Source organism: Arthrobacter sp. 01T425 (assembly GCF_056398725.1).
In genome coordinates this window covers 1-54,748 of sequence record NZ_JBFTPY010000001.1, presented here as the reverse complement: position 1 = coordinate 54,748, position 54,748 = coordinate 1, and the positions used below count along the sequence as shown (strand labels likewise).

The 54,748-nt window shown below is 67.2% G+C and carries 54 protein-coding genes, 5 tRNA genes and 1 other RNA gene (1 of these 60 cut by a window edge); 21 read left to right on the top strand and 39 right to left on the bottom strand.

Annotated elements, in window-relative coordinates; all coding sequences use genetic code 11:
- The 5 genes from clpX to AC1DNG_RS00280 form a co-directional block, all read right to left on the bottom strand.
- Nucleotides 1-1,187: the 5' portion of an ATP-dependent Clp protease ATP-binding subunit ClpX gene (gene clpX / locus AC1DNG_RS00300; protein ID WP_476856918.1), read on the bottom strand. The gene continues 97 nt to the left of window position 1, outside the view; 1,187 of the gene's 1,284 nt are visible here — the first part of the coding sequence; it begins with the start codon at nucleotides 1,185-1,187; its stop codon lies beyond the left edge, outside the window.
- A gap of 131 nt (nucleotides 1,188-1,318) precedes the next feature.
- Nucleotides 1,319-1,978 (bottom strand): ATP-dependent Clp protease proteolytic subunit, encoded by a 660-nt coding sequence (locus AC1DNG_RS00295; RefSeq protein WP_026266422.1) that lies wholly within the window; start codon nucleotides 1,976-1,978, stop codon nucleotides 1,319-1,321.
- A 38-nt stretch (nucleotides 1,979-2,016) separates the two neighbouring features.
- Complete coding sequence (locus tag AC1DNG_RS00290; RefSeq protein WP_028277848.1) at nucleotides 2,017-2,655, bottom strand: ATP-dependent Clp protease proteolytic subunit; 639 nt, start codon at nucleotides 2,653-2,655, stop codon at nucleotides 2,017-2,019.
- A 308-nt stretch (nucleotides 2,656-2,963) separates the two neighbouring features.
- Nucleotides 2,964-4,358, bottom strand: a complete 1,395-nt coding sequence (gene tig, locus AC1DNG_RS00285) for a trigger factor (RefSeq protein ID WP_476850146.1) — start codon at nucleotides 4,356-4,358, stop codon at nucleotides 2,964-2,966.
- Nucleotides 4,359-4,426: 68 nt separating this feature from the next.
- Nucleotides 4,427-4,501 (bottom strand) — tRNA-Pro (locus AC1DNG_RS00280).
- A gap of 131 nt (nucleotides 4,502-4,632) precedes the next feature.
- On the opposite strand from AC1DNG_RS00280, the gene AC1DNG_RS00275 reads away from it, so the two are divergent.
- Nucleotides 4,633-4,703, top strand: a tRNA-Gly gene (locus AC1DNG_RS00275).
- 109 nt (nucleotides 4,704-4,812) lie between these two features.
- On the opposite strand, the gene AC1DNG_RS00270 is transcribed toward AC1DNG_RS00275, so the two are convergent.
- From AC1DNG_RS00270 to AC1DNG_RS00260, 3 genes are all read right to left on the bottom strand, one after another.
- Entirely contained in the window at nucleotides 4,813-5,730 is a 918-nt protein-coding gene (locus tag AC1DNG_RS00270; RefSeq protein WP_476886343.1) for an Fpg/Nei family DNA glycosylase, read from the bottom strand.
- Nucleotides 5,730-6,221 carry a ribose-5-phosphate isomerase gene (locus tag AC1DNG_RS00265; RefSeq protein WP_290370304.1) on the bottom strand — a complete coding sequence of 164 codons (492 nt, stop codon included), beginning with the start codon at nucleotides 6,219-6,221 and terminating at the stop codon, nucleotides 5,730-5,732. The genes AC1DNG_RS00270 and AC1DNG_RS00265 overlap by 1 nt, the downstream gene beginning before the upstream one ends.
- A gap of 215 nt (nucleotides 6,222-6,436) precedes the next feature.
- The gene (locus AC1DNG_RS00260; RefSeq protein ID WP_476871689.1) at nucleotides 6,437-7,438 is read right to left on the bottom strand and encodes a hypothetical protein; all 1,002 of its coding nucleotides are present in this window, start codon (nucleotides 7,436-7,438) and stop codon (nucleotides 6,437-6,439) included.
- A 378-nt stretch (nucleotides 7,439-7,816) separates the two neighbouring features.
- Here AC1DNG_RS00260 and pepN point away from each other — a divergent pair, with 378 nt between their 5' ends.
- On the top strand, nucleotides 7,817-10,372 hold the full coding sequence (pepN, locus tag AC1DNG_RS00255; protein WP_476886342.1) for an aminopeptidase N: 2,556 nt from the start codon (nucleotides 7,817-7,819) through the stop codon (nucleotides 10,370-10,372).
- An 86-nt stretch (nucleotides 10,373-10,458) separates the two neighbouring features.
- The gene (locus tag AC1DNG_RS00250; protein WP_476886341.1) at nucleotides 10,459-10,944 is read left to right on the top strand and encodes an OsmC family protein; all 486 of its coding nucleotides are present in this window, start codon (nucleotides 10,459-10,461) and stop codon (nucleotides 10,942-10,944) included.
- Nucleotides 10,945-10,951: 7 nt separating this feature from the next.
- Here AC1DNG_RS00250 and AC1DNG_RS00245 read toward each other — a convergent pair whose 3' ends face one another.
- Nucleotides 10,952-11,977 carry an NAD-dependent epimerase/dehydratase family protein gene (locus tag AC1DNG_RS00245; protein WP_476886340.1) on the bottom strand — a complete coding sequence of 342 codons (1,026 nt, stop codon included), beginning with the start codon at nucleotides 11,975-11,977 and terminating at the stop codon, nucleotides 10,952-10,954.
- 137 nt (nucleotides 11,978-12,114) lie between these two features.
- Between AC1DNG_RS00245 and AC1DNG_RS00240 the strand changes: the two genes are divergently transcribed.
- Both AC1DNG_RS00240 and AC1DNG_RS00235 read left to right on the top strand, forming a co-directional pair.
- Nucleotides 12,115-12,774, top strand: a complete 660-nt coding sequence (locus tag AC1DNG_RS00240; RefSeq protein WP_028277840.1) for a mechanosensitive ion channel family protein — start codon at nucleotides 12,115-12,117, stop codon at nucleotides 12,772-12,774.
- A gap of 4 nt (nucleotides 12,775-12,778) precedes the next feature.
- Entirely contained in the window at nucleotides 12,779-13,237 is a 459-nt protein-coding gene (locus tag AC1DNG_RS00235) for a globin (protein ID WP_476886339.1), read from the top strand.
- Nucleotides 13,238-13,259: 22 nt separating this feature from the next.
- On the opposite strand, the gene AC1DNG_RS00230 is transcribed toward AC1DNG_RS00235, so the two are convergent.
- Nucleotides 13,260-13,919 (bottom strand): DUF8185 domain-containing protein, encoded by a 660-nt coding sequence (locus AC1DNG_RS00230; RefSeq protein WP_476856923.1) that lies wholly within the window; start codon nucleotides 13,917-13,919, stop codon nucleotides 13,260-13,262.
- A gap of 62 nt (nucleotides 13,920-13,981) precedes the next feature.
- Between AC1DNG_RS00230 and AC1DNG_RS00225 the strand changes: the two genes are divergently transcribed.
- Entirely contained in the window at nucleotides 13,982-14,944 is a 963-nt protein-coding gene (locus AC1DNG_RS00225; protein ID WP_476850152.1) for an acyl-CoA thioesterase, read from the top strand.
- Nucleotides 14,945-15,149: 205 nt separating this feature from the next.
- Here AC1DNG_RS00225 and ettA read toward each other — a convergent pair whose 3' ends face one another.
- From ettA to AC1DNG_RS00210, 3 genes are all read right to left on the bottom strand, one after another.
- The gene (gene ettA / locus AC1DNG_RS00220; RefSeq protein ID WP_476886338.1) at nucleotides 15,150-16,832 is read right to left on the bottom strand and encodes an energy-dependent translational throttle protein EttA; all 1,683 of its coding nucleotides are present in this window, start codon (nucleotides 16,830-16,832) and stop codon (nucleotides 15,150-15,152) included.
- Between the two features lie 83 nt (nucleotides 16,833-16,915).
- A complete protein-coding gene (locus AC1DNG_RS00215) occupies nucleotides 16,916-17,197 on the bottom strand; it encodes a DUF6993 domain-containing protein (protein WP_476858309.1) in 282 nt (93 codons plus the stop codon).
- Nucleotides 17,198-17,580: 383 nt separating this feature from the next.
- A complete protein-coding gene (locus AC1DNG_RS00210; RefSeq protein WP_476886337.1) occupies nucleotides 17,581-18,153 on the bottom strand; it encodes a single-stranded DNA-binding protein in 573 nt (190 codons plus the stop codon).
- Nucleotides 18,154-18,398: 245 nt separating this feature from the next.
- Here AC1DNG_RS00210 and AC1DNG_RS00205 point away from each other — a divergent pair.
- Nucleotides 18,399-18,471: transfer RNA gene (locus AC1DNG_RS00205), tRNA-Arg, on the top strand.
- Nucleotides 18,472-18,547: 76 nt separating this feature from the next.
- Here the strand turns inward: AC1DNG_RS00205 and AC1DNG_RS00200 are convergent.
- Nucleotides 18,548-19,564 (bottom strand): magnesium and cobalt transport protein CorA, encoded by a 1,017-nt coding sequence (locus AC1DNG_RS00200; RefSeq protein ID WP_079554707.1) that lies wholly within the window; start codon nucleotides 19,562-19,564, stop codon nucleotides 18,548-18,550.
- A 317-nt stretch (nucleotides 19,565-19,881) separates the two neighbouring features.
- Between AC1DNG_RS00200 and AC1DNG_RS00195 the strand changes: the two genes are divergently transcribed.
- Together AC1DNG_RS00195 and AC1DNG_RS00190 are read left to right on the top strand one after the other, a co-directional pair.
- Nucleotides 19,882-20,391, top strand: a complete 510-nt coding sequence (locus AC1DNG_RS00195; RefSeq protein WP_476849002.1) for a LapA family protein — start codon at nucleotides 19,882-19,884, stop codon at nucleotides 20,389-20,391.
- A gap of 31 nt (nucleotides 20,392-20,422) precedes the next feature.
- Complete coding sequence (locus AC1DNG_RS00190; RefSeq protein WP_476886336.1) at nucleotides 20,423-21,070, top strand: GNAT family N-acetyltransferase; 648 nt, start codon at nucleotides 20,423-20,425, stop codon at nucleotides 21,068-21,070.
- Here AC1DNG_RS00190 and map read toward each other — a convergent pair.
- Nucleotides 21,067-21,834, bottom strand: a complete 768-nt coding sequence (gene map, locus AC1DNG_RS00185; protein ID WP_476856927.1) for a type I methionyl aminopeptidase — start codon at nucleotides 21,832-21,834, stop codon at nucleotides 21,067-21,069. The two genes, AC1DNG_RS00190 and map, sit on opposite strands and share 4 nt — an antisense overlap.
- Before the next feature lie 78 nt (nucleotides 21,835-21,912).
- Between map and AC1DNG_RS00180 the strand changes: the two genes are divergently transcribed.
- Nucleotides 21,913-22,596 (top strand): DNA alkylation repair protein, encoded by a 684-nt coding sequence (locus AC1DNG_RS00180; protein ID WP_476856928.1) that lies wholly within the window; start codon nucleotides 21,913-21,915, stop codon nucleotides 22,594-22,596.
- A gap of 12 nt (nucleotides 22,597-22,608) precedes the next feature.
- Here the strand turns inward: AC1DNG_RS00180 and mptB are convergent, their stop codons facing one another.
- The gene (gene mptB, locus AC1DNG_RS00175) at nucleotides 22,609-24,234 is read right to left on the bottom strand and encodes a polyprenol phosphomannose-dependent alpha 1,6 mannosyltransferase MptB (RefSeq protein ID WP_476856929.1); all 1,626 of its coding nucleotides are present in this window, start codon (nucleotides 24,232-24,234) and stop codon (nucleotides 22,609-22,611) included.
- 168 nt (nucleotides 24,235-24,402) lie between these two features.
- On the opposite strand from mptB, the gene orn reads away from it, so the two are divergent.
- The 4 genes from orn (at nucleotide 24,403) to def (ending at nucleotide 27,170) form a co-directional block, all read left to right on the top strand.
- Nucleotides 24,403-25,035 carry an oligoribonuclease gene (orn, locus tag AC1DNG_RS00170; protein ID WP_476848997.1) on the top strand — a complete coding sequence of 211 codons (633 nt, stop codon included), beginning with the start codon at nucleotides 24,403-24,405 and terminating at the stop codon, nucleotides 25,033-25,035.
- 201 nt (nucleotides 25,036-25,236) lie between these two features.
- A tRNA-His gene (locus AC1DNG_RS00165) sits at nucleotides 25,237-25,309 on the top strand.
- A 93-nt stretch (nucleotides 25,310-25,402) separates the two neighbouring features.
- Complete coding sequence (locus AC1DNG_RS00160) at nucleotides 25,403-26,557, top strand: acyl-CoA dehydrogenase family protein (protein WP_476848996.1); 1,155 nt, start codon at nucleotides 25,403-25,405, stop codon at nucleotides 26,555-26,557.
- Between the two features lie 40 nt (nucleotides 26,558-26,597).
- Nucleotides 26,598-27,170: a peptide deformylase gene (gene def, locus AC1DNG_RS00155; protein WP_476848995.1), complete on the top strand. Its 573-nt coding sequence runs from the start codon at nucleotides 26,598-26,600 to the stop codon at nucleotides 27,168-27,170.
- Between the two features lie 162 nt (nucleotides 27,171-27,332).
- Here the strand turns inward: def and AC1DNG_RS00150 are convergent, their stop codons facing one another.
- The 8 genes from AC1DNG_RS00150 to rnpB all read right to left on the bottom strand — a co-directional run bounded on the left by AC1DNG_RS00150 (nucleotide 27,333) and on the right by rnpB (nucleotide 34,649).
- Nucleotides 27,333-28,034, bottom strand: a complete 702-nt coding sequence (locus AC1DNG_RS00150) for an alpha/beta fold hydrolase (RefSeq protein WP_230011586.1) — start codon at nucleotides 28,032-28,034, stop codon at nucleotides 27,333-27,335.
- A gap of 9 nt (nucleotides 28,035-28,043) precedes the next feature.
- The gene (locus AC1DNG_RS00145) at nucleotides 28,044-28,502 is read right to left on the bottom strand and encodes a DUF1579 family protein (RefSeq protein WP_230011585.1); all 459 of its coding nucleotides are present in this window, start codon (nucleotides 28,500-28,502) and stop codon (nucleotides 28,044-28,046) included.
- A 30-nt stretch (nucleotides 28,503-28,532) separates the two neighbouring features.
- Nucleotides 28,533-29,405 (bottom strand): polyphosphate kinase 2, encoded by an 873-nt coding sequence (gene ppk2 / locus AC1DNG_RS00140; protein ID WP_476886335.1) that lies wholly within the window; start codon nucleotides 29,403-29,405, stop codon nucleotides 28,533-28,535.
- Nucleotides 29,406-29,514: 109 nt separating this feature from the next.
- Nucleotides 29,515-30,312, bottom strand: coding sequence for an HNH endonuclease family protein (locus tag AC1DNG_RS00135; RefSeq protein WP_476886334.1), 798 nt, complete (start codon nucleotides 30,310-30,312; stop codon nucleotides 29,515-29,517).
- A gap of 109 nt (nucleotides 30,313-30,421) precedes the next feature.
- Nucleotides 30,422-30,631 (bottom strand): hypothetical protein, encoded by a 210-nt coding sequence (locus tag AC1DNG_RS00130; protein ID WP_018773403.1) that lies wholly within the window; start codon nucleotides 30,629-30,631, stop codon nucleotides 30,422-30,424.
- An 88-nt stretch (nucleotides 30,632-30,719) separates the two neighbouring features.
- Nucleotides 30,720-32,210, bottom strand: coding sequence for a glyceraldehyde-3-phosphate dehydrogenase (locus tag AC1DNG_RS00125; protein WP_476858301.1), 1,491 nt, complete (start codon nucleotides 32,208-32,210; stop codon nucleotides 30,720-30,722).
- A 229-nt stretch (nucleotides 32,211-32,439) separates the two neighbouring features.
- Nucleotides 32,440-34,107 carry a GMC family oxidoreductase gene (locus AC1DNG_RS00120; RefSeq protein WP_476856934.1) on the bottom strand — a complete coding sequence of 556 codons (1,668 nt, stop codon included), beginning with the start codon at nucleotides 34,105-34,107 and terminating at the stop codon, nucleotides 32,440-32,442.
- 148 nt (nucleotides 34,108-34,255) lie between these two features.
- An RNA gene (gene rnpB, locus AC1DNG_RS00115) (RNase P RNA component class A) lies at nucleotides 34,256-34,649 on the bottom strand.
- A gap of 112 nt (nucleotides 34,650-34,761) precedes the next feature.
- On the opposite strand from rnpB, the gene AC1DNG_RS00110 reads away from it, so the two are divergent.
- Both AC1DNG_RS00110 and AC1DNG_RS00105 read left to right on the top strand, forming a co-directional pair.
- Complete coding sequence (locus AC1DNG_RS00110) at nucleotides 34,762-35,622, top strand: slipin family protein (RefSeq protein ID WP_476858300.1); 861 nt, start codon at nucleotides 34,762-34,764, stop codon at nucleotides 35,620-35,622.
- Between the two features lie 62 nt (nucleotides 35,623-35,684).
- The gene (locus AC1DNG_RS00105) at nucleotides 35,685-36,449 is read left to right on the top strand and encodes a YaaA family protein (protein WP_476886333.1); all 765 of its coding nucleotides are present in this window, start codon (nucleotides 35,685-35,687) and stop codon (nucleotides 36,447-36,449) included.
- A 7-nt stretch (nucleotides 36,450-36,456) separates the two neighbouring features.
- On the opposite strand, the gene AC1DNG_RS00100 is transcribed toward AC1DNG_RS00105, so the two are convergent.
- Both AC1DNG_RS00100 and AC1DNG_RS00095 read right to left on the bottom strand, forming a co-directional pair.
- Nucleotides 36,457-37,194 carry a zinc ribbon domain-containing protein gene (locus tag AC1DNG_RS00100; protein WP_476873709.1) on the bottom strand — a complete coding sequence of 246 codons (738 nt, stop codon included), beginning with the start codon at nucleotides 37,192-37,194 and terminating at the stop codon, nucleotides 36,457-36,459.
- A gap of 123 nt (nucleotides 37,195-37,317) precedes the next feature.
- Nucleotides 37,318-38,241 carry a Nif3-like dinuclear metal center hexameric protein gene (locus AC1DNG_RS00095; protein WP_476848985.1) on the bottom strand — a complete coding sequence of 308 codons (924 nt, stop codon included), beginning with the start codon at nucleotides 38,239-38,241 and terminating at the stop codon, nucleotides 37,318-37,320.
- 99 nt (nucleotides 38,242-38,340) lie between these two features.
- Here AC1DNG_RS00095 and msrA point away from each other — a divergent pair, with 99 nt between their 5' ends.
- The 3 genes from msrA (at nucleotide 38,341) to epsC (ending at nucleotide 40,485) form a co-directional block, all read left to right on the top strand.
- On the top strand, nucleotides 38,341-38,865 hold the full coding sequence (gene msrA / locus AC1DNG_RS00090) for a peptide-methionine (S)-S-oxide reductase MsrA (RefSeq protein WP_476886332.1): 525 nt from the start codon (nucleotides 38,341-38,343) through the stop codon (nucleotides 38,863-38,865).
- A gap of 65 nt (nucleotides 38,866-38,930) precedes the next feature.
- The gene (gene cysK / locus AC1DNG_RS00085; protein ID WP_459385078.1) at nucleotides 38,931-39,866 is read left to right on the top strand and encodes a cysteine synthase A; all 936 of its coding nucleotides are present in this window, start codon (nucleotides 38,931-38,933) and stop codon (nucleotides 39,864-39,866) included.
- 34 nt (nucleotides 39,867-39,900) lie between these two features.
- Nucleotides 39,901-40,485, top strand: a complete 585-nt coding sequence (gene epsC, locus AC1DNG_RS00080) for a serine O-acetyltransferase EpsC (protein ID WP_018773413.1) — start codon at nucleotides 39,901-39,903, stop codon at nucleotides 40,483-40,485.
- A gap of 45 nt (nucleotides 40,486-40,530) precedes the next feature.
- Here the strand turns inward: epsC and AC1DNG_RS00075 are convergent, their stop codons facing one another.
- The gene (locus AC1DNG_RS00075; protein ID WP_476848983.1) at nucleotides 40,531-41,373 is read right to left on the bottom strand and encodes an oxidoreductase; all 843 of its coding nucleotides are present in this window, start codon (nucleotides 41,371-41,373) and stop codon (nucleotides 40,531-40,533) included.
- Between the two features lie 115 nt (nucleotides 41,374-41,488).
- A complete protein-coding gene (gndA, locus tag AC1DNG_RS00070; RefSeq protein ID WP_018773415.1) occupies nucleotides 41,489-42,925 on the bottom strand; it encodes an NADP-dependent phosphogluconate dehydrogenase in 1,437 nt (478 codons plus the stop codon).
- A gap of 276 nt (nucleotides 42,926-43,201) precedes the next feature.
- On the opposite strand from gndA, the gene AC1DNG_RS00065 reads away from it, so the two are divergent.
- A complete protein-coding gene (locus AC1DNG_RS00065) occupies nucleotides 43,202-43,930 on the top strand; it encodes a FadR/GntR family transcriptional regulator (protein ID WP_028277812.1) in 729 nt (242 codons plus the stop codon).
- A 38-nt stretch (nucleotides 43,931-43,968) separates the two neighbouring features.
- Here AC1DNG_RS00065 and AC1DNG_RS00060 read toward each other — a convergent pair whose 3' ends face one another.
- The 3 genes from AC1DNG_RS00060 to AC1DNG_RS00050 are packed head-to-tail and all read right to left on the bottom strand — an operon-like array spanning nucleotide 43,969 to nucleotide 46,769.
- The gene (locus tag AC1DNG_RS00060) at nucleotides 43,969-45,033 is read right to left on the bottom strand and encodes an L-idonate 5-dehydrogenase (RefSeq protein WP_476886331.1); all 1,065 of its coding nucleotides are present in this window, start codon (nucleotides 45,031-45,033) and stop codon (nucleotides 43,969-43,971) included.
- Nucleotides 45,033-45,803 (bottom strand): SDR family oxidoreductase, encoded by a 771-nt coding sequence (locus tag AC1DNG_RS00055; protein ID WP_476856940.1) that lies wholly within the window; start codon nucleotides 45,801-45,803, stop codon nucleotides 45,033-45,035. Before AC1DNG_RS00055 ends, AC1DNG_RS00060 begins: the two co-directional genes overlap by 1 nt.
- Before the next feature lie 3 nt (nucleotides 45,804-45,806).
- Nucleotides 45,807-46,769, bottom strand: a complete 963-nt coding sequence (locus AC1DNG_RS00050; RefSeq protein WP_476886658.1) for an NAD(P)-dependent oxidoreductase — start codon at nucleotides 46,767-46,769, stop codon at nucleotides 45,807-45,809.
- Between the two features lie 64 nt (nucleotides 46,770-46,833).
- Here AC1DNG_RS00050 and AC1DNG_RS00045 point away from each other — a divergent pair, with 64 nt between their 5' ends.
- Entirely contained in the window at nucleotides 46,834-47,898 is a 1,065-nt protein-coding gene (locus AC1DNG_RS00045; RefSeq protein ID WP_476886330.1) for a D-2-hydroxyacid dehydrogenase, read from the top strand.
- 262 nt (nucleotides 47,899-48,160) lie between these two features.
- On the opposite strand, the gene AC1DNG_RS00040 is transcribed toward AC1DNG_RS00045, so the two are convergent.
- The 8 genes from AC1DNG_RS00040 to AC1DNG_RS00005 all read right to left on the bottom strand — a co-directional run bounded on the left by AC1DNG_RS00040 (nucleotide 48,161) and on the right by AC1DNG_RS00005 (nucleotide 54,168).
- Nucleotides 48,161-49,420 (bottom strand): MFS transporter, encoded by a 1,260-nt coding sequence (locus AC1DNG_RS00040; protein ID WP_476886657.1) that lies wholly within the window; start codon nucleotides 49,418-49,420, stop codon nucleotides 48,161-48,163.
- 254 nt (nucleotides 49,421-49,674) lie between these two features.
- Nucleotides 49,675-50,472, bottom strand: coding sequence for an IclR family transcriptional regulator (locus AC1DNG_RS00035; RefSeq protein WP_476886329.1), 798 nt, complete (start codon nucleotides 50,470-50,472; stop codon nucleotides 49,675-49,677).
- Nucleotides 50,473-50,638: 166 nt separating this feature from the next.
- A complete protein-coding gene (locus tag AC1DNG_RS00030; RefSeq protein ID WP_476886328.1) occupies nucleotides 50,639-51,469 on the bottom strand; it encodes a fumarylacetoacetate hydrolase family protein in 831 nt (276 codons plus the stop codon).
- A 247-nt stretch (nucleotides 51,470-51,716) separates the two neighbouring features.
- Complete coding sequence (locus AC1DNG_RS00025; protein ID WP_026266430.1) at nucleotides 51,717-52,007, bottom strand: hypothetical protein; 291 nt, start codon at nucleotides 52,005-52,007, stop codon at nucleotides 51,717-51,719.
- Nucleotides 52,008-52,121: 114 nt separating this feature from the next.
- Nucleotides 52,122-52,197, bottom strand: a tRNA-Val gene (locus AC1DNG_RS00020).
- 90 nt (nucleotides 52,198-52,287) lie between these two features.
- Nucleotides 52,288-53,220 carry an NAD-dependent protein deacetylase gene (locus AC1DNG_RS00015; protein WP_476858289.1) on the bottom strand — a complete coding sequence of 311 codons (933 nt, stop codon included), beginning with the start codon at nucleotides 53,218-53,220 and terminating at the stop codon, nucleotides 52,288-52,290.
- A gap of 4 nt (nucleotides 53,221-53,224) precedes the next feature.
- Nucleotides 53,225-53,707, bottom strand: a complete 483-nt coding sequence (locus AC1DNG_RS00010; protein ID WP_476849018.1) for a peroxiredoxin — start codon at nucleotides 53,705-53,707, stop codon at nucleotides 53,225-53,227.
- A 41-nt stretch (nucleotides 53,708-53,748) separates the two neighbouring features.
- The gene (locus AC1DNG_RS00005) at nucleotides 53,749-54,168 is read right to left on the bottom strand and encodes a DUF3052 domain-containing protein (RefSeq protein WP_018773429.1); all 420 of its coding nucleotides are present in this window, start codon (nucleotides 54,166-54,168) and stop codon (nucleotides 53,749-53,751) included.
- Nucleotides 54,169-54,748: the final 580 nt, after the last annotated feature.

The window sequence follows — 54,748 nt, the reverse complement described above, 5'->3', positions numbered from 1 at the left end:
TCGTCGCGGCTGGGGAGGTCGAACATGACCGGGAGCAGGACTTCCTCCATGATGGCGCGCAGCCCCCGGGCCCCGGTGCCGCGCTCCAGCGCCTGGTCGGCAATGGTGTTGAGGGCCTCGTCCTCGAAGATGAGCTCGACGCCGTCGAGCTGGAACATCTTCTGGTACTGCTTGACGAGGGCATTCTTCGGCGTCGAGAGGATCTGGATGAGCGCGGCGCGGTCCAGGTTGGAGACGGTGGTGATGACGGGCAACCGGCCGATGAACTCCGGGATCAGCCCGAACTTGAGCAGGTCTTCCGGCATGACCTCGCCGTAGGAATCCGTGGTGTTCTTGACCTCGTTGAGCGGGGCGCCGAATCCGATGCCCTTGCGCCCGGACCGCGAACCGATGATGTCCTCGAGCCCCGCGAAGGCGCCGGCCACGATGAAGAGCACGTTGGTGGTGTCGATCTGGATGAATTCCTGGTGCGGGTGCTTGCGTCCGCCCTGCGGCGGGACCGAGGCCACCGTGCCCTCGAGGATTTTCAGGAGCGCCTGCTGCACGCCCTCCCCCGAGACGTCCCGGGTAATGGACGGATTCTCGCTCTTGCGTGAGATCTTGTCGATCTCATCGATGTAGATGATGCCCTGCTCGGCCTTTTTGACGTCGTAGTCGGCGGCCTGGATGAGTTTGAGGAGGATGTTCTCAACGTCCTCACCGACGTAGCCGGCTTCGGTCAGGGCCGTGGCGTCGGCGACGGCGAACGGGACGTTGAGGCGGCGGGCGAGGGTTTGGGCCAGATAGGTCTTGCCGCAGCCGGTGGGTCCGATCAGCAGGATGTTGGACTTGGCGATCTCGACGTCGTCGTGGTGCACGCCGTCGGCGAGGCTGCCGCTCTTCGGCGCGTGGCCGGCCTGAATCCGCTTGTAGTGGTTGTACACCGCGACGGCGAGCGAACGCTTGGCGGGTTCCTGGCCAATCACGTATTCCTGCAGGAAATCAAAGATTTCGCGGGGCTTGGGCAACTCGAAACTGCCCAGGTCAGCTACTTCCGCGAGTTCCTCTTCGATGATCTCGTTGCAGAGTTCGATGCACTCGTCGCAGATGTAGACGCCGGGCCCGGCAATGAGCTTGCGGACCTGCTTCTGGCTCTTTCCGCAGAAAGAACACTTCAGCAGATCTGTGCTCTCGCCAATCCGAGCCATGTGTGAACCCCTTTAGTAGCTTGCTGCTGGCTGTGACATGTTCCACTCTAGGTCACTTTGGGCCCGTTGGGTGGAAAGCGGACGCCGGTGCGGCCAAGTAAAAATGCCGCACCGGCGCCGCGGATTGCTGATTAGCGCGCGATTGCCTGGGGCTTGATCTTGCGGGAATCGAGGACCTGGTCAATGAGGCCGTACTGCATGGCCTCGGCGGCCGTGAGGATCTTGTCCCGCTCGATGTCGTTGTTGACCTGTTCCGGCGTCCGGCCGGAGTGCTTGGCCAGCGTGTCCTCGAGCCAGGAGCGCATGCGCATGACCTCGGCGGCCTGGATCTCCAGGTCCGAGGCCTGCCCGCCCTGTCCGCCGGACAGCGAAGGCTGGTGGATCAGTACGCGGGCGTTCGGCAGTGCGAGGCGCTTGCCCGGCGTGCCGGCCGCGAGCAGCACGGCGGCGGCGCTGGCCGCCTGGCCGAGGCAGACGGTCTGGATCTCGGGCCGGATGTACGTCATGGTGTCGTAGATCGCGGTCATGGCGGTGAAGGAACCGCCAGGCGAGTTGATGTAGAGCGTGATGTCGCGGTCCGGGTCGGTGGACTCGAGCACCAGCAGCTGGGCCATGACGTCGTCGGCCGAGGCGTCGTCGACCTGGACGCCGAGGAAGATGATGCGGTCCTCGAACAGCTTGGTGTACGGGTCCTGGCGCTTGAAGCCGTAGGGGGTGCGCTCTTCGAACTGGGGCAGCACGTAGCGGCTGCTCGGCAGGTTGCCGGCAGTCGAACCGAAGTTGTAGTTCATGTTCATTGCTCCTGAATTCATTGCTGTCTACCTGCCGGTCAGTTCTCGGTGGCTGTCGCAGCGCCGCCGCTGTTCCCGGAGCCGTTGGCGTTGGTTCCGCCGCCGCCTGCCACGGATCCGGCGTGTGCGGCGATCTTGTCGAAGAAGCCGTATTCGAGGGCTTCCGGGGCCGTGAACCACTTGTCGCGGTCGTTGTCCTTGAGGATGGTGTCCACACTCTGGCCGGTCTGGTCCGCGGTCAGCTCGGCCATGACTTTCTTCATGTGCAGGATCAGCTCGGCCTGGATCTTGATGTCCGACGCCGTGCCGCCGATGCCGCCGGAGGGCTGGTGCATGAGGATGCGGGCGTTGGGGGTGGCGTAGCGCTTGCCCTTGGTGCCGGAGGAGAGCAGGAACTGGCCCATGGACGCGGCGAGGCCGGTGGCGACCGTGACAACATCGTTCGGGATGAACTGCATGGTGTCGTAGATGGCCATGCCGGCGGTGACGGAGCCGCCGGGTGAGTTGATGTAAAGGTAGATGTCCCTTTCAGGATTCTCCGCCGAGAGCAGCAGCAGCTGGGAGCAGATCGCGTTGGCGTTATCGTCGCGGACCTCGGAGCCGAGCCAGATGATGCGCTCTTTCAGCAGGCGGTTGTAAATGTAGTTATCCTGGGCTGCCGGATCGACCGTGGCCATCCGGGGTGTCCCTGCTTGCTGTGACATATGTACTTACCTCTCGCTGGCGACGGTGACGCCACTGGACGACATCACTGAACTTTCCTACAGCGACACTAACCGTTTTCACGCCCGCTTTGTTCGCTGGCGCCGGGCTGTTCGCTGACGGCGCACGATTGCCGGGACCCCGCGCGCCGGGTCCTGGATGCGGGCCCTTCCCGGCTCCCGAACAGACCGTGCCGGCCGGGCATGGCCGAAGGCGGGGGCTTAAAACAGGCGGCCCCCGGATCGGTGATCCGGGGGCCGACTGTTCTAAGTCTCAGTGACTGCTAGAACTTCACTGCTGCGGGGTCATCGCTCGGCGTGGCCTCGGTGCTGGCTTCTGCCGAAGCCGCTTCGTCCTCAACGGTCTCGGCGGCCGGGGCGGCTTCGTCGCCGGGGCGGACGAAGTCGCTCAGGTCAACCTTGTTGCCCTCGGAGTCGGTGACCTCGGCCTGGCCCAGCACGACGGCCAGTGCCTTGCGGCGGCGGACCTCGGAAACCATCATGGGCACCTGGCCGCTCTGATCGATGATCTGGGCGAACTGGTTCGGATCCATGCCGTACTGGCTGGCGGTGGTGACGATGTAGTCGATCAGCTCGTTCTGGCTGACGTTGACTTCTTCCTTCTCCGCGATGGCGTCGAGGATGATCTCGTTCTGGAAGGCGCGCTCGGTGTTGGCCTTGACCTCGGCGCGGTGCTCCTCGGTGTCGTGCTCGCCTTCACCGTGGGCGTTTTCGGCGTTGAAGTGCTGCTCGAGCTGCTCTTCGACGATCGACGCCGGGACGGGAACCTCGACGAGCTCAACGAGCTTGTCCAGGACCTTGTCGCGGGCCTCGACGCCCTGGTCAACAATCTTGGACTCAGCGGCCTGCTTGGCGAGGTCCTCACGGAGTTCGGCCAGGGTGTCGAATTCGCTGGCGAGCTGGGCGAAGTCGTCGTCGGCGACGGGGAGCTCGCGCTCCTTGACGGCCTTGACGGTGACCTTGACCTGAGCGGACTCGCCGGCGTGCTCGCCGCCGACCAGCGTGGTGTCAAAGATGGCGTCCTCGTCGGCGCTGAGGCCGGTGACGGCCTCGTCGAGGCCTTCGAGCATGGTGCCGGCGCCAACCTGGTAGGACAGGCCGGAAGCGGAGTCAACATCGGCGCCGTCGATCGAGGCTGCGATGTCGATCGTCAGGAAGTCGCCATCGGCGGCCGGGCGGTCCACGGACTTCAGCGTGCCGAAGCGGCCGCGGAGCTCGTCCAGGGCCTTGTCGACGTCGGCGTCGGAGGACTCGGCGGCGGCGACCTCAACCTTGATGCCTGCGTAGTCGGGCAGTTCGATTTCGGGGCGGATGTCAACCTCGGCGTGGAACTTGAGCTCGCCGTCGGTGGCGGACGGGTCCGGAACCTCGGTGATCTCGACCTCGGGACGGCTCAACGGGCGGATGCCGGTTTCCTGCACGGCGGCCTGGTACCAGCCGTTGAGGCCTTCGTTGATGGCCGTCTCCAGGACGTAGCCGCGGCCAACGCGCTGGTCAATGAGCTTGGAGGGGACCTTGCCCTTGCGGAAACCGGGGACCTGGATCTGCGAAGCAACAGTCTTGTATGCCTCTGCGATGCTGGGCTTCAATTCCTCAAAGGGGACCTCAACATTGAGCTTGACCCGCGTGGGGGTGAGGTTCTCGACAGCGCTCTTCACAGTCTAAGTACTCCTGGTGTGGGGGGTATGGGGTTCTGCATTGCCACGTGCTGGCAGTGCTTGCAGAGTCGGGGTGACAGGATTTGAACCTGCGACTTCCTGCTCCCAAAGCAGGCGCTCTAGCCAAGCTGAGCTACACCCCGTAAGTGCACAGAACAGTCTACGGTCATACTGTGCCGATTTGCACATTTGACACCGGGGCCTTGAATTGGGTTTAGTTGTATCCGGCTTGAACAGCCGCCCGGAAGTTTTGCTGGAGTTCCAGTGAGATCCCGGGGACGTAGCTTAATGGTAAAGCCTCAGTCTTCCAAACTGATTACGCGGGTTCGATTCCCGTCGTCCCCTCAGAAATATGACGAAAAAAGCCCCTCTCCGGAGGGGCTTTTTTCGTTGCCCTCCAGGCCCCGGCGGCCGGGGCTTGGAAGGGCAGGCGTGCAAGGGCAGGCGTACCGGCTCAGGCCTGCTGGCAGGCGGGGCACCAGTACAGCTTCCGGGCGCCGAGCTCGGTCAGCGCCACCGGCGTTCCGCAGTCGCGGCAGTCGAGTCCGTGCCGCCGGTAGACGAAGTGCGCCTCCTCCGCGGCGGGCAGCACGCCGCGGGCTTCGCCGGCTCCGGCCCCGTTCCAGTACTGCGGCGTCGTGGTGATAATCCGTCCGTCCCGGACGCCGTCGGACATCATGGCCGCGGTGTCGTCCCAGAGCCGGCGGGCCGCGTCCGGTGACAGTTCGGCGCCGGGCAGCCAGGGGTTGAGCCGCTGCCGGAACAGCAGTTCGGCCCGGTAGACGTTCCCGACGCCGGCAATCACCTTTTGGTCCATCAGCAGGGCCGCCAGCGGTGTGCGTTTGGCCGCCACGCTGGCGCTGAAGGTGTGCCGGTCTCCCGGAAGGTTCCGCAGCGGGTCCGGGCCGAGCCGCGCCAGTATGGCCGCCGCTTCCGCGTCCGTGATCGCCTCGCACGTGGTCGCGCCGCGGAGATCGGCCCAGCCGTGCGCGCCGGCGAGCCGGACGCGGACGGCACCGACCGGCGCGGGCGGGCCCTCATATGCGGCCGGCCCGGCCGCCTCAGCGTCGTCGTAGACTTCCCGCTCCCCCACCTTCCGGGGCGCGCCAATGCTGGAGGCGCCCCGGAAGGTGGCGTCACCGCCGAAATCCCAGGCGCCATAGAGGCCCAGGTGGACGTGCAGGAGAAGCCCGTGCCCGAACTCCAGGAAGAGGTGCTTTCCGTGCGCCACGGAACTGACGAGGGTGTGGCCGTCCAGCAGCGCCGCGCCCTGGGCAAACCGGCCCTGCGGACTGGAGACCGCGAGCCGCTCCCCCGCGAAGACGTCCCCGAACTGGCGGGCCAGCCGGTGGACGGAATGCCCCTCCGGCACTAGTCGATGACCTCGCCGGTGCGCTCGTACGTGGCGATCTTGCCGATCCGGCGGACGTGGCGCTCATCGTTGCTGAAGGGTTCGGCCAGGAACGCCTCGATGATTTCCGTGGCCTCGTCGACGCTGTGCTGGCGGCCGCCGACGGCGACGACGTTGGCGTCGTTGTGCTCACGTGCCAGCTGGGCGGTGGACAGGTTCCAGGCCAGCGCGGCACGGACGCCCTTGACCTTGTTGGCGGCGATCTGCTCGCCATTGCCAGAGCCGCCGAGGACTATGCCGAGGGCGTGGGTTCCGGCCTCCTGGTCCGCGACGACGGCGAGGGCGGCGTTGATGCAGAACGACGGGTAGTCATCCAGGGCGTCGTAGACCTTCGGTCCGTGGTCCACCACCTCATAGCCCTTGGCGCCGAGGTGGCTGACCAGGTGGGCGCTGAGCTCCATTCCGGCGTGGTCGGTGGCAATGTGCACGCGGGGCAGGTCAGAAATGGTCACGGCTGTTCCGTTCGGTTGCGGCGCCGGGCGGCGGCCGGGGCGGTTGGGGTCTGGTCCAAGCGTACTAGGCCGGGCCTCCCGGGACCTTGCTGCAGCCCGCCGGACCCCTCACTGGACGGTCGTGTTACACAGGCCCGGCACGCCGTCGTACTCCGCCGTCCTGCTCCACCGTCCTACTCCACCGGGGACCGACACCGCCGTGCTACACGGCCGTGCTACACGGCGGTGGTCCCGCCGTTCCGCCGGGCCCTGTCCGCCACCCGGGACAGCGTTTGGGCGATATTGTCCGCCGCGGTGGCACTGCCGCCGCTCACCGCCAGCCGGCGCCCGTCCGAGCGGTCGATGACCACCGCGGGGCCGCTGCTGACCAGCATCGCGGTGGTGTTGCCATGGGTCCGGTAACCCCACCCGCCATAGTCTGCCGCCGTGACGTCCCTGGGCGTCGCGGCGTCGATGGCCGCGGCCGGAACCTCCATGACCCGGACGAAGCCTGCCGCGAAGACGTGCAGGCCGCCGCGGTCAACCCGGATCCGGGCCACCAGGAACGCCGCGGCCACCAGGGCCGCCGCCACCAGGAGGACAGACAGCCACGGCACGGCAACAGTCAGGAGGGCGGCCGGCAGAAGCGTTGCGATGCCGAGCATGACGAAGATGGAGCTGCGGGCGTGGACCCAGAGGCTGACCCGGTCCCTGGCCAAATCCGGATCCTGTTCGCGCTCAAGGGCCTGCCGGACGGCGACGTCGTCATCAACGGACCAGCGCTCGTCGGCCTTGAAGACAAAACCCATCACAATGCCCAGGCCGAGGGCCGCGCCGCTGCCGAGGGCCAGGACCGAGGCGTCCACATGGGATCCCCGCGCATCGGGCAGGCCCAGCTGGCCCACGAGCACGGCGGCAAGGACTGTGGCGACGAACAGGCTCATGGACAGGCCGGCGCCCATCATGATGCGGCGCATCATCGCGGGGCGCGACAGCGGCACGGCCTGCAGCAGCACGGCCCAGCCGATCACCACGATCAGCGAGGCTCCGGCTCCCGCGACTGTCACGAACGGCGCGAAGTCGGCGGCACCGGCGGCGGTCCAGCGGACGGCCAGCGGCTCGGGCAGATCCGGGCGTACCAGAAGCGCACACACAACGAATCCTGCCGCCAGCATCAGGGGGAAACCGATGGCAAAGCGCAGCGCCCTGGCATCGACGGAGTCACGGATCTTTCCCATGCTCCAACGCTACCGCGGACGCACCTTGATGGATCTGGGGACGTGCGCGCAGGTCAGGAGGTGGACGGGAAGCAAATGTGGCATCAGGCATGTAGTCCGGCGCCCGGACCTCGCCACGAGCAAGAAGAGACCGCCGGGGCAACGTCAACGTGGCCGCCCCAACCGCACCCATCTGACACGAATGGCCGCCAAGGGCATCGGCTAGGCGGCCATTCGTGGCAAATCGTGGGCTGGATGCCGAGGCCTTGGGGCCGGTTGTGACCGGGCTAACTTGCCAAGGGCCGCTAACGTGAAAGAATAATTTCACAGTATCGCCGGCGACCGCGGCCGCGGCCGGCCGGCAGTATCCATCTTCTTCTGGAGGCCCCTTTGCCCGGTATGAACCTGACCCGCGCCGAAGCCCGCGAGCGCGCCGCCCTGATCGACGTCGACTCCTACGAGGTCAGCCTGGACCTGACCCGCGGCGAGAAGGTCTTCGGCTCCACCACGGCCGTGAAGTTCCGGGCCAAGCCGGGCTCGTCGACCTTCATCGACGCCGTCACCCACGCCGTGCACAGCGTGAGCCTCAACGGCCGCGAACTGGATCCGGCCGAGGTCTCCGACGGCGTCCGGATCCAGCTCCCGGACCTCGCGGCCGAGAACCACCTGCTGGTGGTCGCCGACGCCCCGTACATGAACACCGGTGAAGGCCTGCACCGCTTCGTGGATCCGGTGGACAACGAGGTCTACCTGTACACCCAGTTCGAGGTCCCGGATTCGCGGCGCATGTTCGCCGTCTTCGAACAGCCCGACCTGAAGGCCAGCTTCACGTTCACCGTCACCGCCCCCTCGCACTGGGATGTCGTGTCCAACTCCCCCACCCCGGTGCCGGTGGAGACCATCCCCGGCGCGGATGGGGGCGCCCGCTCTGTCTGGGAGTTCACGCCGACACCGCGGCTGTCCTCCTATGTCACCGCGCTGATCGCCGGGCCGTACCAGTCGGTGCGCAGCGAGGTCACGTCGGCGGCGGGCAAGGTCACCCCGCTGGGCATCTTCGCCCGCAAGTCGCTCATGCAGTACCTCGATGCGGACAACATCTTCGAGCTCACCCGGCAGGGCTTCGAGTTCTTCGAGGCCCAGTTCGGCTGCCCGTACCCGTTCGAGAAGTACGACCAGCTCTTCGTGCCGGAGTTCAACGCCGGCGCCATGGAGAACGCCGGGGCCGTCACCATCCTGGAAGGCTACGTCTTCCGCGGCAAGGTCACCGACGCCCAGGTGGAACGCCGCGCCATCACCGTGCTGCACGAGCTCGCGCACATGTGGTTCGGCGACCTCGTCACCATGCGCTGGTGGAACGACCTCTGGCTCAACGAGTCCTTCGCCGAATACATGTCCCACCTGGCCGCCGTCGAGAACACCGAGTTCGGCCACGCCTGGACCACGTTCGCCTCCGTGGAGAAGTCCTGGGCCTACCGGCAGGATCAGCTGCCCACCACGCACCCGATCTTCGCCGAGATCAACGACCTCCAGGACGTCGAGGTGAACTTCGACGGGATCACCTACGCCAAGGGCGCGTCGGTGCTGCGCCAGCTCGTCGCCTGGGTGGGCCCGGAGCAATTCATGTCCGGGGTGCGGGAGTACTTCAGCAAGCACGCCTGGCAGAACACCGAGCTCAGCGACCTCATGGCCGAACTCGAGAAGGCCAGCGGCCGCGACCTGGAACGGTGGGGGCAGCTCTGGCTGGAGACCGCCGGCGTGAACACCCTGACACCGGAAATCTCGGCGGCCGCGGACGGCACCATCGAGTCCTTCGCCATCGTGCAGTCGGCGATCGAGAGCGAACCGACCCTGCGCCCGCACCGCCTCGCGGTCGGCTTCTACAACCTCAACGGGGCCGGCAAGCTGGAGCGGGTGCACCGCGAGGAGCTCGACGTCGACGGCGAGCGCACCGAAGTTCCGGCCCTGGCCGGCCTGGCCCAGCCGGACCTGATCCTGCTCAATGACGACGACCTCGCCTATGCCAAGGTGCGCCTGGATCCGAAGTCCCTCGCCACCGCAACGGCGCACCTGAAGGACTTCAGCCAGAGCCTCCCCCGCACGCTCGTGTGGGGCTCGGCCTGGGATGCGGCGCGCGACGGCGAGTCCCCGGCCCGCGGGTACGTGGAGCTGATCCTCGCCAACATTGCCGAGGAATCCGATTCCTCCGTGATCCTGGTCCAGCTCCGGCAGCTGGCCACCACGCTGACTTTCTACGTGGCCGAGGAGCACCAGGAGGCGACCGCCGTGGCCGCGGCCGACAAGCTCTGGGAGCTCGCCTCGGCGGTGCCGGCCGGCTCGGACGCCCAGCTGCAGTTCGTGAAGTCCTACGCCCTGCTGGCCCGCAGTGCCGGGCAGCTGGACACGGTCTCGGGGCTGCTGGACGGCTCACTTTCCCTCGATGGGCTGAGCGTGGACCAGGACCTGCGGTGGGAGCTGCTGGCCTCCCTCGTGGCCGGCGGCCGCGCCGGGCAGGAGCGGATCGACGAGGAACTGGAGCACGACAACACCTCCAACGGCCAGAACGCGGCGGCCCTGGCCAAGGCCGCCATCCCCACCCCGAAGGCCAAGGCCGAGGCCTGGGAATCGATCGTGGTCAAGGGCGATCTGTCCAACGCCCTGCAGGGCTCCGCGGTGACCGGCTTTACCCGGGTCCTGGACACGTCCCTGCTCGAGCCGTACGCCGAGAAGTACTTCGAGGCCGTCCCCGGCATCATGGCCAGCCGCACCCACGCGCTTGCCTCGCAGATCGTCGTCGGGCTCTACCCGGCCCAGCTGACCACGCAGGCCACGGTGGACCGCACGGATGAGTTCCTGGCCTCGCTGCCGGAGGGCAGTGCGGCGCTGCGCCGGATGATGCTGGAGAACCGCGACGGCGTTGCCCGCGCCCTGCGCGCCCGCCAGGCCGACGTCGGCTAACGACCAAGGCACCGGACCCCCGAAAGCCTGGAACCCCGGCGCCGCCCCTGTGCGGCGCCGGGGTTCTGTCGTTCTAGGCTGGAGTCATGAGCCTTGACGAACATCACTATGCGCTGACCGTCCGCTGGACCGGGAACCGCGGGGCCGGGACGTCCTCGTACCGCGGTTACTCACGGGACCACGACGTCGAGATCCCCGGGCTGCCGGTGCTGCGCGGCTCGGCCGATCCGACCTTCCACGGGAACCGGGAGCGCTACAACCCCGAACAGCTGCTGCTGGCCGCGCTCTCGCAGTGCCACATGCTCTCCTTCCTGCACGTGGCCGTGAAGCACGGCGTTGTGGTGACGGCCTACGAGGACCGGGCCGAGGGCCTGATGCGGACCAACAGGGACGGCAGCGGGCAGTTCGAATCCGTCACGCTGAAGCCCCGGGTGACGGTGGCGGAAGCGGCGGCACCGGATGTCCTCGAGGAACTCCACGTGGAGGCCAACAAGGTCTGTTTCATCGCCCGCAGCGTGAACTTCCCGGTGTTGCACGAGCCGACGGCTGTGGTGGAGGGCCAGGCTGACTGAATAGTTTTCAGGCGGCGCCGTCAGCCGGGTCGGCCGAGGCCTCTGCCCGGTACTCGGACACCAGCCGGCGCTCCGTCTCCGGGCTCATTCCGGCCTTGCGTTCACGGCCGAGTCCGCGGCGGCGTTCATCCGCCAGGGTGTCCCGCAGCGTGTCCATCCAGGGCCGGAGCCGCAGCCCTGCTGTCCGGGCAGCGTCGTTGCTGCGGGTCGCGAAGCCCTCGTGGCCTGGCGGCAGCCACAGCGGCAGCGAGTCCGGGCCGGCCCAGTAGTTCGCACCGTGCGACGCCAGCCAGTCCTCGGGGGCGACAACCACCTCTGAGTCGGCGTCGGCCAGCTGGCGGGCTTCCTCCAGGTAGGCGGCAAAGGGCACCGGCTCACCGACGGCGTTCAGCGCCCCTGTGGTTCCGTTTTCGGCGGCGGTGAGGATCCAGGCCGCGAGGTCGCGGACGTCGATGATCTGGGTGGCGTCGGCGGGGATGTCCGGGACCAGGACGGGATCGTTGTCCCGGGCGAATCGGGCCGGCCAGTACCCGTAGCGGTCGGAGCCGTCCCCGGGGCCGCCGATCAGGCCGGCGCGGCAGAGGTGCGCCTTGTCCCCTGCCAGTTCCCGGGTCAGGTGCTCGATCGCGGACTTGGCCTCGCCGTAGTTATCCATGGTCAGTTCCGTGCCCGGGGCCAGCGGCGGGAGCATCTGGGCGTCTTCGGCCTCGCCGGCCACTGAGTGGTCAGCGTAGACCGAGCAGCTGGAGATGAAGGTCCAGTGCCGGGCCGAGCCGGCCAGCGTCTCGAGGGCCTCCCGCGCCTGGGCGGGGTCCCGCGAGACGTCGACGACGGCGTCCCACCCGCCGCTGCCGGCGGCCCCTTGGTACGCGGCCTTCCCCTGCGCGCGGTCCGCGCGCAGCCAGGTGGCGCCGTCGGGCGGCGCGGCGGCGGTACCGCGGGCCAGGCATGTAACGTCGTGACCGGCGGCGAGGGCCTGCCGGGCTATTTCAGCTGACAGGAAGACGGTGCCGCCAAGGACCAGGATGCGCATGGGGCCACGCTACGGCGCTAATGTTGAAGTAGACCAGAGCGTTATGCGCCCGGCGAACGCCAGCCGTCTTTCCGGACGCCCAGCCCTGCTGCCGGCCGGCGGCAGGGCTGCAGTAAACAAGGAGTTTTCCCTCACCGATGATCAGCCTGACCACCATCGAACCAATCACCGCGCCGGACATCTCGGCTGTCAACCTGCCAGGTGGCCTCATCAGCCTGGGCATCGGCGTCGCCGTGTGGCTGGTGGCATCCTTCGTGATCACCGGAATCACCAAACGGGTCGCGGCGGGCAGCACACTTTTCAAGAAGTCGCACTTCCGCTGGGTGGCTCCGGCGTTCCGCGCCCTGGACCACGAACGCCGCGTCCAGCGGGCAGAGACTATCGGCGCACTGCTCCGCAGCGTGGTCGGCGTCCTGATCGCCGTCCTCACCATCGTGTACGTGCTCAAGTACCTGAACGTGGACGTGGCTCCCATCCTGACGAGCGTCGGGATCCTCGGTGTGGCGATCGGCTTCGGTGCCCAGCAGTTGATCCGCGACTTCCTCGCCGGCATCTTCATTACCTTCGAGGACCAGTACGGCATTGGCGACATTATCGAGACTTCCGAGGTGGTGGGCACGGTCGAGGCCATGAACCTGCGGATCACCCGGGTCCGGGCCGACGACGGCACCATCTGGTACCTGCGCAACGGCGAAATCCTGCGCGTGGGCAACCGCTCCCAGGGCACATACATTCCGCCCGAGACGTCCCCGGCGGACGAGGCCGACAGCGCACCCCAGCAGAAGGCCGGAGAATAGTGAAATGACGATTCCCAGCGCCAGCGACCCCAGCCAGTCCAGGCAACTGCTGCAGAACGATCCGTTCAGCCAGCCCGGCTACACGGACAACTTCTATGACGCCGTGGGCGGCCACGAGACATTTGTGAAGCTCATCGACGTCTTCTACGACGGCGTCGCAACAGATCCGCTGTTGCGCGCCATGTACCCGGAAGAGGACCTTGGCCCGGCCAAGCGGCGCTTCCTGATGTTCCTGGAACAGTACTGGGGCGGGCCGACGACGTACGGCGAGGAGCGCGGGCATCCGCGGCTGCGGATGCGCCACATGCCGTTCCGGGTGACGCCGGAGGCCAAGGAGCGCTGGCTGTTCCACATGCGTGCCGCGGTGGATGCCCTGGAACTGCCGCCGCTGTATGAGGGAACGCTCTGGGATTACATGGAGCGGGCAGCCCTGTCCATGGTGAACAGCCCGTCAGAGGCCTGAGCGCGGAGGGCGCCGGAGCTTCCTAGAGCCCGGTGCCGGTCCGGACCAGCACGTGGCCGCGGGTGCCGCTGAGCCGGAACCAGCGCCCGGCGCGGTAGAGCCGTTGTTCGCTCTCTGCCAGGAAACCCAGGGTGAGCGCGGCGAACGCGGCCCCGGCCGGCAGGCCGCCGGCGTCGGGCAGTTCCCGGCCCCAGACCGTTGCCCTGGCGTTGTTGACGATCAGCGCACCGGGCTTGTCCGGAATGATCGCGGCGATCTCCCTGATCCCGGCCTCCGCTGCGGTCCGCAGGGCAGTGTCCTGGACGGTGCCGAGCAGTTCCCAGCCGGCCCGCGGCGCGCCGATCCCGGCCCACGACTCGCTGACGGTCACCGGCGGGACGGGAAGTTCGACGTCGTGCTCCCCCGCCCGTGCCAGACGGTCCAGCACGGCGGACAGCGGCACTGTCACGTCAGTGTCCGCCGGCTGTGCCAGCGCCATGGTCCGCAGGCCCAGGATGGTGGGGGTGGATTCGCCCAGGAGCCGGGGCCGCAGGACGCAGACGTAGGCGGCCAGGACGGGGCCCGCGGCCTGGAGCCGGATGGCGCCGTCGTCAATGGACCTGGCGCGCGTCGCGAAGGTGCGCAGGTCGTCGAGGTCGCGGGGATCGGTGAACTGCAGGGGCTGGGTTAGGACATCAGACACACTACTGACTCTACCGGCTGCGCTTCTTTGGAGCGGCGCTGGACGCCGTCTAGAGTCAGACCATGACTGAAGCCGAAGCCGGACTGCTGGGGCTCCCGACCCAGGACCCCACCTCCTCGCTCATCCAACTTCTCAACCTCGGCGAGCTCGAGGGCGCCCGGACGGACGAGGACATCTTCATGGGTCCCTCCCAGCAACAGCCCAAGCAGCGCGTCTTTGGCGGCCAGGTGCTGGCGCAGTCCCTGATAGCCGGCAGCCGCACCGTCGATCCGGACCGCAGCGTGCACTCCATGCACGGCTACTTCCTCCGGCCCGGCGACGCCAACAAGCCGATCACCTTCGGTGTGCAGCGACTGCGCGACGGGCGGTCCTTCTCGGCCCGCCGGGTCCACGCCTATCAGGAGGGCATGCCCATCCTGTCGATGATCGCGTCCTTCCAGGCCGAGGACGAGGGGATCGAGCACCAGTCCGAGATGCCCGCCGGGATCCCGGACCCCGAATCGCTGCCGAGCACGGCCGACCTGCTGGGCAAGTTCGATCACCCCGTGGCCCGGCACTGGGCCTACGAGCGGCCGTTCGACATCCGCCACGTCGATCCGGCACTGTATGTCTCGGCCAAGGGACCCCGGGAAGCCCGCAACGCCGTGTGGATGAAGACTTTCGGTCCGATGCCCGACGACGCCGGCCTGCACCGGGCGGCCCTGGCCTACGCGAGCGACTACACCTTGCTCGAATCCATCCTCCGCAAGCACGGCATGAGCTGGATTACGCCGGGGATGTCCGTGGCAAGCCTGGACCACGCCATGTGGTGGCACCGGCCGGTCAGGGTCGACGAGTGGCTCCTGTACGTCCAGGAATCGCCCAGCGCGCAGGGCGCACGGGGCCTCGCGACGGGCAAAATCTTCAGCCGGGACGGCCGGCACGTGGCGACGGTGGCCCAGGAAGGCATGATCCGCGTCCCGAACGACTTCAAAAACACCGACCTGAAGAACACAGAGAAGGGCGCCGTGCAGGCCGCCGTCTGATCGAGGGCGCTGCAGCACCAGATCCGCAAGGCCGAGGGCTGCCAGTACTCCCCAGCAGCGGCTGGGACACGGTGTCCTCGGCACACGGCGTCAACGGCACACAGCGTCAACGGCACACAGGCCCACCGCACACAAAAAGCCGGCTCCCCCTGAAACAGTTCAGGCGGGAGCCGGCTTTTTTCGTGGCGCTGTAAGCCTTGCGGGCTTAGTCGCGGGTGAGGCGGCGGTGGGTTACGCGGTGCGGCTTGGCCGCATCCGGGCCCAGGCGCTCGACCTTGTTCTCCTCGTAGGACTCGAAGTTGCCCTCGAACCAGTACCACTTGGACGGGTTCTCCTCGTCGCCTTCGTAGGCGAGGATGTGGGTGGCCACCCGGTCCAGGAACCAGCGGTCGTGCGAGACGACGACGGCGCAGCCCGGGAATTCGAGCAGGGCGTTTTCGAGGCTGCTGAGGGTTTCGACGTCGAGGTCGTTGGTCGGTTCGTCGAGGAGCAGCAGGTTGCCACCCTGCTTGAGGGTCAGCGCCAGGTTGAGGCGGTTGCGCTCACCACCGGAGAGCACCCCGGCCTTCTTCTGCTGGTCCGGGCCCTTGAAGCCGAAAGCGGCCACGTAGGCGCGGGACGGCATTTCGAGGTGGCCGACCTGGATGTAGTCGAGGCCGTCGGAGACGACCTCCCACAGGGTCTTGTTCGGGTCAATGCCGCCGCGGCTCTGGTCGGCGTAGGAGATCTTGACGGAATCGCCGATCTTCAGTTCGCCGCCGTCGAGCGGTTCCAGGCCCACGATGGTCTTGAAGAGGGTCGATTTGCCGACGCCGTTGGGGCCGATGACTCCGACGATGCCGTTGCGGGGCAGGCTGAAGGACAGCCCGTCGATCAGGGTGCGGTCATCGAAGCCCTTCTGGAGCCCCTTGGCCTCCAGCACGAGCCCGCCCAGGCGCGGGCCCGGCGGGATCTGGATCTCTTCGAAGTCGAGCTTGCGGGTACGGTCTGCCTCGGCAGCCATTTCCTCGTAGCGGGCCAGACGGGCCTTGGACTTGGTCTGGCGTCCCTTGGCGTTGGACCGGACCCATTCGAGTTCCTCGGTCAGGCGCTTGGCCTGCTTGGCGTCCTTCTTGCCCTGGACCTCCAGGCGGGCGCGCTTCTTCTCCAGGTACGTGGAGTAGTTGCCCTCGTACGGGTACAGGTGGCCGCGGTCGACTTCGGCGATCCACTCGGCCACGTGGTCGAGGAAGTACCGGTCGTGGGTGACGGCAAGGACGGCACCGGAGTAGCTGGAGAGGTGCTGCTCCAGCCACAGCACGCTCTCGGCGTCAAGGTGGTTGGTGGGCTCGTCGAGGAGCAACAGGTCCGGCTTCTGCAGCAGGAGCTTGCACAGCGCGACGCGGCGGCGCTCACCACCGGAGAGCAGGGTGACGTCGGCGTCGGCGGGCGGGCAGCGCAGTGCGTCCATAGCCTGTTCCAGCTGGGAATCGATGTCCCAGGCGTCGGCCGCGTCGATCGCTTCCTGCAGCTGTCCCATTTCCTCGAGGAGGGCATCGTAGTCAGCGTCGGGGCTGGCCATTTCCTCGGAGATCGCGTTGAAGCGCTGGATCTTGCCGTAGATTTCGCCGACGCCTTCCTGGACGTTGCCCAGGACGGTCTTGTCTTCGTTCAGCGGCGGCTCCTGCAGCAGGATGCCTACCGTGTAGCCGGGGCTGAGCCGGGCCTCACCGTTGGAGGGAGTGTCCAGGCCGGCCATGATCTTGAGAATGGTGGACTTACCGGCACCATTCGGGCCGACAACGCCAATCTTGGCCCCCGGGAAGAAGGACATGCTTACGTCATCGAGGATGAGTTTTTCGCCGACAGCCTTACGGGCCTTGGTCATTGTGTAGATAAATTCCGCCATGCCTACAAATCTAGTGGTTCGGGCGGGATAACTCACATTCCGTGAGCCCGGATCGGCCACTTAACGGCGTCCGGGGGTTCGGCTCAGTCCCGGACGCCCACGAGGCAGCCGCCGGAGGCCAGACCCGGCAGCACAGCGACGGTGACGCTGCCGGTGCGGATCTGGGCCACGATGCAGTCGCTGCCGTCGCGCACTCCGGCCTCGACGGCGTCGACAGCCAGACCGGTGGGCGTCCGCCCGGCTGTGACTTCCACAGCGTCGGCCGGAATCCCTGCCTTAACCAACGACGCGCGGAGGCCCGCCGTTTCGGGCTGACCGCCGGCGCGGATGGCGGCGTTCAGGACCGCCTCGACCGTGGACTTCATGGCGGATTCCCTGTCGGGTTTCAGGCCGGGTTTCGCCACCGGCGACGTCGTGGCTGCCGGTGCCGGCGACGCAGTGGCTGCCGGTGCCGGGGACGTTGCGGAAGGTGTCCCCTGAGAATCCGCGGCTTCAGAAGCCATGGCTCCGCTGCTGCCGGCCGGCGTCGCACAGGCGGAGGCCGAAAGCAGGAGCACCAAGGTTGCGGCGGCCGGAACGGCCCAGCCGCCGCGACGGGCGTCCCCTCCCGCAGTGCGAGTGGGGCCCGCCCGTCCCGCAGCGATCCTGGCGTGTTGCATCGGGCAATTCTGCCACGCGGCAGTGCCGCGTTCCGGCGTTCCGGTGCCCAGTCCCGGCGTCCACGGCGCTGCCCGCCGGTCTAGCGGATTCAGGCTGCGGCCCCTTTCAGTTCTCCGGTTTCCTGGTCCACCTCCTCCTCCTCACCGCTCTCGTCATGGATGAAGGTCCCGTGGTCGTGGTGGTCGGCACCGTGGTCGCCGTCCCCGTCGTCGTCCCCTGGCTGGCTCTGCGGTCCGCCGCCGTCGCCGTCACCGCTACCGGGCGCGTCTAGGGAACCGGATCCGGCGGCCGCCTGGCTTCCGGCTGCGGCTGAGCGGGTGAAGTTGGCAGAGCCCCACATGAGGTCGTGGCCAACTGACTCCGCGTCAATTTCGGCGACGTGGTAGACCCTGCCGTCCTTCTCCCAGCTCCGCATCTTCAGCCTGCCAACCACGATGACCCGCTGGCCCTTCTTGATGCTGCAGCCAATGTTGCCGGCCAGCTGCCGGTATCCCTGGACGGTGAACCAGTTGGTGTTGCCATCCACCCAGGTGCTGGAGCCGCGGTCGTACCGGCGGTCGGTGGCGCCGAACCGGAAGGACGCCGTGGCCACGCCACCGGGTGTGGTCGAGCTTCTGATCTCCGAGGCGACGAAGCCACGGACCGTAATGTTGTCGCTCATTCTCATGTCCTGTCTCGAATTGTCGTGCCCTGCCGGGCAGTTCCAGCATCCCGCCGTGGACCGTGGCCGGGGAGGACCCGGCTGTGCCATGTGGATAACCGGTTGCCGGCAACGGTGTGGGGACCGTGTTGGGGAGAAGTCTGGGCCGGCAGGGCCAGCCAACCGGACGGCGTTGACCTCCACCGGCCGTCCGGCACTGTAAACTTTTTGAGGCGTCACCGGCAGCAGCCGGTGGGCGCCAGCGCGCCCCAGTAGCTCAGGGGATAGAGCAGCGGCCTTCTAATCCGCCGGTCGGGGGTTCGATTCCCTCCTGGGGCACAAGAGAGCGGCTCTGACCTGCGACAACGCAAGGTCAGGGCCGCTTCCTACGCCAACTCCTATTTCAACCAGAACATCAGATCCACTTGTTGTGTTTGAACGTCAGGAATAGGATCCCGCCCATGCCGAGCATGAGCGCGAGTGCCATCGGATAGCCGAAGATCCAGTCGAGCTCGGGCATGTCGCGGAAGTTCATGCCGTAAATCGAGGCGATCAACGTCGGCGCAAACAGGATGGCCGCCCACGACGAGATCCGCTTGACCTGCTCGTTCTGGGCGAAGCTCGACTCCGTCAGGAGCCGCATTTCGTCGTTCTGCCGCTGGGCAACCAGGGCCGCGTTGACGGCCAGGGCGTTCTGCAGCAACGCCCGGAAGGCAGACACCCGCTCCCCCAGCCTGATGGCGTGGTCCAGGACGTCGCGGAAATGATCCTGCAGTTCGGGGTCCGGCACGCCGTCCGGTCCGCCGCCCATGAGGCTCTGCAGGATTCCGGCCAGCGGGGCCGTGGCACGCTGGAACGTGATGACCTGGCGGGAGAGTTCATAGATCCTGCGCGATACGCCGGGGTCGGCAGCGAACAGGTCGTCTTCGATTTCATCGATATCGTTTTCCAGCCCTGCCGCCACCGGCTCGTACTCGTCCACCACCTGGTCCAGGATCGCGTACAACACCGCATCCGGTCCGAGCGCCAGGAACTCCGGCTCGGACTCCATCCGCCGGCGCACCCGGGCCAGGTCGGGAGACTCCGCCCGGCGGACAGTCACCACAAAGTCCGGGCCGGAAAACACATGGATCTCGCCGAACTCGACCTTCTCCACATCGTCCAGGTACCGCGCGGGCCGCAGCACCAGGAACAACGTCTCGCCATAGTGTTCCAGCTTGGCCCGCTGGTGGCCGGCGAGCGCGTCCTCCACGGCCAGGTGGCTCAGGTCAAATTCCTCGGCCACGGAGCGCAGTTCCTCGGCTTCGGGCCGGTAGAGCCCGATCCAGGCCATGCCCTGGCGCTGCCGCAGCAGAAAGTACGTCTCCTCGAGCCCTTCCGGGTCGGCGGTCCGGTGACCGTCCACATAGACGGCGTTGTCAATAATCGTCACGGCCGCGCCTCCTCTTCAAGGCATTCGCTTTGCTGTGACGTTATACCGTCCCCGGGCCGGTGCCAACAGCCCGCACTGCCCCGTGAGCGCCGCTGGTTTTCCGGGAACATTCCCCGGAAAGACTGCCGGGAAGAACGACGCCGACGGCCGCCGCCAGGGCTCCAACGCACAGATGCCGGCTTGGGGCAAATCGCCCGAACCGTGCACACCGTCTGCCCTGAGCCCCGCCAGCCCTCAGCACGCTTAGTATTGAGTGGACTGGCAGGCCGGCAGGGATAGCCTGTTCGCCCTGCCCGCAATCGAAAGGTACGGCCGCCATGACCGAGACACCCCGCAGATTCGACCCCACCAATCCAGACGACGCCTCCACCTCCCAGTACGCGGGGTCCGCTGACGCCACGCCCGGGCCCTCGTCCGCCGAGCAAGGCCTCAGCACGGACGTGGCCGCGACCGGCACCGATGTGGCCGCCACGACGGCGGGGCGCGCCGAAACCTCCCGCCCCGAGGAACCCACGGCTCAGGCTCCCGCGCCGGCGCCCGCTCCGGACACGCGCCAGGTCACCCGTGCGGGAATGGTCTGGGCCGCGGTTGCCTGCGCGCTCGTGGTGCTGATCCTGCTGATCGCTTTCATCCTGCAGAACCAGGAGTACGTGCAGGTGAAGTTCTTTGGCCTCGAAGGCTCGGTCCCGCTGGGCATCGCCTTGTTCATCGCGGCCGTCGGCGGCGGCGTTCTGGTCGCCATCGCCGGAGCCGCCCGCATCATCCAGCTCCGGCTCGCCGCACACCGCGTCCGGCGGCAGGCCAGCCCGGGCACGCGCACGCGCTGACGCGGAAACCGCCAGGCGCTACCCTCTTTCCATGCGCGACGCAGAACCCCGGGCCCAGGCAGCCATCACCACCGCCGCGGCGGACTGGCCCGACGTCGAGCGTCTCTTTGGCGTCCGCGGCGAGCCCTCACGATGCTGGTGCCGGTTCTTTGCCTTGACCGGCCCGCAGTGGTCCGCGTCCACCCCGGAGGAGCGGAAGAACCAGTTGCGGGACAAGTTCGACGGCGGCCAGCCGGCGCCCGGGGTCCTGGCCTTCCGCGACGGGAATCCGGTGGGCTGGTGCGCCGTCGAGCCCCGCGGGTGCTACCCAAGGATCCTGCGCTCGAAGGTGCTGGCGTCGGCCCCTGACGCCGCCCGGGATCCCGGCGTGGACCATGTGTGGTCCGTCAGTTGCTTTGTCGTCTCCCCCGGCCACCGACGGACCGGCGTGGCGGGGGCGTTGCTTGCCGCCGCCGTCGAACACGCCGCCGCGCACGGCGCCACGGTGGTGGAGGGTTATCCGGTCGACCCCGCGCAACGGCCCAAGGCCAGCCCGGCAGACCTCTACCACGGCACGCTGGGACTCTTTTTGGCGGCTGGCTTCACAGTAGTCAGCGGCGAAGTGGTCAGCGGCGCGGTGCCGGGACGCGCCGTCGTCCGCTTGACGGTGCCCCGGCCCGGCAGGGACCGCGGGCGCTAGGGCAGGGTCAGGATCACCGGCCCGTCGGCGGTGATGGCCACGGTGTGTTCGCTGTGCGCGGCGCGGCGGCCGTTCGCTGAGCGGAGGGTCCATTCGTCGTCGTCATGGTAGTAGTCGTCCTTGCGGCCGAGAATCAGCATTGGCTCGATGGCGATGACCAGGCCCTCGGTCAGTTTGATGCCGCGACCGGGACGTCCGTCGTTGGGCACGTGCGGCTCGGCGTGCATGGTCCGGCCGATCCCGTGGCCGCCGTGGTCGGCGAGCAGCCCGTAGCCTGCCCGGCGCGCTGCCCCGCCGATCGCGTAGGCGAGATCCCCCATCTTGTTCCCGATCCTTGCCGCTTCGATCCCCCTGGCCAGGGCGGCGTCCGTGGCGTCGATGAGGGCCTGGTCCACCGGGTCCACGGTCCCCACGATGAAGCTGACTGCCGCATCGCCGCACCACCCGGCCAGGAACGCGCCGCAATCCACGCTCAGGAGGTCCCCGTCCTGGAGCCGGTACTCATTGGGGATGCCGTGCACGACGGCGTCGTTGACGGACGTGCAGATGACCCCCGGGAACGGCACTGACGCCCACCGCGGCCGGTAGTTCAGGAACGCCGGAGTGGCTCCCGCGTCGGCGATTGACGCCGCGGCGACATCGTCCAGTTCCTTGAGCGAAACGCCGACGGCGGCCGCGTCGCGGACCCGGGCGAGGGTGGTGGCGACCACCCGGCCGGCCTCGCGCATCAGTGCGATCTCTTCGGGACTCTTGATCATGGACATGGCTTTCCCTTCCGACGCGGAGCCGCGGCTTGCTGGCTTCAACTCTAAAGCCCGGCGCGGCGTGTCTACAGTGGCCTCATGACCACCACGGAACTCATAGACGCGATCCGCGGCAGCCTCCAGGCTGCTGCCGATCCTGGCCGCGCCGCGGGGGCACAGGCCTACATGAAATCGCAGATGCCATCCCTGGGCGTGCGGGTTCCCGAGGTTCGCAGCATTGTCAGGGCCGCGGCCGCGGACCACCCGCCGGGCAGCCTGGCGGAACTGCAGTCCGCGGTTCTTGTGCTGTGGCGCAACGCCGGCCACCGTGAGGAACGCTACGCCGCGATCGAGCTCACGGGGCTCAAGCCCGCAGCCGGGGAACTGAGCATGCTGGCCCTCTATGAGGAAATCATCCGCACCGGAGCCTGGTGGGACCTGGTGGACGGGGTGGCCCACCGGCTGGGCGCCCTGTTGCAGGCCCACCGGGCAGAACTGACGCCGGTGCTCGAACGCTGGAGCCGGGACGAGGACTTCTGGGTCCGACGGGCCGCGATCACCGCACAGCTGGGGGCGAAGGGCGCCACGGACACGGAGCTCCTGGCCGCTGTGATCGAGGCCAACCTCGAGGACCGGGAGTTCTTCATCCGCAAGGCGATCGGGTGGGCGCTGCGCCAGTACGCCAGGACGGATCCGGCCTGGGTGAAAGCATTCGTGCGGCGGCATGCGGACCAGCTCAGTCCGCTCTCGCGCAAGGAAGCGCTCAGAAATCTGGCGGCTTAGCCAGAATCAGCGCTAGATGATCGGCCGAGTGGTGACCGGCTCGTCCGACTTGGTGAACAGCAGCTTGGTCTTCGGGTCAAGGAAGATCAGGTACAGCGCAAACAGCAACGCAATGATCGCCGCGGCGTTGCGGGCCAGCGCCAGGGCCAGGCCCAGATCCGCGGTCTGCAGGTACGGGAAGACGTCGAGCTGGTCCGAGATCGCGTACACCATGAAGAAGGACACGATGAAGTAGAGCGCCTTGACCTGCCAGTCGTCGCGGATGCCCGTGACGGCGAAGAGCGGGATGAGCCAGACGATGTACCAGGACTGGATCATCGGGGACAGCAGTACGACGGCGGCGAAGGCCAGGGTGAGCCGGCGCATCAGGCGGTCGTAGTCGCCGCGGAAGATCTGCCAGGCGACGATGCCGACGGCGAGCAGCTTGCCGGCGTCGAACGCCCACTTGGCCAGTCCCCAACCGTCGAGCCCGAAGGCGTTGGAGATGGAGGCCACGATCAGGCCCACCAGGCCAACAGGCGCGTACCAGATCCAGATGCTGCCCGGGGCGGACAACCCGTTGATCCAGCCGAAGCCGAAGCCATTGACCCGGCTCATGAGATACAGCAAGGCCAGGCTGATGCCGGCCGTGAGGGCCCAGAAGACGAACTTGCGCGGCCAGCTGGCGCCCTTGCCCGCCCAGAGCAGGCCGATGAACGGCAGGAAAACCACCGTGATGGGCTTGACCGAGATGGAGAGCGTCACCAGCACGATTCCGAGGATGACCCGGCGCGTGGCGCAGTAATAAAGGCCGGCCAGGGCCAGGCCGATCATGAGGGCATCGTTGTGGACGCTGGCGATGAAGTTGGTGAGGAACAGCGGGTTGGCCGCCGTCAGCCACAGGGCCCGGTTCGGGTTCACTCCGTGCAGTTCGGCCAGTTTGGGCACGTAGATCACGCAGAGGACCACGCCCACCAGGGCCGCGATCCGGAACAGCATGATGCTGCCTTCAGGGTGCACGTTGGTGGCCCAGACCACGAACTGTTCGATCCACAGGAACAGTTGCCCGTAGGGGACGGGAGCTTCGGTCCACATTCTGTCGGCGCCCAGCTGGAAGTAGTTGGACAGCGCCGAAATGCCGTTTTCGTAGGGGTTGAAGCCCTCCACCATGAGCCGGCCCTGGCCGATATACGCGTAGACGTCGCGGCTGAACAGCGGCACAGAGAACATCAGCGGCAGCCCCCACGCCGCCGTCGCCTGGAGCGTGGCCTTGCGGGCGCCGGCCCCCCAGACCCGGACGCGCTGGCCGAGCCGCAGCCAGGCGCGGACCAGCAGCATGCCGCCGAAGGCCAGCAGGACAATGCAGAGGGCGACGCCCAGGGCCTCGGTGCGCATAAAGATGAACAGCGGGACGCGGCGGAGTTCGGACGCGGGGGCAAGCCAGCCGACGCCGATCGAACCGATCGTCATGAACAGCGAGCCCAGGAACCCGGCAAGGATCGGGGACCGCGGGTTGTCGACGTCGCCGACGGCCCCTTCCCCCTCAGTGGAGGACACAGCCGGGGTGAGCGCGGTCCGGCCGGACGCGGAGGGGCGGGACGTGGACGGGCGGGACGTACCGGCAGCCGTTTCCCCCGCCGCAGGCACAGGCGCCGTCATGTCAGGATCGTCCAATCTGTTGTGGGCCACAATTCCGCCCACAGCCGGCCGCAGTGTCCGGCCCGGGGCGCCGCGTCGAAGAAATCAGTGCCGAAATAATTCGGCGGCCGCGTATTCGAAATCCTAGCACCGGACGGCTCTGTGGCGTCGGAACGGTAGGCTGGGCGGGTGCCTATTACTAACGAACGCATCGTCTGGATCGACTGCGAAATGACCGGCCTGGACACCAAGAATGACGCCCTTATCGAGGTGGCCGCGCTGGTGACCGATTCGGAGCTCAACATCCTGGGGGACGGCGTCGACGTCGTGATCAAGCCCGACGACGCCGCGCTGGCCCAGATGAACGACTTTGTCCGCGACATGCACACACGCTCCGGCCTGCTGGCGGAGCTTCCGCACGGCAAGACGATGGCCGAAGCGCAGGCAGCGGTGCTCGCCTACATCAAGAAATGGGTGCCGGATCCCCGGAAGGCGCCGCTCGGCGGCAACTCGGTGGGCACCGACCGCGTGTTCCTTGTCCGCGATATGCCCGACGTGGTGGAGCACCTGCACTACCGGGTCATCGATGTGAGCACCATCAAGGAACTCTCCCGCCGCTGGTTTGCCCGGGCCTACTTCCAGTCCCCGGCCAAACTGGGCGGCCACCGGGCGCTCGGCGACATCAAGGACTCCATCGACGAACTCCGGTATTACCGCGAGGCCGTGTTTGTCCCCGCGCCGGGCCCGGACAGTGCCACGGCGCAGCGGATCGCCAAACGCGTCATGGGCGGCGAACCAGCCGAGCCCACCCCGGCGGAGTAGCGGCCGCCCACCTACCCTCCGCGCAGCGGGGCCGGTGAAACGTCGCCGGGGACGTGGCGCGGAAAAGTAATCTGCGCCACGTTTCGCGGAAATTTCGGCGAAAATCGCAAAAGTGGCAAAACCACCCCCAAACAGCAGGTAAGCTATTTGTCGTTGCCTTTCCAGCCAGCCGGTTCGCCGGAGGGCCTGATATGGCACATGGTGGGCGTAGCTCAGTTGGCAGAGCGCCTGGTTGTGGTCCAGGAGGTCGCGGGTTCAACCCCCGTCGCTCACCCTCATGAAGGACGGCAGTGATTGTCCGACCTTTTCCAAAGGCCGCACCGGTTATCCGGTGCGGCCTTTGTTGTCTGTATGGGAAGGAATCGCAGTGAAGCGCAAGCTGTTTGAAGAAGACCACGAGATGTTCCGTGAGATGGCCGCCGAGTTCAACGCGCGCGCGGTCGCTCCCCACTACACCCAGTGGGACGAGGACCACATGATGCCCCGGGAACTGTGGTCCGCTGCCGGCGAGCAGGGCCTGCTGGGCCTGGCCGTGCCGGAAGAGTTCGGCGGCATGGGGATGTCCGACTACCGCTTCCGGACAGTGCTCGATGAAGAATTCGCCAAGAGCAACCACCTCGCGGTCGGCCTGGCGTTCCACCTGCACGATGACATGGTCCTCCCCCACCTGCTGGCCTACGGCTCCGATGACCTCAAGGCCCGCTGGCTCCCGGGCATGGTCTCGGGCGAAAAGGTCACCTCGGTCGCCTGGACCGAACCGGGGGCCGGCTCCGACCTGCGCGGCATCCGCACCAAGGCGGTCCGCGACGGCGACGACTGGCTGATCACTGGCCAGAAAACGTTTATCGGCAACGGCATCTCCGGCGACGCCTCCCTGGTTCTGGCCCGCACCGACGGCGGTACCGGACGCGGAAACCGCGACTCGTTCTCGCTTTTCATGGTCCAGAAGGGCGAGGGCTACAACACCGGCAAACAGCTGGACAAGATGGGCCTCAAGGCCTCCGACACGGCCGAGCTGTTCTTCGACAACGTCCGCGTCCCGCACGCGGACCTCGTCGGCGAGGAGGGCAAGGGCCTGCAGTACGCGGCCGAACAGCTCCCCCAGGGCCGGCTGGCGATCGCCGTGGCCAGCTCCGCCGTCGTGCGCGCCACCTACGAGGCGACTGTCCGCTACACGAAGGACCGCAACGCGTTCGGCGAGCGGATCATCGATTTTCAGAACAGCCGCTTCGAACTCGCCGACATCCTCACGGAGGTCGAGGTCACCGAAGCGTATGTGGACCAGGCCATCCTGGCGTTCAACGCCGGAGAGCTCGACGCCGCAGGCGCCGCCCGTGCCAAACTGTGGGCGTCCGAGCGCGCCAAGTCCGTCACGGACCGCTGCCTGCAGCTGCACGGCGGGTACGGCTACATCATGGAATACCCGGTGGCCCAGGCCTACCTCGCCGCCCGGCTGCTGACGATCTTCGGCGGCACCAACGAAATCATGCGCGACGTCGTCGGCCGCACCATCGCCGGCTGAGACGCCGCGACTCCACCTGCACCCGAGGAATATTCCTGATATGACCGTCCTGCCCATCACGATCTGGGGCGAGCCCGTGCTGCACCGCCGGGCCGCGGAAGTCGAAGTCTTCGACGACGAGCTCCGCAGCCTGATCGCCGACATGTTCGAGACCAACGACGCCGCCAACGGCGTCGGGCTGGCGGCCCCCCAGGTGGGGGTCGGCAAGCGGCTCTTCGTGTACAAGTACGACAACGACGACGGCGCCGCGCCCACCGGCGTCGTGGTCAACCCTGTCCTGACACTTTCCAAGATCTCCGGCGCCCTGCCGGACCCCGACGAGGAAGAGGAAGGCTGCCTGTCCTTCCCCGGCGGCCAGTATCCGCTCAAGCGGGCGGAATGGGCGAGGGTCCAGGGCTTCGACGGTGACGGGAAGCCGGTGGAATTCGAGGCGACCGGCTGGTTCGCCCGGGTCATCCAGCACGAGTACGACCACCTCGATGGCAAGCTCTACGTCAACCGGCTCATTGACCGCTATGCCCGCCGGGCCATGAAGCAGGCCAAGCGCAGCGGCTGGGGCGTTCCCGGCCTGACCTGGATGCCGGGAGTGGACCCGGACCCGTTCGGCCACTGACGGCCGCGGCTGGGCGCTGCTGCACGCGGATTTCCCCACGTTTGACGCCGATGCGCAGGAAATCGCCGGCGGTTTGGGGGCACGCGCCGGCGGCGGGTCCCAAAGGTGGGGAATTTCGGCGGGATTTCCCCAGTTCAGCAGTGACCCGGCCAGCCGGTTCCTTTAGGTGCGGTCGGCGGCGGCCAGAATGGCGGCGCCGAGCTCGGACGGCCTGGTGAACTGCGGCCAGTGTCCGGTAGGCAGGTCCACATAGTCGACCTGGCGGATCCGTCCGAGCTCCGCCACGAACGGGTGGCCGCCGGCAACCATTTCCGTCAGCATCGAGGACGGGAATTCGCAGGCGATGATGGTGACCGGAACCTCGAAGCGGCGTTCATCCGAGAGCTGCTGCCGGTCCTGGGCCACGCCGCGGGGCTGCGGGATGGCACGGGCACGGAACATGGCGCGCAGCTCGTCGGTCAGGTCGGTGAGGTCCTGGTCCTCGAAGAGCTCCCACGGCGGCAGCGGCACCTCGTCGCCGTCGGCCGGGAGTTCGTCATTGATGACCCCACCCTCCCCCAGCGGTCCGCTGTCCACGTAGACAGCCCGGGCCACCCGGTCCGGGCGGGCGTCGACGGCGCCGTGGATGATGGCCCCGCCGCCGGAGTGGCCCACCAGGACCGCCGGCGCGTCGAAGGAATCGATCTTCTCCACGACGGCGTCGATGTGGGTGCGCAGGCCGATCCCGGCGCGCGGCGCATCCGCCGACTCCAGGCCCGGCAGGGTCAACGGATGGACCTTGTGCCCGGCCGCGGTCAGCGGCGGGGTGACGTCCGCCCACGACGAGGCGTCCAACCAGAATCCGGGTACGAGGATGATGTCCATGCCGGTACCCTACCGGTCGAGTACCAGCTCCACCACCTGGTAGGGGTCCTCGCCCGGGACCAGGTTGTGCATGGTGATGCGTCCGCCCGAGCCGTCCGCCGGGTGCAGGTGGATCTGCCAGCCCCAGTCCGGGCCGGTCGGCGCCGCATAGGAGCCGTTGAGCCGGAGGACACCGTCGCCGCCCACAGTGCCGGAGAACTGCATCAGCGCCTTGCCCGTGTGCCAGGAGTCCAGCCACACAGCGGTGGCGGGATCCGCGCCGGACGCGCCGCCGGCCAGGATCAGGAGGCCTTCCTGCGGGCTCTCACCGTCTGACCAGGTGTAGGCGACACTCGCGAAGTGTGCGGCGGTCACCGTCACCGTGGCGGTGGCCGCCGAAGCCTTGTAGTCGTCCGTGGGCATGAGCCGCAAGCGGTTTTGTCCCTGCCAGGCGCCAAGGAACGGTGTCACGTATTTCACAATGTCCATGCTGCAGTCTACTGAGCCAATCGATCCTGCTCAGTCCTTGGCCGGCTTTTCGAGGCTCGCCGCGAAGTCCGGGACGTAGCGGAACAGTTCCCGCGGCGGGCGCGTGTAGTTGACGGCCTTCGGCCGCTCCGGCAAGGTCACCTGTTCTGTCCGTACTTCGGTGTAGTCGATGCTGGAGAGCAGGTGGGCGATGAGGTTGATCCTTGCCCGGCGTTTGTCTTCGGCTTCCACCACGTACCAGGGAGATTCCGCGGTGTCTGTCTGCACGAACATGTCGTCTTTGGCCCTTGAGTAGTCTTCCCAGCGCAGGATTGCCTCCCGGTCCATCGGCGAGAGCTTCCATTGCCGCATGGGATCATCCATCCGGGATTTGAACCGCCGCTCCTGTTCCCCATGGCTGATCGAGAACCAGTACTTGAAGAACAGAATGCCGTCCTGGATGAGGAGCCGTTCAAAGACCGGGCACTGGGCCATGAAGCGTTTGTGCTCCGCCGGGGTGCAAAAGCCCATCACGTGTTCGACGCCGGCGCGGTTGTACCAGGAGCGGTCCATCAGGACGATTTCCCCGGCGGCCGGCAGATGCGCCACATAGCGCTGGAAGTACCATTCACCGCGTTCGCGCTCAGTCGGCGCCGGCAATGCGACTATCCGGGCAAACCGCGGATTCAGGTACTCGGTGACCCGCTTGATCGCACTCCCCTTGCCGGCTGCATCCCGCCCCTCGAAGATGATGAGGACCCGCGCCCCGGTGCTCCGGACCCACTCCTGGAGGGCAACCAGTTCCGCCTGGAGCCGCAGAAGTTCGGCCTCGTAGATTCCGGCATCGAGCCGGACCGGCCGCCGTGCGGAGCCCTTCTTGCGGCCGGCGTGCCCCTTGCCTGATTTGTCCGTGCGATGTGCCATGGTTTCCGTTCCAGCATTTGGGGCGCGCGGTTTGTCCCGCCGCGCCCATTCTCGCCGTGCATCAGAACGGCTGCAAGGGTCCTCCAGCCCGGAATCCGGGACGGGCGCGTCAGCGCGCCACGATCGTCAGTTGCGCTGGGCAAGAGGCCAGGATCCGTTTCATCGCCTCCTTCTCTGCCGCAGTAACCCACAGCCGGTAGGCCGCCTTAACCGAAATTTGGCGGGCGACGTAGTGGCAGCGGAAAGCCTTGTTTGGCGGCAGCCAGGTGGCGGCGTCGGAGGCACTTTTGTCCTGGTTGGCGGGACCGTCGACGGCGATCAGGTTGAGCGGATCGTTGGCCAGGTGTTCACGCTGCTGCGAGGTGAGCTGCTGGGCGCCCTTTTGCCACGCGTCCCCCAGCGCCACGACGTGGTCGATCTGCACCGCAGCACTGGTTTCGGCGCCGCGCCGGAACACGATCATGCGGCCGGTGTACGGTTCCTGGAACGTGCCGCCGGCCACCTGGCAGCGGGAGCCACTGACGAATTCGGCGGCCGCCAGGTCGCGGCGGAGGATGTCGTTGCGCGTATCGCAGCCGTTGCGGTCGACGTCGAGCCACGCCTGGCCGAAGGCGCCCCGGTCATAGTTGTTCTTCGCCGACCGTCCCTTGACCGCGAGGGTGTCGAGCACGCCGGCAGCGCTTCCCTGCGGCACGGCCCGGACGGCGTCCACCGCGTTCATCCACCCTCGGGCAATGACGGGGGCCTCGCGGGGGCCGGCGATTTGCGGCTCCGCGGCGGCAAACTGGCCAGCCGTGAAGAACCAGACCAGACCGCCCAGGACGGCCAGGCAGGCCGCGGCCAGGAGAAGCCAGGCCTGGCGGGAGTGGCGGCGGGCGCGGCGGAAATCCATCCAGGTGACGGTCATGTGGGCGGCCGCTCGCGGCGTTTTGGCTGCACGCCCTGAGCCTATGCGGACGCCATGCCACTCGGGCGGTTGTCCACAGTGTTGGGGACCGGTGGCGGAACGCGGGGGCCTATTGCTCCCGCGTGACCCGTTTCAGGTCTTCGTTGGCCAGATCCAGCAGGCCCTGGAGCTGGGTCACCCGGTCGTCGTTGACTTCACCGGACTGGCGTTTGACGAGGGCGTCGTCCAGCAGCCGCTTCGCTTCTTTCGCGTTGCTCCGCGCGACGTCCAGCGCGTGTTCCAGGGTGGTCTCGTGTTCAACAGCCGGGTTCGGTTCCATGGCTCCATTGTGGTTCCCTTTCCCGGCCGATTCCAGTGCATCGGCCGGGAAAGGAGGAACATGTCCCGGTCAGGGACATTCGCCCTGACTAGACCTCGACGGGCAGCCCTGCGGCCTCGAGGATGGACGCAGCGTCCTTGGCGGGGAAGGACGGCGGGTTGACCCCGGCCATTTCCTCCATGACGCGGACCACCTGGCAGCTGTAGCCGAACTCGTTGTCGTACCAGACGTACAGGACGAGATTCTTCTCGTTGGAGATGGTGGCCAGGCCGTCGACGATGCCTGCCCGGCGTGAGCCGACGAAGTCCGTGGAGACAACCTCGGGCGAATCGATGTAATCGATCTGCTTGCGCAGCTCGGAGTGCAGCGACATTTCCCGCAGGTAGTCGTTGACCTCGTCCTTGGTGGTGCCGTTCTCCAGGTTCAGGTTCAGGATGGCCAGCGAGACGTCCGGGGTGGGGACGCGGATGGAGCTGCCCGTGAGCTTGCCGAGCAGTTCCGGCAGGGCCTTGGCCACGGCCTTGGCGGCACCGGTCTCGGTGATCACCATGTTCAGCGCGGCAGAGCGTCCACGGCGGTCGCCCTTGTGGAAGTTGTCGATCAGGTTCTGGTCGTTCGTGAAGGAGTGGACCGTCTCCACGTGGCCGTGCACCACGCCGTAGCGGTCGTTGATCGCCTTAAGCACAGGGGTGATGGCGTTCGTGGTGCAGGACGCCGCCGAGACGATCGTGTCCGAGTCGTCGATGGTGCCGTGGTTGATTCCGTGCACGATGTTCTTCAACTCGCCCTTGCCCGGTGCGGTGAGGAGAACGCGGGCAACACCCTTGCTCAACAGGTGCTGGGACAGGCCCTCGGCGTCGCGCCAGCGGCCCGTGTTGTCCACGACGAGCGCATCGTGGATGCCGTAGGCGGTGTAGTCCACTGTGGAGGGGTTGTCCGAGTAGATGACCTGGATCTGGACGCCGTTGGCCGTGATGGTGTCGTTTTCGAGGTCAACCTTGATGGTGCCTTCGAAGGAGCCGTGGACGGAGTCGCGGCGCAGCAGGCTCGCGCGCTTGCTGAGGTCGTTGTCTGAACCGCGGCGGACCACGATGGCACGCAGGCGCAGGCCGTGGCCGCCGCCTGCCTTTTCGATCAGGAGCCGGGCCAGGAGCCGGCCGATGCGGCCGAAGCCATAGAGGACGACATCGGTGCTGGTGCGGTCGTCGCCGCCGCGCTTGCCGACAACCTCGGCGAGTTCGGCGCGGAGGAACTCATCCAGGCTGGCGCCGTCGCCCTCGGCGCGGTATTTCTCGGTGAGGCGGGCAATGTCGATCGCCGCGGCGCCGAGGTCCAGCTTGGTCAGGGCCTCCAGCAGCGGGGCCGTCTCCTCAAGGCGCAGTTCTTCCTTGCTCATCCGGCGGGCGAAGCGGTGGGCCTTGAGGATATTCATGGTGGACTTGTTGATCAGGCTGCGTCCGTGGATGGAGGTCACCACGTTGTTCTCGCGGTACAGCCGGCCGATCACGGGGATCATCGCCTCGGCGAGTGCCTCACGGCCCATCCACGTATCAAGACAAGAATCTGACGTCTGGCTCACAGAACTACCTTCCTAGAATCCACCCCCTACGTCCTCGTAGGGGGAAGTCGGCCGCCGGAGGGTGTCCGGTACCGGGCACCGGCGGGGATTCGGTCCACCCCGGGCGCCTCATCGAGCGCAAAGAAAAACCGCCGGCTGCGAACGCAGACCCGGCGGCAGAACTTCTACGTTCACCATCAATTCTACGGGCGGCCAGGCAGGGTCGGGTGCCTGTTGCGCGTGAATTGACTCACACACTGTCCGGGGCCACGTCGAAGTCGGCAAAACCATCCGCGCCGGGCGTCAGCCCCGCTGCGTCCTCAAGGATCATGTCGACGGCCTTTTCCGCGATCATGATGGTGGGTGCCTGGGTGTTGGCACTGACCAGCCGGGGCATGATCGAGGAGTCAACGACCCGCAATCCCTCCAGCCCGTGGACCTTCAGCCGCGGGGAGACAACGGAATCATCGGTGGTACCCATGGCGCAAGTGCCGACAGGGTGGTACGAGGTCCGCCCGTAGGAGCGCACGAAATTCACGTACTGGTCGCGGGTTGCCACCCGGGAGCCGTCGCCGATGTGCTCCTTCTGAATGAACGCCGCCATCGATGACTGCTCCATGATCTGCCGGCTCTGCTGCACCCCGGCGATCGTCATCTCCAGATCGTAGTCATCCGCCAGGAAATTCGGATCGATGAGCGGTGTCATTGTGGGATCTGAGGACGCGACGCGAACTGTCCCCCGGCTGCGGGGGCGCAGGAAGTACGAGTTGAGCGTCGCCCCGAATCCGGGCCGCAGCGACGCAATGCCCGGCTCCGACCGCGCCGCGGGCAGGAAGTGGAACTGCAGGTCCGGGGTCTTCTCATCTGTGTTGGCGTAGCTGAAGCCACCGGCCTCGACGAGGTTGGACGCGAACGGTCCCGAGCGGAAAGCCAGATACTCGAGGCCCGCCAGCATTGTCGCCGGGCGCACCCGATTGAACCGGTCCAGGCTGTGGTCATCGGTGAGTTCGTAAATGATGTCCAGGTCAAGGTGGTCCTGCAGGTTCTTCCCGACCCCGGGCAGGGCGTGGATCACGTCGATGCCGGCGGCAGCAAGGTCTGCCGGGTCGCCGATGCCTGAAAGCTGCAGCAACTTGGGCGAGCCAAACGCGCCGCTGGCGATCAGCACCTCGCGCCGGGCACCGTAGGTTCGCGCGACTCCGCCTTCAATCGCCTGGATGCCGACGGCGCGGCCATTCTTGATGACCACCTTGGAGACGGTCACGTTGACGCGGACAGTGAGATTGGGCCGCCTGCGCGCGGGTTTCAGATACGCGACGGCTGCGCTGCACCGGCGCCCATTCCTGGTGGTGGTCTGGTAGAAGCCAACGCCCAACTGCTTCGCCCCATTAAAATCGCTGTTGTAGGGCAGCCCGAACTCCTGGCCCGCCTGCACGAATGCCGCCGAGAGCGTGTGCGGACGCCGGAGGTCAGAGACGCCGAGCGGCCCTGTGGTTCCATGGTGGGGTCCGGAGAGCCTGGTGTTTGACTCCGAGCGAATGAAATACTTGGACACCTCGGCGGCGGACCAGCCCTCACATCCATAGTCCCCGGCCCACCCGTCGTAGTCCCCAGCCACTCCCCGGGTGAAGACCTGGGAGTTGATGGACCCGCCGCCGCCAAGCCCGCGGCCTTGAGGGAGCGGGATGCTCCGGCCGTTGCTGTGCTTTTGCGGAACACTGCTATATGCCCACTGGTACGGTCCTCCCTTCAATCTCGGGAAGCCCGCGGGCATATGGATGAAGGGATGGCGGTCGGACCTGCCCGCCTCGAGCAGAAGCACACGGACTGAGGGGTCTTCACTCAATCTGCCAGCCAGAACGCTGCCGCCGGTACCACCCCCGGCGATCACATAGTCGTACTCAGCATCGTCCGGCACTATGACTCCTCAACCATCGCCGAAGCTACCGCTCCTTGAAGCGTTGATTGAAGTGTGTTAGTTCCGCGGCCATGATGTCAAGCATCCGGGGCTGGCGTGCACAGCCGCCGGTAGGCGGCACACGGCGGAACGGACGGGGCCAAGTGGGTGGATGGGTTGACCGATACGCCGGGTTCTGTGTTCCCGCGCTGTTGCCGGCGCGGGAGTAGCGGCCATCCATCTACGGACGCCGTTGCCGACGCCCTCCAGCGGCCTACCCGAACACTCGGGCGAGCAGCCCTCAAACGTGTCCTGTCTGGCCTTGCTCCGGGTGGGGTTTACCTAGCCTTCCCGGTCACCCGGGAAGCTGGTGGTCTCTTACACCACCGTTTCACCCTTACCTGCCCTGTGGCCTGTGCACGCACACGCCGCATGCAGGCGGTCTGTTCTCTGTGGCACTGGCCTGCGGGTTACCCCGAGTGGGCGTTACCCACCACCCTGCTCTGCGGAGCCCGGACGTTCCTCGAGCCACTTGCGTGACGCGCGGCCGCCTGGTCAACCCATCCGCTGTCCATTCTACGTTCTCCCGGCCGGCACAGCCGCACCGCGGCCTTTCGGGGCTGCCGGTGGGAGAATTTAAGCAGGGTTCCTGCTAGTCAAGGAAGAGTGATCCCGATGAACTGGACCGCCATCATCATCTGGCTGTTGGCCATCGTCCTGGTGGCTATTCTCGCCAAGATGTCGATCAAGATTGTGCGCCAGTACGAACAGGGCGTCCTGTTCCGCCTGGGCCGGGTGGTCGCGGTACGGATGCCCGGCCTGCGGTTCATCATCCCGGTGGTGGACCGGCTTCAGCTTGTGAGCCTGCGGATCGTGACAATGCCGATCCAGTCACAGGGCATCATCACCCAGGACAACGTCAGCGTCGATATCTCGGCAGTGGCGTACTACCGGGTGATCGACTCCGTGAAGTCCGTCGTGGCGATCGAAGACGTGGCCGCGGCCATCAACCAGATCGCCCAGACCACCCTGCGGAAAGTGGTCGGCCGCCACAGCCTGGACCAGACGCTGTCGGAGACTGAGCGCATCAACAGCGACATTCGGATAATTCTGGACGCGATGACCCTGGAATGGGGTGTCGAAGTGACGCTCGTCGAGCTCAAGGACATCCAGCTCCCGGAGAGCATGAAGCGGGCGATGGCCCGGCAGGCGGAGGCCGAGAGGGAGAAGCGGGCCAAGATCATTTCGGCCGAAGGAGAGGCGATCGCCGCCGTGGCGCTCGGCGCGGCATCTGACACGATGATGGCCCACCCGGTCGCCCTGCAGTTGCGGAATCTTCAGTCCCTTGTGGAGATCGGGGTGGACAAGAACTCAACCGTCGTCTTCCCGGCGCCCCTGATGAGCACCATCGCCGAACTGGCCGCTTTCCTGGCACGCGAGGACCATGTGGCCAAGACGGCGATGACGGCGATGACGGCGACGGCGACGCCAGAGGCACCGACAACGACGCCGGCACCACCGATCAAGGCCGCGTAGCCCCGACCGCCAGACCTAATTATCGCGGAACCCACGGCAGGCGCCGCCGGTAGGATCGTACGGTGCTAATTCTGTTGCCGCCCTCCGAGGGCAAGACTCCCGCTGTGCGCGGGGACGCCGCCGACTGGGATGCCTTGAGCTTTCCCGCCCTCAACAGCTCCCGCGCCAAGGTCCTGGAGGCGCTCGGCACCGTCAGCGCCCACGAGGACGCGCTGGCGCTGCTGGGCGTCGGCGCTTCACTGAGCGCCGACGTCGAACGCAATACACGGCTGCACGCGGAACCTGCCGCCCCGGCCCACCAGGTGTATTCCGGGGTGCTCTTTGACGCCCTCGGCTACAACACGCTGACCCCGGCGCAGCGGAGGAAGGCCGACGAATCGGTGCTGGTGGTCTCCGCCCTGTGGGGCGCCATCCGCTTCGCCGACCGCGTGCCCGCCTACCGGCTGTCGATGGGGACTTCGCTGCCCGACGTCGGACGGCTCGCCTCATTCTGGAAGCCTCAACTGAACGACGCACTGGCGGCGGCCACTACGGGTGAGCTGTTAGTGGATTGCCGGTCCAGCACCTACGCCGCGGCCTGGACTCCCCCGCCGGAACAGACGGTGGCCGTGAACGTCTTCACCGAGACCGCCGGCGTGCGCAAGGTGGTCAGCCACTTTGCCAAGCACACCCGGGGCGAACTGGCACGGCATTTGCTCAGCCGCCGGGGCAAGGTGCCCCAAACCCCCGCACAGCTGCAGAAGGCGGCGGCGGAGAAGTGGGTTGCCGAACTCGTTGAGGGCACGGCCCGGAAGCCGCACACCCTGAACATCATCCTGCCGGGCTAGGAACCGCTTAGGCCCACTCGGACGAGCGCACCAGGATGCAGCCGGAGTCCGGGCAGAACACGATGTCGTCCTCGGCTGCGGCCTTGATCTCGGCCAGGTCGCCCGGGCTCAGGTGCATGCCGGAGCCTTCCGAGGTGCCGTGGAAGAGCCGGGCAGCGCCGACGCCACGCTTGGCCAGGGTCTTCTCGTAGACGGCGAGCATTCCGGCGTCGAGTCCGGCGGCGAACTCGGCACGCTGCCCGCGCACCACCGTGGCTTCGGCGGCGATCTCGGCCAGCTGCTCGTCCAGCTCGGCACGGATGGAGCCGAAGGAGCCCTGGATGTCGTCCACAATCTGCTGCTGCGCCCCTTGGCGGGCGCGGAGCGAGTCGAGCCGTTCGAGGACTTCGAGCTCCACGTCCTCGAGGTCCGAGCGGCGCTTGTTCAGGGAGACGAGGTCCCGCTGCAGGGCGACGAGGTCCTTGGACAGCCCCGTGCCGCTGTTGAGCCTGGCCTCGTCGCGTTCGATCCGGGAGGCGACCTGCTCGACGTCGGCCTCTGAGCGTTTGAGCTCCAGTTCAGCATCGTGGACGGCCACCTTCGCGGCACCGAGCTCACCGTTGGCCACGCTGAGGGCGGCTTCCAGGTCCGTGATGCGGGAATCGCTTTCAAGGCTTCGCCGGCGGTTGGACAAGGACTTGAGCTTGGCATCGAGTCCCTGCAATTCGAGCAACTTCAACTGTTCCGCCGGTGCTGCCTTGGCCACTATTTACCTCCGCTAAATCCAATCCGGCCGAAGCCGGGCACCGTCCCGGCGCTCCTTAGACTCTAGCGCCTAGCGTACTCCCCGGCCTCGCTACGCTCACCCGGGGCCCCTCGCACGCCAGGCTTAGCCCGGAGTCAGAATGAAGTCCCACGGGTCGCTGTTAGTGGTGCTGACCCGGATCTCGACGTCGTGGCCCTGGTCGGTGAGCACATTGCCCAGCGCTTCGGCGGCCGCAGGCAGCCACAGCCATTCGCTGGCGAAGTGGGAAACGTCGATCAGGTACGGCCGGTCGTTGACCGCCGCCTCCCGGGCCTCCGATGCCGGGTGGTGCCGCAGGTCCGCCGTGACGTAGACGTCCGCGTTGCTCGCCCGCACCTCGCCGAAGAGGGAATCGCCGGCGCCGCCGCAGACAGCCACCCGCCGGATCAGCCCGTCCCGGTCCCCCGAGACACGCACGCCGCCGGCCACCGAGGGCAGGATGCCGTACACGCGGGCCGCGAAATCACCCAGCGTCAGGACCTCGTCGAGGTCACCGACGCGGCCGATGCCTTCCTCGGGGAGCCCGTTCGCGGCCGGCGTCAGCGGGGCCACGTTCTGCAGGCCCAGCGCGTCGGCCAGGACGTCGGAAACGCCCCCGACGGCGGAGTCACCGTTGGTGTGCACGGTCAGCAGCGCGGTCCCGGACTCGATGAGGCGGTGCACGGCCTTGCCCTTGGCCGTATTCGCGGCCACGGACGTCACGCCCTTGAGCAGCAGCGGATGGTGCGTGATGAGCAGCTCGGCACCGAAGTCGATCGCTTCCTCGATCACGTCAATTGTCGGATCGACCGCGAACATGACCCGGCGCACCTCGGCGTTCGGGTGGCCGGCCACCAGACCCACCTCGTCCCAGTCCTCGGCCAGGGATTCGGGCCAGAGCTCCTCCACCGCCAGCTGGATCAGGCCCAGCGTCGCGGCGCCGGTGTCCTCCCCGGTGCCGGTACCGGCGTCGACGGCGGCAGCAGGGCGGTCGGATTCCGCTGAAACATCGGTGTTCACAGGTTCCATACCCCCATTTTTACCCTATCCGCGGGCGGCCCGGTCACTCGTAACACTCTCGTAAGGTGGGTGGGGAATCATCGGGGCCCTCGAACCATTGAAGAGATCATGAGAACTTTTGTCCTCGGCGGAGGCTGCTTCTGGTGCCTCGACGCCGTCTACCAGAAAACCAAGGGCGTCAGCTCGGTCGTGTCGGGCTACACCGGAGGCCATGACCACAGCCCCGACTACTACTCTGTGTGTTCCGGGACCACAGGCCACGCCGAGGTGGTGGCAGTGACGTTCGACGAGGACGTCATTCCCGCCGAGGTCATCCTGGACATGTTCTTCGCCCTCCACGACCCCACGACGCTGAACCGGCAGGGCTACGACGTCGGAACCCAGTACCGTTCCTCGATGTTCTACGAGACCACCGAGGAAAAGATCCTGTTCGAGGAGGCGATCGAGCGGAACCAGGCCCTGTGGCGGCACCCGATCGTCACCGAGGTCAGCCGGCTGCCCCAGTTCCATGTGGCCGAGGAAATCCACCAGGACTACTTCGCCAAATACCCGGAGCAGGGCTACTGCCAGGTCATCATTAACCCCAAGCTGGCCAAGGCGAGGAAATATTACTCTGCATGGCTTAATGCTTAGCTAGGGCCTGTAGGCGCTCGTTAGGCTGACCTCAGTCAACCCTCTTCAAAGACAGGCATACATACATGGCACCGATCTATGACGATGTAACCCAGCTGGTAGGCGGAACTCCGCTGGTCCGTCTGAACCGGCTGACCGAAGGCCTTGACGCCACCGTGGCCGTCAAGCTGGAGTTCTACAACCCGGCCAACAGCGTCAAGGACCGGATCGGCGTCGCGATTGTTGACGCCGCCGAGAAGTCCGGTGCACTCAAGCCCGGCGGCACCATCGTCGAAGGCACGTCCGGCAACACCGGAATCGCGCTGGCCATGGTGGGCGCGGCCCGCGGCTACAAGGTCATCCTGACCATGCCGGAAACCATGTCCACCGAGCGCCGGGTCATGCTGCGCGCGTACGGCGCCGAGATTGTCCTGACCCCCGGTTCCGAGGGCATGCGCGGCGCCGTGGAGAAAGCCCAGGAGATCGTGGCCAACACGGAGAACTCCATCTGGGCCCAGCAGTTCGCCAATGAGGCCAACCCGGAGATCCACCGCCGCACGACGGCCGAGGAAGTCTGGGCCGACACCAACGGCAAGGTGGACATCTTCGTCGCCGGCGTCGGCACCGGCGGCACCGTCACCGGCGTCGGACAGGTCCTGAAGGAACGCAAGCCGGAGGTCCAGATCGTGGCCGTCGAGCCGAAGGACTCCGCCATCCTCAACGGCGGCGCCCCGGGCCCGCACAAGATCCAGGGCCTCGGCGCGAACTTCGTCCCCGACATCCTGGACACTAACGTCTACGACGAGGTCATCGACGCCACGCTGGAAGATTCCGTCCGGGTGGCGCGCGAACTCGGCATCAAGGAAGGCATCCTGGGCGGCATCTCCTCCGGCGCCATCGTCTGGGCGGCCCTGGAGCTCGCCAAGCGTCCGGAGAACGCCGGTAAACTCATTGTTGCTGTGGTTTGCGACTTTGGTGAGCGCTACATCTCCACCGTGCTGTACGACGACATCCGCGGCTAAGTCCGCTGACCCACGATTGCCCAGAAAGGTCTTTGTGAGCTTCTTCGCAAGACTGAAGGAAGACCTCGACGCCGCCCGGTCCCACGACCCGGCGGCTCGAGGTTCTTTTGAGAACTTCTTCGCCTATTCCGGCCTGCACGCGATCTGGTTCCACCGCCTGACGCACCGGCTGTGGCAAAACCCGGCGCTGCGGTTCCCGGCGCGGCTGATCTCCCAGCTCGCCCGGTTCCTGACCGGCATCGAGATCCACCCCGGCGCGACGATCGGCCGGCGCTTCTTCATCGACCACGGCATGGGTGTGGTCATCGGCGAGACGGCCGAGATCGGCGAGGACGTCATGATCTACCACGGCGTGACCCTCGGCGGCCGCTCGCTCGCCAAGATCAAACGCCACCCCACCATCGAGGACCGTGTGGTGATCGGCGCGGGCGCCAAGATCCTGGGCCCCATCACCATCGGCCGGGACAGCGCCGTCGGCGCCAACGCCGTGGTGGTCAAGGACGCTCCGGCCGAATCAATCGTCACCGGCGTGCCGGCCACCTGGCGGCACCGCGACGCGCAGCGCGAGACGAAGCCCGCCGTCGACCCGGCCGAGTACCTGATCGAATACCGGATCTAGACCGGGCTCTGGACCGGCTCCCGGCGGAACCGGGCGGAACCGTATCTAGGCAGCCCTACCCGGGAACCTCTTGTAGATGTTCCACAGGACGGCGTCGAACGCCCGGTCCGGCAGCAGGTGGCGCAGCAGCAGGATCCCGCGGGCGCTGGCACCCACCGGGTAGCGGGTCCTGGGCCGCCGGGCGGTCGCTGCGTGCAGGATCGCCTCGGCCACGAGCTCGGGCCGCGACGACGTTGCGGGGTTGTCCGTGGTGCCCAGCGCCGCCGCCACCACCTTGGCCTGGGCCGCATAAGGGCCGTTTCCGGAGCTGGCCAGCAGCCCCTGCGCCGCAATGGCGCCCCACTCGGACTGCGTCCCGGCCGGCTCGATGACGGCCACATCAATACCGTGCGGCTTGAGCTCGAGCCGCAGCGAATCGCTCAGGCCCTCCACGGCGAACTTGGTCGCGTGGTACCAGGCGCCCAACGGCTCGTACATCTTGCCGCCGATCGATGAGATGTTGATGATCCTGCCCGCACGGGCGGCCCGCATGGCGGGGATCACGAGCTGCGTCATGCGCGCCAGGCCGAAGACGTTCACGTCGAACTGCCGCCGGCCCTCAGCCAGTTCGACCTCCTCGAGCGAACCGTACGTCCCGTAGCCGGCGTTGTTGACCAGGACGTCGATCCGGCCGTGCGCGGCCAGCACGTCCCCGACGGCGGCGCTCATCGAGGCCTCATCGGTCACGTCCAGTGCAACCACCTTGACCCCGGATGCCTTCAGCGGCTCCATCAGCTCCACCCGGCGGGCCCCGGCATAGACGGTGAAGCCGGCCGAGGCAAGCTTTTTCGCGGTTTCGAAGCCGATGCCGGTGGAGGCACCGGTGACAAACGCTACGGGCTGGGGCATGAGTTGAACTCCTTGGGCGCTGAACTCCTGGGGTCGGAGCGGTGCGGAAACACGGACGGCCGGCGCCTCCCAGCGTATCTGGAAAGTGCCGGCCGTCGCGTCGGAACGGGGTGGGTCAGTGGGTGTCGACTGCCTCGATCTCGGACTTGTCCTCGCCCCAGAGGGTGTGGAACGTGCCCTCGGCGTCGACGCGGCCGTAGGTGTGCGCCCCGAAGAGGTCGCGCTGGCCCTGGATGACGGCGGCCGGCAGGCGCTTGCGGCGCAGGCCGTCGTAGTAGGCCAGCGAGGAGGAGAACACCGGCACCGGGATGCCGAGCTGCACCGCGGTGGACACCACCCGGCGCCAGGCCGGGAGGACTTCGGCGATCGCCTTGGTGAACGCCGGGGCGAAGAGCAGGTTGGCCGGCTTCTCCGCGGCGGCGTAGGCCTTGGTGATCTCCTTGAGCAGTTCCGCACGGATGATGCAGCCGCCGCGCCACAGCGAGGCGATTTCATCCAGCTTCAGGTCCCAGCCGTATTCCTTGGCCGCGGAGGTGAGCATGTCCAGTCCCTGGGCGTAGGAGACCAGCTTGGAGGCGTAGAGCGCCTGGCGGACGTCCTCGACAAAGCTCTCGGGGACCTCGACGGCGGCCTCGCCGCCGGCCAGCAGCTCCTGTGCCAGCACGCGCTGCTCGGCCTGGGAGGACAGGGCACGGGCGAAGACGGACTCGGCGATGCCCGACGTCGGGGAGCCGAGCTCAAGGGCGGAGATGACCGTCCAGCGGCCGGTGCCCTTCTGGCCGGCGGCATCCACCACGACGTCGACGAACGGCTTGCCGGTCTTCGCATCGACGTGGCCGAGGACCTCGGCGGAGATTTCGATCAGGAAGGAGGCGAGGTCGCCCTTGTTCCACTCTTCGAAGATCTTGGCCTGCTCGGCCGGTTCGATCCCGGCGCCGGAGCGCAGGAGGTCGAAGGCCTCGCCGATGACCTGCATGTCGGCGTATTCGATGCCGTTGTGGACCATCTTGACGAAGTGGCCGGCGCCGTCGGTGCCGATCCAGGCGCAGCAGGGCTGGCCGTCCACGTGCGCGGCGATCTTTTCCAGCAGCGGGCCGAGAGCGTCGTAGGACTCCTTGGAACCGCCCGGCATGATTGAGGGGCCGTTGAGGGCACCCTCCTCGCCACCGGAGACACCGATGCCGACGAAGTGCAGGTCCTTCTTGGCGAGCGCAGCCTCGCGGCGGCGGGTGTCCTCGTAGTGCGAGTTGCCGGCGTCGATGATGATGTCGCCCGCTTCCAGCAGCGGCTCGAGCTGCTCGATCACGGAGTCGACCGGCTTGCCGGCCTTGACCATGATCAGCACGCGGCGCGGCTTCTCCAGCGAATCAACGAGTTCCTGGAGGGTCTCGGTGCGGACGAAGTCACCCTCATCGCCATACTTGGCTAGCAGGGTGTCTGTCTTTTCCACGGACCGGTTGTGCAGGGCAACGGTGAAGCCGTTCCGGGCCAGGTTGCGTGCGAGGTTGGCCCCCATCACCGCGAGGCCGGTAACACCGATGTGTGCTGACATCAAAAACTCCAATTCATTTTTGTACACGATGATTTCTGTAGACCACGTGTACGGCGATTCGTCTCAGACGTTCATCTAGGACTCGGCAGGTTGCGCCGCGGAGGGCGGAACCCACTCTTGAGGATTGTGGCTGTCCTTAAACCATATGTATTTCCGCGGGCCGCGGGAAAGCCGCGCCCACGGAGCGGAATGCTGCGCGTCATAAACAGTCTATGATCACCGGCGTCCGCCCCTCCGGTCGGCCCGGACCGGGCCCACCGCATTATGCTTACGACTATGTCAACCAGCCTCCACCACCGTGCCATTGAGCACCTCGGGACCCGGATCGTGGCCGGCGAGCTTCCGGCCGGGCACGTCATGCTTGCCGAGCACCTTGAGGACGAACTCAAGGTCTCCCGCTCGGTGGTCCGGGAGGCGGTCCGGGTCCTCCAGTCCCTGGGCCTGGTGGAGACCATCAAACGCGTCGGCATCCGGGTGCTGCCCTCGAACCGGTGGAACCCCTTCGACCCGCTCGTGATCCGCTGGCGGCTGGCCGGCGAAGGCCGCGGCGCCCAGCTGCGCTCCCTGGCCGAACTCCGCACCGCCGTCGAGCCGGTGGCCGCCGAACTGGCCGCGGCCAACGCCCCCGAGGAGCTCCGCCGCGAACTCGTGGAGATCTCGCACGCCATGCGCGACGCCGGGCAGGCCGGGGACGTGCCCCGGTTCCTCGAGCTGGACATCCTGTTCCATTCCCTGCTGCTGACCGGCTCGGGCAACGAGATGTTCGCCAACATGGTGGGCCAGGTGACCGAGACGCTGACCGGCCGCACCATCCACGGCCTGATGCCGGACCACCCGCGCGAGACGGCGCTGCGCTGGCACGTGGAGGTCGCCGAGGCCATCGCCGCCGGGGATGCCGCCGCCGCCCGCGAGGCCTCGAACCGGATCATGCGCGAGACCATCTCGGAGATGGAGCCGAGCTGGAAGAACCAGCCGCGGGTGTTTGTCCCGGTCGAGCGCCACTAACCCGCCACTGGCCGTCCCGGGCCCGACGGCGGCGCTCCTCACCCAGGGGCCCGCCTGAAGTCCAGCAGCACCTTCCCCGAAACAGCCGCGTTCCTGGCGACCTCGAACGCTTCCAGTCCGCGGTCCAGGCCAAAGGTGTGGGTCACCACGGGGTCCACCCGCAGAGAGCCGTCGGCGAGCGCCGCTATGACCTCATCGATTTCGTCATTGAAGCGGAAGGAGCCCACCAGCTCCAGCTCGCGCGTAATGGCCAGGGAGATCAGGACCGGCTGCGGGCCCGATGGCAGCAGCCCCACCATCACCACCCTGCCGCCACGGACCGCGCCCGTGATCGCCGAGGCCAGGCCCCGGTGGCTGCCCGAGGACTCGATGACGACGTCCGCCTCAACCGCGGCGATCGCCCCGGCGTCGTCCCCCTTGAGGACCGCGTCGGCCCCCACAGCACGGGCTATCTCCAGCGGCCGCTCGTGCATGTCCACGGCCACGATCCGGCCGGCGCCGGCGCGTTTGAGCACGGCCACGGCCAGGGCCCCGATAGGACCGCTGCCAATCACCAGCGCCGTCTTTCCCGCGACGTCCCCGGCGCGCGACACGGCGTGCCAGGCGACGCTGGCCGGTTCCGCAAGGGCCGCGGTCCGCAGGTCCAGCCCCGCCGGCAGCGGCCGGAGCATCCGGGCCGGCAGGTTCACATACCGGCTGAACGCTCCGTCCGCGTGCGGAAATTGTGCGGCGCTGCCCAGATACGTGCAGCCCGGCGACAGATTCGGACGCTCGGCCGGGTACCGGGCGCCGCCCGGGCCCGGCGTGGCGGGATGCACCGCGACGGCCGTGCCGGGCCCCGGCCCGGAGCCGTCAGCGGCGGCGCGGATCACGGTCCCTACGATCTCGTGGCCCAGGACCATGGGAGCCTTGAGGACGGATTCTCCCGCGGCGCCGTGCAGCCAGTAGTGCAGGTCGGAGCCGCAGATGCCGCCGAAGGCCACGTCGATGACGGCTTCACCGGGCGCCGGCGCGGGCACGGGGATGTCCTCGATCCGCAGGTCGCCCGCGGCGTGGGCCACCACCGCCGCGGCCGTGGCCGGAAGTGCTGCCACGCCGCCCATCAGACCACCACCGTCATTCCGCCGTCGATGAAGATGGTCTGGCCGTTGACGAAGTCGGACCCGTCGGAGGCCAGCCACACGGCGGGTCCGGCCAGGTCCTGCACGGTCCCCCAGCGGTGCGCGGGGGTCCGGCCCAGGATCCAGGCGTTGAACTGCTCATCGTCGACGAGGTTTTGCGTCATCTCGGTGTGGATGTAGCCCGGCGCGATCCCGTTGATCTGCAGGCCCGAGGCGGCCCATTCCGCGGTCATGGCCCGGGTCAGGTTCCGCAGGCCGCCCTTCGCCGCGATGTAGGGCGCGATGGTGGGCCGGGCGAGGTCGGTCTGGACCGAGCAGATGTTGATGATCTTGCCCCGGCCCCGAGGGATCATGTGCCGGGCCGCTTCCCGCCCCACCAGGAACGCGCTGGTCAGGTCCGTGGAGATCACCCGTTCCCAGTCGACCACGTCGAGCTCGAGCATCGGGACCCGGTGCTGGATGCCGGCGTTGTTGACCAGGATGTCCAGCGGGCCGACGTTCTCCTCCACCCAGGCGATGCCCCGGGCGGCCCCGGTGTCGCTGGTGACGTCGAAGGCGCAGCTGTGCACCCGGCCCGGCGCGTAGTCCGCGGCCATCGCGGCCTCGGCGGCCTTGAGCCGCTCGGGGTTGATGCCGTTGAGCACCACGGTGGCGCCGGCGTCGGCCAGGGCCCGGGCCAGGGCGTTGCCGATCCCCCGGCTCGAACCGGTCACCAGGGCCACACGCCCGGTCAGGTCAAAAAGTCCACTCATGGTTCACTGATCCTCATTGGTCTTTGCTGCTGTGTTGGCTGTTGGCTTGTCGCTGGGGTTGTCACGTGCGTTGTCGCTGAGATTGGCGATGGTTTGCCGCACGACGGCGAGGTCCCGGTCCCCCAGCCCCTGGCGCAGCAGGGCAGCGTAGAGCTCGGCGCCGGCGGCCGCCATCGGCACTGCGGCACCCGCGGCCGCGGCGCTCTCGAGCACGAAGGAGAGGTCCTTGTGCATGAACTTGGCGGGCCCGGTGGGCTCGTAGTCCCTGGCGGCGAGCCGTGGCCCCACGATGTCCAGGACCCGGCTGCCCGCGAGTCCGCCCGCGAGCACCTCGTAAAGGGCGGGCACCTCCATGCCGGAGCGTTCGGCGAGCTCCGCGGCCTCGGCGAGCGCCGCCGTCGTGGTTCCCACGATCAGCTGGTTGCACGCCTTGGCGAGCGACCCCGATCCCATCGGTCCCAGCCGCCGCACGGTGCTGCCCATCGCGCCAAAGAGCGGCAGGAGCCGGCGGAAGTCGCTGTCGCTGGCGCCCGCCATGATGGCGAGGGTTCCGTCCGCCGCGCCTTTGGTGCCGCCGCTGACCGGCGCATCGACGACGACGGCGTTGCCCCCGCTCGCCTCCGCGACCCGTGCCCCGAAGTACCGCACGCCGGCCGGCGACACGCTGCTCATCACAACGACGGCGGTTCCGGGCGCGGGCGGGCTGGCGGTCCAGCCGGCCAGGAGCGCGGCACTCGCATCCTCAATGTCGGACAGATCCGGCAGCATGAAGACAATGACGGGCTGGTCGCGGAGCGCCTCGACCCTGGCCACGCGCGAGCCGCCCAGGGTCTCGAAGGCGTCCAGCGCCGCCGGCGAACGGTTCCAGGCCGTGACGGTCCATCCTGCCGCGAGGAGGTTGGCGGCCATCGGCGCGCCCATCAGGCCGAGGCCGACGAACCCGGCCTCCCTGCGGTCCATCTCCATGCGTTGCCTCACTTCGTCGTGGTTAATCTTGGAATTCTGTTCAGCATCCTAGCCTCCATTCAGTATGATGAACACTATGACGACCAAAACCACCGTCGCGATCGCCGTCCCACTCGAAGCAGAGCTGGTGGACCGCATCCGCGCCGTAGATCCGTCCGTGACCGTCCTCTACGACCCCGAGCTCCTGCCGCCGGAACGTTTTCCCGCCGACCATGCGGGTGACCCGGACTTCCGCCGGACGCCGGAGCAGGAAGAGCGCTACTGGGACATGCTCAACAAGGCCCAGGTCCTGTACGGGCTCCCCAACGAAAGCCCGGCAGGCCTCGCCCGGATCGCCGGCAGCAATCCCCGGCTTGAGTGGATCCATGCCATGGCGGCCGGCGCCGGCGGTGCCGTAAAGGCATCGGGGCTGGACGCCGCGACGCTGCAGAAGTTCAGGGTCACCACCTCGGCCGGGGTGCACGCCCTGCCGCTCGCCGAGTTCGCCGCCCTGGGCATCCTCAACGGCTTCAAGCGCAGCGCCGAGCTGGCCCAGGACCAGGCGGCCAAGCTCTGGCCCGAGCTCCGCACCCCCACCCGCCTGGTCAACGGCTCCCGCCTGGTGGTCACCGGGCTCGGCGAGATCGGGCTCGAGACCGCACGGATCGCCCGCGCCCTGGGCATGAGCGTCAGCGGGACCAAGCGGACCGTGGAGGCCATCGACGGGATCGAGACGGTCACGGACAACGACGGCCTCGCCGGCCTGCTGGGCACCGCAGACGCCGTCGTCAATACCCTGCCCGGCACGCCGTACACCGAGAAGCTCTTCAGCCGCGACGTCTTCGCCGCCATGAAGCCCGGAACAGTCTTCGTCAACGTGGGCCGCGGCACCGTGGTCGATGAAGAGGCGCTTCTGGAGGCCCTGGGCAACGGCCAGGTCTCCTATGCCTGCCTCGATGTCTTCGCCGTGGAGCCACTGCCGCGGGACAGCCCGCTGTGGAACCACCCCAGGGTGATGGTGTCCCCGCACACCTCGGCGCTCAGTGCCGCCGAAAACCGGCTGATCACCGAACGCTTCTGCAGCAACCTGCGGACCTACCTCGACGGCGGCGAACTCCCCCACCTGGTGGACACGGTGCACTTCTACTGAGTCCACTCTTTTGCACTGCACCAGCGCCGCAGCGCACACAGGGCGGCCCACCGGAAACGGTTGGGCCGCCCTTAGCGTTGGGCGAGGAAGGTTCCGCCCAGCGACGCCGGACCGTGCCTGCACCGCGGGATCCGCCCGGCGACGCGCATAGTGCGCGTCGCCGGGCGCTTTCCGTGGCGCAGAAACGGCCGTGGCCCCTTCCTGGGTGGAAGGGGCCACGGCCTGTGCGGCGCGGACGGAGGGTCTGGAGCCCGGATCCCGCCTAGCGCGCATCCTCCGTCAGGAGAAGGTCGCGTCCCACCGTCTCGGGCGTGAAGAAGGTGGTGACGAACGAGATCAGCGCCAGGACCAGCGAGTAGATGGCGAGCACCAGCCAGGAATGGTCCGTGGCGGCCAGCAGCGCGGCGCCGACCAGCGGGACCAGGCCGCCGGCCAGGACGGCGGAGAGCTCCCGGCTCATGGCCACGCCGGTGAAGCGGTACTGCGATCCGAAGAGTTCAGGCAGCAGCGGGCACTGCGGGCCGAGCATGGACTGAACGCCGAGGGCGATGCCGACCACCATGACAATCCAGACCAGCGTGACATTGCCCAGCGTCACCAGGTAGAACGCCGGCAGCGCGATGAGCGCCTGAAACAGCGCGCCGTAGCGGTAGACGGGCACCCGGCCGAACCTGTCGGACAGCGCACCGAAGGTGATCACCATGACGGCCGCGAAGCCCGCGGCGATGAGCAGGCCGACCGGACCGATGAACTTGTCGCCGGGAAAAACGCCGTCCTTGGCCGCCAGGAACGCGATGAGCAGCGCGGAGTAGATCGAGGAATTGCCGTTTTCGCCCATCCGCAGGCCGATGCCGATCAGCACGTTCTTCTTCGAGTGCTTCCACAGCTGGCCGATGGGGTTCTTGACCACGCTCTTGTGCTTTTCCAGTTCCTGGAAGACGGGCGTTTCCTTCAGCCGGAGCCGAATGAAGATGGCCACCACAACCAGGAGCACGCTGGCCAGGAAGGGCACCCGCCACAGCCAGCCCTCCAGGACGGCCTTGTCTGCCATGGCAATGAGCGCGAACGTTCCGGCGCCGAGCAGGGTCCCCAGCTGGATGCCGACGAACGGGAGCGACGCGAAGAAGCCACGACGGCGGCGCGGCGCGACTTCGGAAATGAGCGTGGTGGCGCCCGCCTGTTCAGCGCCGGCCCCCAGTCCCTGCAGGATGCGCAGCGTCACCAGAAGAACGGCGCCGAGCATGCCGGCCTGTTCGTACGTCGGCAGCAGGCCGATGGCGAAGCTGGCGGTCCCCATCAGGCCGATGGTGAGGATCAGGACCATCTTGCGGCCGAACCGGTCGCCGATATAGCCGAAGACCATCCCGCCGAAGGGCCGGGCCGCGAAGCCCACACCGTACGTGGCGAAGGATGCAATCAGGGCCCCGTCCTCGCCGAGCGGCTTGAAAAACAGCGGGCCGAAGATCAGGGCGGAGGCCAGCCCGTAGATGTAGAAGTCGTAGTACTCCAGCGCGGAGCCCACAGAGCTGGCAAGCGTTGCCCGTCGCAGCTGTTCCGGATCGACGACGGCGCCGTCCGCTTCAGCGAGCGGTGTATTAGTACTAGTTGTCACAAGCACTCCCTCAAGAACACTCCAGACCCCCGTTGGTCTGGTGGGTGTGAGCAACCCCAAGGAGTCGATCACTATGCTGAACAGAGTACAGCATAGTGATCGGCTAGCCAATGAATAATCAGATTTATTCCGGGGCGTCCCGAAACGCCCAGCGGCGCTGGCCCCTAGCCCATGGGATTGCCGAGGGACCGGGCGAGGTCCTGGAGTTCCTTCACCATCAGGGCGCCCTGCTCCTGCGAGTAAGTGGCCTTCAGCGCGGTGACCGACAGGCCGAGGCTGGGCCCGTGTGCGCCCCGGGTCGGGACGGCGACGGCCAGGCACACGACGCCGGTGGTGGATTCCTCGTCCTCGAACGCATAGCCCTGCTCCCGGATGAGCGTGAGCTGCGCCTTGAGCTCGGCACCCGTGCGCAGCGACTTCGGCGTCAGGACCGGAAGAGTGGCGTCGTCGGGAAACATCTCGTCGACGTCGTGGTCATGCAGCCGCGCGATCAGGGCCTTGCCCACGGCACAGAGGGACGCGGGCATCTTGTCGCCAATATTGGACGTCAGGCGCACCGCCGGGTGCCCTTCGTAGCGGGCCAGGTAGATGACATTTGTTCCGTCCAGCATGGCGATCCGGACCGTCTCTCCCGAGAGCGTCGGGGCCTGTTCACAGAAGCGGTAGAACTCCTGGACCTCGTCGAGGCGGCTGAGGTAGGCAGCACCGAGCTCAACCAACTTCCGACCGAGGGTGAACTCCGCGCCCTGGCGGCTGATCAGCCTCGCCTCCTCGAGCGCGAGCAGGAGGTTGGAGGTGGAGGACTTCGGGATTCCCAGTTCCCGGGACAGATCACTGAGCGTGAGGCGTCCGGTCGCGGATGCCGCCAGGGCTTCCAGCACGGCGGCGGCACGGGTGACAGCCGGCGCGGGTGACGCGCTCCCCAATCCGTCGGAGGGTCGGGAAACTCGGGAATCGGCCATGATTCTCCTTCAGGTATCGCGCGCAAGTCGCCGCGCCACTCGTTCGAATGCCGTCCAGTCAGCTGAACACTAACCATCATAATGTCTGGCGCCCTGAACCGGGACCGGCAGGGCCCGCGCATCCATTGCTTCCCGTCGGCGGGCCTCGTCGGGGACCGCCGGCCCCTTAGGCGGCAGACACCACGGGGTTCGTCAGCTCGCCGATGCCGGCAATGTGGCACGTGACGGTGTCGCCGGGGACGATCGGCGCACACTCGGCGGGGAATCCCGTCAGCACCAGGTCACCCGGGTGAAGGGTCATGAAGGATGTGAGATAGGCGAGGATTTCCTCGACCTTCCAGCCAAGGTCGGCGGAGCTGGCTGCCTTGAGTTCCTGACCGTTGTGTTTGATGCCGATCGCCAGGTCGTCGCCGTTCAGGTCCGTGACGATCCAGGGCCCCACGGGCGTGAAGGTGTCCTGGCTCTTGGCGCTGATCCACAGCTGATCGGATTCCTGCAGGTTCCTGGCGGAGACGTCATTTCCTATGGTGTAGCCCAGAACCGCGCCCATGGCGTTGCCGGGCGTCAGTCCGCGGGCGCTGCTCCCGATCACGAGGGTCAGTTCGGCCTCCGGCTCGACGCGGCCCACGCCCGGCCGAAGTTCAACCGCGTCCCCCGGGCCGACCACGCTGGTGGACGCCTTGTGGAAGGCCTGCGGCGGAAGCCCGCGACCGGCGGCACCGGTATTGTGCGCCATGCCCAGGACGTTGGCCGGGACACAGGGCGCGAGGAACGTGAACGACGCTTCCTCCACTGTCGCGCCGACCTCCCAACCACTGCGGGGCAGGCTGCCGGCATTGGCGGCAGAACCCGGGAACGGAGAGGGTGTCACCGTCCACACCCTGCCCGCCGCACTGCCAAAGTCCGCTGCGTCGTTGGCGACGAAGAAGTATTCTCCCCCGGCAGCCGGGGAAAGCGGGCGGACTCTGGCGATTCGGCGGGCACTCGTGGCGGTCATGAAAACATCCTAGGCGGCGGACTCCCGGGGCCCGCGATTAGGCCATCGACTGGCGTAATTCTGGCGCGCAGAAACGCCGCCGGTGTTTCACATTTCCAAGCGTTCACGGTATATTCATTACAAGCCTTCCACCGCGGCATCCCCCAATAGTCGCGGTGGAAGGCTTTTCCAATGCCCGGGTGATACCAGGGTCCGGGGTCCCCTTTTGAGCGGGCCGGGCCGGGCGATTGTTGCCCGCGCAGGCGGCCTACGCGGCGTCCGCAACGGCCCCCCGCAGCCGCCAGCCCCCACCGAGGCCGTCCCGGATCAGTTCCATGGTGGTCAGGGCAGATCCGCGGTTGCGGCCGAGCCTCGCCTGGACCTGCCAGACCTCGACATCCACGCGGCTCAGGCCCTTGGGCATCCGGCGCTCGGCCTCCCACCAGCTGACCCGCTCGAACCAACGCACGGGCTCGGCGCCGATCAACCATTCCCTGCCCCCGCGCACTACCGCCAGTGGCCGCCCGTCCGGGCCTGTTTTCACCATCACGTGTTCCATGCCCGTCACAGTAGGGCGAAGCCCTGACATTTTCGGGGCGTGCAGCATCCCCCGCCGGGACGCACAAAACCCCGCCCTTCCGGACCGTGTGGTCCGGAAAGACGGGGTTTTCTGTGGTGGGTCCTACCGGGATCGAACCGATGACATCCACGGTGTAAACGTGGCGCTCTACCAGCTGAGCTAAAGACCCAAACCGCGGTTTCCGCGCCTCAGCGCTTCAACCAACGAACAGCTACTGTACCGGATGTCACCGGCCAAGCGCCAATCGGCCCGGCCGTCGCTACAGGGGCGGCAGCTCGGCGGCGAGCCAGGTCAAGGCCCCGCTGACGCCTGCCTCCAGCTTGATGGTGGCGAGGCCGTCGCCGCGGGTCGGTCCCCTGTTGATAATGACCACGGCTTTGCCCTGCTTCGCCGCGTGGCGGACAAAACGCAGGCCGCTCATCACGGTCAGCGACGAGCCGGCCACCAGGAGCGCCCGGGCGGCGTCGACCATGGCATACGAGCGCTCCACCCGGTCCTTGGGCACGTTTTCCCCGAAGTACACGAAGTCCGGTTTCAGGGTGCCGCCGCAGGCCGGACAGCGGGCGACGATGAACGATCCAATCAGTTCGGCGTCCTCGACGGCGGCATCGGCGTCCGGTGCCATTTCAACCACCCCGGCCGCCTGCGCCCGTTCCAGGAACCCGGGGTTGAGTTCTTCCAGGACACCGGCCAGCATCCGGCGGCTGAACCGCCGGTGGCAGTCCAGGCACACTACCCGGTCGAACCGGCCGTGCAGGTCCACGACGTTGACGCTGCCGGCGTCCTCGTGGAGCCGGTCCACGTTTTGGGTGATGAGGCCGGTGAGAAGCCCCCGCTGCTCCAGCCGGGCTACAGCGGCATGGCCATCGTTCGGATCCGCCCTGCGCAGATGTGACCAGCCGATGTGGTTGCGGGCCCAGTAGCGCTGCCGGTTTCCCGGCTCGCCGATGAATTCCTGGTAGGTCATGGGGGTCCGCGGTGCGGCGCCGGGCCCGCGGTAGTCCGGGATGCCTGAATCCGTACTCAGGCCGGCACCCGTCAGCACGGCGAACTGCTCCCCGGACAGGAGGCCGTGGATGTCCTGCAGGGCCTCCAGCTCGGTGCGCTGGAGTTCCGCGGCGCTCCCGGCGGCCGTGACCGGCGGGAGGCTGGCAAACCCGGTCATGCCGATTCCTGGCCGCCGCTGCCTCACCGGATCAGCTCCCGCCGAGTCCCGCGAGGGCCGCCCGGTATTCGGCGAAGTCCCGGGCCTGGCCGCGCGGATTCACCACGACGTAGCGGACGATTCCCGCCGCGTCGATGATGAAGGTGCCGCGCAGCGCCATGCCGCTATCAGGGTCGAACACGCCGTAAGCCGAGGCCACGGCCCCGTGCGGCCAGAAGTCTGCCAGCAGATCGAAGCCGTAGCCTTCCTTTTCGGCATAGGCACGCTGGGCGAATTTGCTGTCCACCGAGACTGCCAGCACGGCGGCGTCGGCATCCTCGAACAGTGCCAGGTTGTCCCGGATTTCGCACAGTTCCCCGGTGCAGATCCCGGAGAAGGCAAACGGGTAGAAGACTATGGCGACGTTGCGGCCGCGGAAGTCTGAGAGGCGCACCGGTTCGCCGAATTGATTGGCGAGCTCGAAATCCGGCGCGGCATCGCCGACGCCGGGAACGGCACCGGGAACGGGGCTCACGGCGGAGCCCGGCCCGGAGGCCTCGTGCTGGACCGCTTGGGTCACTTGTTCTTCCGCGTGACCAACCGGGTGGCGCTCCAGTCCTTCGAGACGCCGGCGGAGGTGGTGTAGTGGAGCCCTGCGGTGGGCGCGGCATCCTGGATGTCCGCGGGCGAGACGTAGCCGTCCCGGCCGGACTTGGGAGTCAGGACCCAGACAACGCCGCCCTCGGTGAGAGTGGTCAGCGAATCGACCAGCGTGTCCACAAGGTCTCCGTCACCTGCCCGCCACCAGAGAATGGCGGCATCGACCACCTCGTGATCGTCCTCATCGAGAAGCTCAGAGCCCGTGAGATCTTCGATATCGTCCCGCAAGTCGAAGTCGACATCGTCGTCATAACCGAATTCCTGAATCAGGTCCCCGTCTTTGAAACCCAGTTTCTCCGCCACATTTACCGAAGTGGCGGCGTCGGCCTCGCTCACGTGTTGCTCCTATGCTTTTTGAATTGCTTCATGTTTTCAATGGCACTAGTGATTTCCATTACTCCAAGCCAACACCCTTTGGGCTCTCGCTTCAAGCTGTTGGTACCGCGATCCGCCATATTCTGCGTCACACAGGCCGATCCGGAGGCTGCGGGGCAGCGCTTCGTCACACAACCAGTATGCCCGTGAAATACGGGGACGGGTCCATAGGGCGGCTACGCATCCATCAGCCCGCACGGCTAGAGTGGCTGATGACGACTACGCCTGCGCGGGCAACCGCCCGGCTAATACAGGCAGGCGTACCGTGATTGGACCTTGCCCGGCGCATACGACCGGGCTGATGTAACCGATATGTCGCACACGTCGCGTTCACGCCAGGCAGTCACCCTGCCCGGAGCTGAGGGTGCCGATAGATGCGCTCAAAGAGAGGTTGGACGTGGCTGCAGGAGAAGATACCTCCCATATCCTCAGCGGGTTGACAAACCAGCTGCCTGATCGTGATCCGGAAGAGACCGCCGAATGGCTGGAGTCCCTGGATACCCTGATTCAGGAACAAGGCACCGAACGTGCCCAGTACATT

Bases quoted from the DNA above. Each gene is read 5' to 3' on its own strand.
- AC1DNG_RS00225 (WP_476850152.1), top strand. From the start codon at position 13,982: ATGACTGAAGCCGAAGCCGGACTGCTGGGGCTCCCGACCCAGGACCCC.
- AC1DNG_RS00190 (WP_476886336.1), top strand. From the start codon at position 20,423: ATGCGCGACGCAGAACCCCGGGCCCAGGCAGCCATCACCACCGCCGCG.
- AC1DNG_RS00065 (WP_028277812.1), top strand. From the start codon at position 43,202: ATGTCAACCAGCCTCCACCACCGTGCCATTGAGCACCTCGGGACCCGG.
- ettA (WP_476886338.1), bottom strand. From the start codon at position 16,832: ATGGCGGAATTTATCTACACAATGACCAAGGCCCGTAAGGCTGTCGGC.
- AC1DNG_RS00145 (WP_230011585.1), bottom strand. From the start codon at position 28,502: ATGGACATTGTGAAATACGTGACACCGTTCCTTGGCGCCTGGCAGGGA.
- AC1DNG_RS00095 (WP_476848985.1), bottom strand. From the start codon at position 38,241: ATGGAACCTGTGAACACCGATGTTTCAGCGGAATCCGACCGCCCTGCT.
- AC1DNG_RS00055 (WP_476856940.1), bottom strand. From the start codon at position 45,803: ATGAGTGGACTTTTTGACCTGACCGGGCGTGTGGCCCTGGTGACCGGT.
- AC1DNG_RS00130 (WP_018773403.1), bottom strand. From the start codon at position 30,631: ATGGAACCGAACCCGGCTGTTGAACACGAGACCACCCTGGAACACGCG.
- AC1DNG_RS00060 (WP_476886331.1), bottom strand. From the start codon at position 45,033: ATGGGCGGCGTGGCAGCACTTCCGGCCACGGCCGCGGCGGTGGTGGCC.
- AC1DNG_RS00260 (WP_476871689.1), bottom strand. From the start codon at position 7,438: ATGGGAAAGATCCGTGACTCCGTCGATGCCAGGGCGCTGCGCTTTGCC.
- pepN (WP_476886342.1), top strand. From the start codon at position 7,817: ATGAACCTGACCCGCGCCGAAGCCCGCGAGCGCGCCGCCCTGATCGAC.
- AC1DNG_RS00235 (WP_476886339.1), top strand. From the start codon at position 12,779: ATGACGATTCCCAGCGCCAGCGACCCCAGCCAGTCCAGGCAACTGCTG.
- ppk2 (WP_476886335.1), bottom strand. From the start codon at position 29,405: ATGGCACATCGCACGGACAAATCAGGCAAGGGGCACGCCGGCCGCAAG.
- cysK (WP_459385078.1), top strand. From the start codon at position 38,931: ATGGCACCGATCTATGACGATGTAACCCAGCTGGTAGGCGGAACTCCG.
- AC1DNG_RS00150 (WP_230011586.1), bottom strand. From the start codon at position 28,034: ATGGACATCATCCTCGTACCCGGATTCTGGTTGGACGCCTCGTCGTGG.
- AC1DNG_RS00035 (WP_476886329.1), bottom strand. From the start codon at position 50,472: ATGGCCGATTCCCGAGTTTCCCGACCCTCCGACGGATTGGGGAGCGCG.
- map (WP_476856927.1), bottom strand. From the start codon at position 21,834: ATGTCCATGATCAAGAGTCCCGAAGAGATCGCACTGATGCGCGAGGCC.
- AC1DNG_RS00050 (WP_476886658.1), bottom strand. From the start codon at position 46,769: ATGGAGATGGACCGCAGGGAGGCCGGGTTCGTCGGCCTCGGCCTGATG.
- AC1DNG_RS00295 (WP_026266422.1), bottom strand. From the start codon at position 1,978: ATGAACTACAACTTCGGTTCGACTGCCGGCAACCTGCCGAGCAGCCGC.
- AC1DNG_RS00110 (WP_476858300.1), top strand. From the start codon at position 34,762: ATGAACTGGACCGCCATCATCATCTGGCTGTTGGCCATCGTCCTGGTG.
- AC1DNG_RS00290 (WP_028277848.1), bottom strand. From the start codon at position 2,655: ATGGCCACGGTCGATCCGGCAGCCCAGGATAACTACATTTACAACCGC.
- def (WP_476848995.1), top strand. From the start codon at position 26,598: ATGACCGTCCTGCCCATCACGATCTGGGGCGAGCCCGTGCTGCACCGC.
- msrA (WP_476886332.1), top strand. From the start codon at position 38,341: ATGAGAACTTTTGTCCTCGGCGGAGGCTGCTTCTGGTGCCTCGACGCC.
- AC1DNG_RS00215 (WP_476858309.1), bottom strand. From the start codon at position 17,197: ATGAAGTCCACGGTCGAGGCGGTCCTGAACGCCGCCATCCGCGCCGGC.
- AC1DNG_RS00210 (WP_476886337.1), bottom strand. From the start codon at position 18,153: ATGAGCGACAACATTACGGTCCGTGGCTTCGTCGCCTCGGAGATCAGA.
- AC1DNG_RS00135 (WP_476886334.1), bottom strand. From the start codon at position 30,312: ATGACCGTCACCTGGATGGATTTCCGCCGCGCCCGCCGCCACTCCCGC.
- AC1DNG_RS00180 (WP_476856928.1), top strand. From the start codon at position 21,913: ATGACCACCACGGAACTCATAGACGCGATCCGCGGCAGCCTCCAGGCT.
- AC1DNG_RS00250 (WP_476886341.1), top strand. From the start codon at position 10,459: ATGAGCCTTGACGAACATCACTATGCGCTGACCGTCCGCTGGACCGGG.
- AC1DNG_RS00195 (WP_476849002.1), top strand. From the start codon at position 19,882: ATGACCGAGACACCCCGCAGATTCGACCCCACCAATCCAGACGACGCC.
- AC1DNG_RS00075 (WP_476848983.1), bottom strand. From the start codon at position 41,373: ATGCCCCAGCCCGTAGCGTTTGTCACCGGTGCCTCCACCGGCATCGGC.
- AC1DNG_RS00245 (WP_476886340.1), bottom strand. From the start codon at position 11,977: ATGCGCATCCTGGTCCTTGGCGGCACCGTCTTCCTGTCAGCTGAAATA.
- AC1DNG_RS00045 (WP_476886330.1), top strand. From the start codon at position 46,834: ATGATGAACACTATGACGACCAAAACCACCGTCGCGATCGCCGTCCCA.
- AC1DNG_RS00030 (WP_476886328.1), bottom strand. From the start codon at position 51,469: ATGACCGCCACGAGTGCCCGCCGAATCGCCAGAGTCCGCCCGCTTTCC.
- mptB (WP_476856929.1), bottom strand. From the start codon at position 24,234: ATGACGGCGCCTGTGCCTGCGGCGGGGGAAACGGCTGCCGGTACGTCC.
- AC1DNG_RS00025 (WP_026266430.1), bottom strand. From the start codon at position 52,007: ATGGAACACGTGATGGTGAAAACAGGCCCGGACGGGCGGCCACTGGCG.
- AC1DNG_RS00240 (WP_028277840.1), top strand. From the start codon at position 12,115: ATGATCAGCCTGACCACCATCGAACCAATCACCGCGCCGGACATCTCG.
- gndA (WP_018773415.1), bottom strand. From the start codon at position 42,925: ATGTCAGCACACATCGGTGTTACCGGCCTCGCGGTGATGGGGGCCAAC.